The organism is Candidatus Schmidhempelia bombi str. Bimp, from assembly GCF_000471645.3.
Lineage (GTDB): Bacteria > Pseudomonadota > Gammaproteobacteria > Enterobacterales > Orbaceae > Utexia > Utexia bombi.
Genome location: NZ_AWGA01000043.1, coordinates 1 through 57,671, shown reverse-complemented (window position 1 = coordinate 57,671; position 57,671 = coordinate 1). Strand labels below are relative to the sequence as shown.

The window sequence follows — 57,671 nt, the reverse complement described above, 5'->3', positions numbered from 1 at the left end:
GCTAGTCGCCATTATGATGTTCATTAGCGGTAAATTAGCTGATTTAATTAATGAACAAATCACCATGACGATTAATTATTAACAATTAATCGTCATGGTGACCCGTTTATTAATTAATAGGATAACGTGTGGTTAATGTTTTTTATCGGTAGAAATTTGTTGATTAAGTTGCCAATGCAATAATAAACTCCAACTTTGCCAACGAGCAAGCGTCTGTTGTTGCTCTTCGTTCATAGTCGTTACTGGTTTAACGAGTAGGCCAGTATCGTCCTGCCAAGGTTGAAAGGTGTTGTTGATTAATGCATAAGCGCCTTGCTGATTAATCGTGACATAAGGGTTATAGCCAACATTACACCATGGTGAGTCAAGCTTTAATGCAACTAGATTGCAACCAGTTTGATAGTAAGGCGTTGAGGATAATGCTAATTGATATAAGGTTGGCATGATATCTTTATGGCTGCCAATACGGGTTTTATCATACAGCGTTTGATATTGATAAGTCGTCGGTACGTACAAATAGAACGGTACCGCATGACTTAGCATTAATTCGGCTGGATCAGGGTAACCAATACCACGAATATTGTGGTCGCCAGTTGCAGCGATAAGAGTGTGCGAGCCTAGTGGCTGTGCTTTTACCCAACTGATAAAGCGTCCTAATTGATCGTTACTGTAGGAAAAGGTGTTAAACATCGTGCGAATTTCATCCTCATTACCCATATTTTTTAGTCGCGTTAACTCTTGTGGCGTAAACGAATAAGGGTGATAAGGGTGATTTGGCGGTAATTGATAAGGAGGATGATTGGTAATTGACATCATCATTATCATTATCGGTTCACCTTGTTTTTCGGCTTGGGCTAGACGCTGCTCAGCATATTTGAACATATATTCATCGGGAACGCCCCATGTGCTAATCGTGGCGTCAGGGAAAGCTTCTTTTAAGGTGTTTTGTTCGACAAATTCATCGACGCCTAAATGTGGTAAAAAACGGTTTAAATTACGCCATGCGCCATTACCCGCAGTGATATACACAATTTTATAACCTTTGGCTTTAAATGGCTTAAACATGTTACTGATAAAATCGGCATTTTGCGCCGATGATTGGCTAATTTTATCAATTGGGCTACGAACAAAAAAACGGTTAAGGCTGTCAATAGTGCCGTCGCCTTCAGAGACAAATCGATTAAATACCCAATCTTGTTGCCAATGTTGACGTAAACTTCCATAAAGATCACGCTGTGGATTATCAAAGCGGAAAAGATGACTGCCCATACTTTCCATTACGGCAAAAACCACGTGAGGCGGATGAGCGTCGGCAACAGGATTGGCTGCTGTCTGCTGCATAAAAATGGTTACGTCGTTAGGTTGGGTCTGTTGAAAAAAAGTCGCTAATGCTTGCTGACTCTCTTTAAGCGGAATGTCCATAAATTTGTTATTATTTTTATAAGCTTTATACGCCCAATCGAAAGCAATCACCCCATTGGGTACAAATTTATTTAATACAGCATAACTTGATATTTGGGCATCGCTTTCTCGCAGTGGAAACGTGCCTATACTTCCTCGGCATCCGATCACGATCAACGCCACAGCCACCAAACAAGCCGGTAATGCCAACCAATTAGGTGTTGTTTTAGTTATGCTTTTTATTACCCAATATTGCCAACTACGACAGAGTTTTGCCAATATATAGCCTAGTAGTGTTAATCCCAATACCGCCCATATGACCGGATAATCGGACCAAATTGTTTTAAGAATAGCGGTAGTATCATCGTCGAGTAATCCAAAGATAAACACATCGATATAACGATCATAAGTGATATAGTAGAAAATATTGATTAGCGTAAATAGCGCAATGACCATCAACAATATTGGATTGATAAGGGTAAGTAATTTTTGCCATTGTCGTGTAAATTTTGTTGAAAATAAAGTGAAGAAAGAGAAGAGCAATAAGCTGCCAAAGGTCAAGGTAGCGATCCGAATATCAAAACGTAAACCAGTTACCAATAATTGCCATACATCATGTTGATAATGAAGTCGATTTTCAGCATCAACATAAGAGAAAAGTAATATTAGCCGCCCTAAAAAGGGGAATATAACGGCGAATAACCATGGCATAACTAATAACGAAAAATCTTGCTTAAAGCGGGTAAACCACATCATTAATCCTTAAAATTAAACGATAACTGGATTATTTTCTACACAATGCTGTATTCTGTAAATTAAATCCGTTAAAATGTTCTGTTATTGTAATTAAAAATGAGTAAATTGCACCTATTCTCATAACAGGTCACCGATAGGCATAGGATACCGTGTTAGGTCACTTTATGCGATGAGCACAACCGATGAGATCATGATTAAAGGTTATATAGACAGTTATGTTTGAAATTAATCCAGTAAAAAACAAAATCGCCGAACTTACCGAACGCACTACCGTTATTCGGGGGTATCTTTGACTACGATGGTAAACGAGAGCGTCTAGAAGAAGTCAATGGTGAACTAGAACAACCTGATGTCTGGTCGCAACCAGATAAAGCCCAAGCATTAGGTAAAGAGCGGGTTACCCTTGAAGAAGTGATTGTCACGATTGATAAATTGTTGCAAGGATTAGATGATGTTGAAGGCTTACTTGAACTGGCTATTGAAGCGGAAGATCAAGAAACCTTTGACGAAGTCAATAATGAGTTGGTCGAGTTAGAAAGCCAACTCGCACAGTTGGAATTTCGCCGAATGTTTGCCGGCCCACATGATAGTGCGGATTGTTATCTTGATCTACAAGCTGGATCAGGTGGAACCGAAGCGCAAGATTGGGCGGAGATGTTATTACGTATGTATCTACGCTGGGCAGAATCAAAAGGGTTCACCACAGAAATTATCGAAGTGTCTGATGGCGACGTTGCGGGGATTAAATCTGCCACGGTTAAAATAAGTGGCGAGTATGCCTTTGGTTGGTTGCGTACCGAAACCGGTGTGCACCGTTTAGTACGTAAAAGCCCATTTGATTCAGGTAACCGTCGTCATACGTCGTTTAGCTCTGCTTTCGTCTATCCCGAAATTGATGATGATATCGACATTGAAATTAATCCTGCCGATTTAAGGATTGACGTGTACCGCGCCTCAGGTGCTGGGGGACAGCACGTTAATAAAACGGAATCAGCGGTGCGTATTACCCATATTCCAACGGGAATTGTGACGCAAAGTCAAAATAACCGCTCGCAGCATAGTAATAAAGATCAGGCGATGAAGCAGCTAAAAGCTAAGCTTTATGAACTTGAAATGCAAAAAAAGAGTGCGGATAAACAACAAATGGAAGAAAATAAGTCAGATATCGGCTGGGGTAGTCAAATTCGATCGTATGTTCTTGATGATTCTCGGATCAAAGACTTACGGACAGGTGTTGAAACCCGTAATACGCAAGCCGTCCTTGATGGCGATTTAGACCCCTTTATTGAACAGAGCTTAAAAGCCGGATTATAAACAGTTTATAAGGTAAAACCATGTCAACAGTAGAACAAGATCAATGTCAAAATAGTTTAGAAGAACTAAATAATGAACTTAAAGCCCGCCGCGAAAAATTGGCACAAATTCGTGAACAGGGCATTGCTTTCCCTAACGATTTCCGTCGTGATGCCATCGCGAGTGAATTACACCAGCAGTATGATCAAAAGAGTAATGATGATCTATTAGCAAATAAAATCTATGTGGCGGTTGCCGGTCGTATGATGATGCGTCGTATTATGGGGAAAGCGTCGTTTGTTTCCTTGCAAGATGTTGGCGGTACGATCCAACTTTATGTGACGCGCGATGATCTTCCAGAAGGTCTTTACAATGAGCAGTTTAAAAAATGGGATCTTGGGGATATTATTGCGGCTAAAGGGTATTTATTCAAAACCAAAACCGGCGAATTATCGATTCACTGTGAAGAGATCCGTTTATTAACCAAAGCATTACGTCCTTTACCTGATAAGTTTCATGGTTTATCAGATCAAGAAACCCGTTATCGCCAACGTTATTTGGACTTAATTACCAATCCAACATCACGTCATACTTTTGCTGCACGTTCTAAAATCGTCTCTGAGATACGTCAATTTATGACAGAGCAGCATTTTATGGAAGTAGAAACGCCAATGATGCAAGTGATTCCAGGTGGTGCTTCGGCGAAACCGTTTATCACTCATCATAATGCCCTTGATTTAGATATGTATTTGCGTATCGCTCCAGAACTTTATTTAAAACGGTTAGTTGTGGGCGGTTTTGAGCGAGTATTTGAGATCAATCGTAACTTCCGTAATGAAGGTATTTCACCGCGTCATAATCCAGAATTTACCATGATGGAAATGTATATGGCTTATGCGGATTATAAGGATTTGATTTTATTGACCGAATCGCTATTTAGACGTTTAGCAATTAATGTTACAGGTTCAGCGGTGGTACAGTATGGTGAGCATAGTTTCGACTTTGGTAAGCCATTTATCAAAATGACCATGAAAGAAGCGATCTGTCATTATCGACCTGAAACGAATATGGCCGATCTGGATGATTTCGATAAAGCTTGCGCGATCGCTAAAGCTGTTGGCATTGAAATTGAGAAAGGTTGGGGCTTAGGTCGTGTAGTGACGGAAATCTTCGAAGAAGTCGCGGAAGCAAATCTGATTCAGCCAACCTTTATTACTGAGTATCCAGCCGAAGTCTCACCACTCGCTCGTCGTAATGATGAAAATCCAAGCGTGACTGACCGGTTTGAGTTTTTTATCGGTGGACGTGAAATCGGTAATGGTTTCTCAGAATTGAATGATGCGGAAGATCAAGCTGAACGTTTTGCTGAACAAGTGCGTCAAAAAGATGCCGGCGATGATGAAGCAATGTTCTTTGATGAAGATTATGTCACAGCACTTGAACATGGCTTACCACCAACAGCAGGATTAGGTATTGGTATTGACCGTACCGTTATGCTATTTACTAATAGCCATACCATTCGTGATGTTATTCTATTCCCTGCATTACGTCCAACTGCAAAATAATCATATCGTTATATAAATCAACAAGTTATTGCTTGTTGATTTATAAACAAAATATGACATATCTACCCTATTTTTGATCCTCTAAGCCTTACTTTGATTAAATCTGGTTTTATCATTAGGAGCGGATAAATGTTATCAAAATTAACCAATTTAAAACCGGATATTTTTTATGTCCAACTTTATAAAAATAAATTTATTGTTAGAAATATGGTTACCGATAAAGAGATGAGTATGGCCCGCGAGGCGGCTGGTTTATCTCCGCGGATGATATTACCGAATGTCAATCTAGCTCACCAACAATTAACACCATTATTTGCCTTATTAGCTACCAGTTATCGTCCCGCTTATTGTTTATTTCACCCTCGGCAATTAATTGAGGGGGGAATAACCACAGTCGAACGTGATGCTTTTTCCGAACTTGGTCATCGGTTATTAGGCAAAAAAGGCCATATTATGCTTAGTGATAGTCCCACTGATTTAACCAAAGCGCAACTATTACTTGCTACGCTCTCTTTTGCCTAAATAGATTTAATAAAAAAGCGAAGGGTAGTACTTCGCTTTTGAGCAGTGATTATCCGCTCTTTTAATAACGAGTAATGACGGCTTGCGGTTGATAATCGTCAGCATTAATTGGCGAATGTTGTTCAATATACTGTTTAAGTACCTTCGCTTCCATAAAACCGGTATCCACAAAACTTGGCAAATGATTGATAGGTGGATAAGCATCACCGCCATACGCTAAAAAGCGTTGAGTAACCAGTCGATAAGTTTTCTGTTTATCAATCGGTTGGCCTTTTACGTTAATATCGGTAAGCTTGTCGCCCTTAAGCGTCATACTGACTTGGGCAAAGTGTGCATAGCCACCAGACCCCGTCGATTTAGTGGCGGCAGCGGTTAAATAGGCGATCAACTGTTCACCCGTTAAATCAGCATAAACCACCGAATTAGCAAAAGGTTGGACTTTTAGGATATCACGATAGCTGATGTTGCCCTCTATCAGTGAATCACGGATCATTCCACCACTAATCACGCCTACATCAGCCTGCGTTTTATCGATATGAGAGGCGAGGATCAGCTGAGCTAAGTTGGTTTGCTGATAACGTACTTGTTGGCGATCACCATCAAGACGTCCATTTAATTGCCCAATAACCGTAAGTAATTGCTGTTCCCCCTGTTTTTGATAAGGGGTAAGTAAGTCTAACATTTCCATATTATGAGGAATGGCTTCGGTATAATAGTTTAAGGTTTTTACACCATCGGCGAGTTCAACCTCTTGCTTTAGGTTAATGGGGATTAATTGATAATCAACTAAAGTTAATACGCCATTTAAAAAGGTAAAATCAGCTCGCCCAACATATTTTCCCCATTCGTGGGCTTGCATGATCCAAGTCCCGTTTTGGCGATCAGGTAGACATGCCGTACCTGGCACATAATTTATCTGTTTTTTATTTTGGGCAGCCATACAGACCGGATCTTGAGAATGCCCACCAATAATGATATCTAAATTCCCTTCAGGTAGGCTGCGTGCCAACGATACATCGCCTGGCGCATTACTGCCATGTTGTCCATTATCATAGTGCCCTAAATGGGTAACCGCAATGATAATATCAGGCTCTTGCGTCTGTTTTAACTCTTCAATCACCTTTTTGGCTTCGGCGGATACCGATTTAAAATCGAAATCGTTAGTCCGTTGCAGATCGCTGACTTTCGGCGTATCTTCTGTAGTTAAGCCGATAACGGCGATATTGAGCTGTTGTTGATGAAACATGGCATAAGGTGCAAATACCCGTTCGCCCGTTTTTTTATGGTAAATATTGGCGGATAAAAAGGGAAAATTAGCCCACTGTTGTTGCTGACGAATGACTGAGATATCATGATCAAATTCATGATTTCCCACTGCCATGGCATCATAGCCAATCAGATTCATACCTAAAAAATCGGGCTTGGCTTGTAATATATCGGATTCAGGGACGCCGGTATTGATATCGCCACCTGATAGTAATAATACCATGCCGTTATTATCGGTAACCTCCTGCCGAATCCTATCAACTAAGGTTTTTTGTGCGGCCAGCCCGATTTCACCTATATCATTTTGCCAAAAATGGCCATGGTGATCATTAGTATGCAAAATAGTTAGATGATAGGTTTTATCTTTTTCCCACGTTAATCCAGATAACGGGAACAATGTACTTATGGTGATTAGACTACCTAGGCACAGACGAGTAATGCTTTTCATTGTTATTCCTTTTTTATATATCATTAATTCATCTATCATCAGTAACTAGTTATTTGTATCTGTGTCATGATGATGATTATCGGTCAGTGGTTGCGATCCCTGTTTTTTAGCGGAGCTTGCCCAAATACGAGTACCATTTATGGCTATAAACGTTAAGATTGTATATTCAATCGCCATTGCATATACGCCTTGTAAGGTGAATATCGCTACCGAAATCACATTGATCACCACCCATAATAACCAATTTTCTACAAATTTACGGGTCATTAATAGCTGTGCCACAACTGAAAGTATCGTCATACAAGCGTCCCAGAAAGGATAAGCATCGGGCGCTAATACTGGCATAGTGATGTTGGCGCCAAAGAGATTGAGTAGATGAACCATAATTGACGTTAAGCCGCTGAATACCGGATCAATAAACACCGTTAATAAAAGAATGCCAATCACACTGATCACGGCCCATTTTATTTGATGATTTAAGGGCATCCAGCGTATTTTTAAGGCTGTTTCTTGCGTTTCTGGTTGCACCCGTGTCCACGCATACCAGCCATAAATATTGGCGATAAAAAAGAAGATTTGCAGTAGTAAACTGGAATAGAGATGTATTTGAAAAAAGATGATGGCAAATAAGCTAACATTTAGTAATCCAAATAAATAATTGATTGATTTTTCCAGACTAGCTAGATAAATGCACAATAATCCACAAAGGGTACCAATTGCTTCAATATATGACAGATCATACCCTCCTTCTCCAATTGGGATATGAACCAAAATATTGCTGGTGCTAAATAGTTCTAGCATGATAATTTCCTTTTAATAAAAATAATAAAAATAGCTTTTATTCTTAAATAGTTTAGGGTTAATTTCAACAACTAAAATAGTTTAAAAAAGATAATTTGATAGAAAACGACTATTGATGTCAATAGATTTCATTGTTATTTAACCATAATATTTTTATCAATCAGCCTTTAAAAAAAGAAGTAATAGTTTAAATGACGTCAACGGCGATTAATTTATCGCTGTTAGCCATTACGTCAACACGTTATAAAAAATTGAATGGAATTGATGAATAATAATCGATTATCTCTATAAATAAGTTGGCGTGGCGCAAAATAAATTATAATCCGCTAAACTGTAGCGGTAACAATCACACAATAAACGTTATCTTATTTAAATCGATCACATAAATATAGTCACTTGTTTATATTAAATTTTTATATTTATGCTAAACCAATTAAGTTAAGTAAGAGTACTAACCATTATCCTACTACCTTAGGAGTAACCCCAAAGAATAATTATATTCTGCTGTAGTTTCAATACAATGAGTTTTAATAAATAGAAAATGCATTGACTGAAAAATAGGGGAATTATGAATAAGATCAAACTGGTTATTATTGGTAACGGTATGGTTGGTCACCGCTTTGTGCAAGAATTAATAGATAAAGCAGGATCTGAACCATTTGCTATCACTATTTTCGGTGCTGAGCCTCATATGGCATATGACCGCGTTCATCTTTCATCCTATTTTTCGGGTCAAACTGCGGACGATTTGTCATTAGTTGCCCCTGATTTTTACGCCACGCACCATATTGCTATTCACCTAAATGAACGGATAGAACGTATCGATCGTGCCAATAAAAAAGTGTATTCACAAACGGGACAAGCGGTAAGCTATGATAAATTAATTTTAGCTACGGGCTCTTATCCATGGATCCCACCTATCACTGGGGCGGAGGGTGACGATTGTTATGTCTATCGTACCTTAGAGGATCTTGATGCCATTGCCGAATGTGCCAAACGTAGCCAACGCGGGGCTGTGGTTGGTGGCGGTTTACTTGGTTTAGAAGCAGCCGGTGCACTGAGAAACTTGGGCATTGAAACGCATGTAGTGGAATTTGCCCCTGTGTTAATGGCGGAACAGTTAGATGCGCTGGGCGGTGAACAATTAAGAAAAAAAATTGAAGAGATTGGCGTAGTCGTACATACCAGTAAAAATACGCAACAGATCATCCATCATCATCAAGGTAAAACCATGCAATTTGCTGATGGTAGTGCGTTAGATGTCGATTTTATCGTGTTTTCAACTGGAATACGGGCACAAGATCAATTAGCCCGTGATGGTCAATTGTCTATCGGCCCCCGTGGTGGGGTAGTGATTAATGATCACTGTCAGACAGATGATCCCGATATTTATGCCATCGGTGAATGTGCCTGTTGGCAAGACCGCATTTACGGATTAGTGGCACCCGGTTATAAAATGGCACAAGTGGCCGTTAGTCATTTATTAAATGAATCGAATACATTTACTGGTGCTGATATGAGTGCCAAACTAAAATTACTTGGCGTTGATGTAGGTAGTATTGGGGATGCACGCGGTCGTACATCAGGCGCACGTAGTTACCTCTATCTAGATGAAAATAAACAGATATATAAACGTTTAATTGTTAGTCAAGATAACCGTCGATTACTTGGCGCGGTGTTAGTCGGTGATACCAGCGACTATGGCAATCTATTACAGATGATGCTAAATGGCATGGATCTACCCGATAATCCTGACGCCTTAATTTTACCTGATCATGCAGGCAACAAACCCGTGTTAGGAATTGAATCTTTACCTGATAGTGCTCAAATCTGTTCTTGCTTTGATGTGAGCAAAGGACAAATTATTGAGGCTATTCACGCCGGTTGTCATACCGTTGCTCAAATAAAAGCAGCAACCAAAGCGGGCACGGGGTGTGGCGGCTGTTTGCCATTAGTCACGCAAGTTCTTAACGCTGAATTAAGTCAGCAAGGGATCGAAGTCAATAACCACTTATGTGAACACTTTGCCTTTTCGCGCCAAGAACTGTATCACTTAGTCCGCGTTGAAGGTATAACCTCATTTGAGGCACTGATTCGTCGACATGGCAAAGGCTATGGGTGCGAAATTTGTAAACCGACTGTTGGGTCGATTTTAGCCTCTTGCTGGAATGATTATGTGTTACAGCCAGCCCTAGCACCACTCCAAGATAGTAATGATGCTTATTTGGGTAATATTCAAAAAGATGGTACTTATTCAATTATTCCACGCTCTGCTGGTGGTGAAATTACACCTGAAGGGTTAGTGGCGGTTGGTCAGATTGCCAAAAAATATCAACTTTATACTAAGATTACCGGTTCACAACGTATTGGCTTGTTCGGTGCCCATAAAGATGACTTACCCGCTATTTGGCAAGAATTGATCGCAGCAGGCTTTGAAACGGGTCACGCCTATGCCAAAGCGTTGCGTATGGCAAAAACCTGTGTAGGAAGTACATGGTGCCGTTATGGCGTAGGGGATAGTGTTGGGTTTGGAATAGACATTGAGCACCGCTATAAGGGTATTCGTTCACCACATAAAATAAAAATTGGCGTATCGGGTTGTACGCGTGAATGTGCCGAAGCACAAGGGAAAGATATTGGCTTAATCGCCACAGAAAAAGGATGGAATCTCTATGTGGGGGGTAATGGCGGTATGAAACCACGCCATGCCGATCTGCTGGCGAGTGATCTTGATCGTGATACGGTGTTAAGTTATTTAGATCGCTTCTTAATGTTTTATATTCGTACCGCCGATAAATTGCAACGCACCTCACTTTGGTTAGAAAGCTTAGATGGTGGTATTGATTACCTACGCCAAGTGATTATTGATGACAAATTGGGGATTAACGCTGAATTAGAAGCAGAGATGACCCGTTTACGTAAATTAGTGATTTGCGAATGGAAAGCCACGGTCGAATCCCCTGAAACGTCAAAGCGGTTCTCGCACTTTATTAATAGTACTGAACGCAATCAGTATGTACAAATGGTGCCAGAACGTCAGCAACATCGCCCTGCTAAACCAGAAGAACGCCACCTGATTAACATCAAATAAGAGGAGTCACCACTAATGAGTCAATGGACAACGGTCTGTCATATCGATGATATTTTACCTCATTCTGGGGTTTGTGCATTGGTGGCCGATCACCATATTGCGATATTTAGACCCACTGAGGATAAACAGTTATTTGCCATTAGTAATATTGACCCATTCGCAGCAGCCAGTGTGTTATCGCGTGGCTTGATTGCCGAACACGAAGGGCAATTCTGGGTGGCAAGCCCACTAAAAAAACAGCGTTTTCGATTAACTGATGGCTATTGTTTAGACGATGCACAGTTTAGCGTACGGGCATACTCCGTGCAACTCGTTAACGATCAAGTACAAATTAGCATTAGATGAGTCTTGGTGTATTAATTTCTAGCTAAAATAAAAATCAATATGTTATCTATCCGTGATCGCTTTTATGAATCCATCATGATAAGAGCATAAAGTAGCGGATAGCTAATTTAGCCTTGTAACCCGTAAGTCCGTAAGTATGATCGTGACTAAAGTAAGTATGATTGTGACTAAAAATAGTTTTGGCGTAACGCCAACTTATCGATATCGATCGGTAGTGATATTTTAATTAATTGTCGATTATTGATGACCATATCAACAGGATATTTTTGTGGATTATTTACCTATTTTTTGCCAATTGCGTGGCAAAGCTTGCCTAATTGTGGGTGGCGGTGATGTCGCCGAACGTAAAACGCGTTTACTTATGCAAGCTGGCGCTTCTATTACCGTCAGTGCCAAATCATTTACCCAACCTTTTTATGACTGGCAACAGCAACAAATAACCTTAATCGAAGGTGAATTTTCAGCGCAATTATTAACCAATAAATGGTTGGTTATTGCTGCTACCGATGATCCTGTGTTAAATCAAACAATTAGCCAATTATGTGAACAGCAGCAACTGTTTTGCAATGTGGTTGACTCGCCTAAACAAGCGAGTTTTATTATGCCATCGATTATCGACCGCTCTCCTTTGATGGTCGCGGTATCGTCAGGTGGTCGTTCACCGGTATTAGCACGCTTACTACGTGAAAAATTAGAAGCACTATTGCCTCAGCATTTGGGCAAATTGGCTGAATATGCGGGATATTTACGTCGCCGAGTTAAACACTATTATCAAACGATTAATGAACGTCGCCGTTTTTGGGAAAAATTATTGGTGCATGATAGATTAGCGCAGGCCTTAGCCAACCACCAATCCCAGCAAGTTGAACAAATTACACAAGCACTATTTGACGCACCATTGGATGATCGCGGTGAGGTGATTTTGGTTGGTGCAGGTCCTGGCGATCCTGGTTTACTGACGTTAAAAGGATTACAACAAATTCAATTGGCGGATGTCATCGTCTATGATCGTTTAGTCTCACAGCCGATATTGGATCTGGTTCGCCGTGATGCCGAACTGATTTTTGTTGGTAAACAAGCTGGTTTTCATTGCGTACCACAGGCACAAATTAATCAAACGTTACTTGAACAAGCAAAGCGCGGTAAACGCGTGGTAAGATTAAAGGGGGGCGATCCCTTTATTTTTGGTCGAGGTGGCGAGGAGCTAGAAACCTTATTTCAGGCAAACATTCCTTTTACGGTGGTGCCTGGTATTACTGCCGCTTCAGGGTGTGCTGCTTATAGCGGTATACCTTTGACACATCGTGATTATGCGCAGAGTGTGCGATTAATTACTGGCCATGTTCAAAAAGGAAGTGACTTAGATTGGCAAAATTTAGCGGCAGAACGACAAACGTTAGTATTTTATATGGGACTCTCTCAAGCCCAACATATTGCCGATAATTTAATAAAAAACGGCATGGCTGCCACAACCGCTATTGCGATTGTCGAACAAGGCACCTTAGCTAAACAGAAAGTGATTACCGGACAGTTACACCAATTAGCCAATTTGGCCAACTACGCACATAGTCCAAGTTTAATTATCATCGGTGATGTGGTTAAGTTACGCACTCAATTACGTTGGTTTGCCGATAATGACGTTGCCATCCACTAATCAAGCTTCCTGAGAGGGTGATGGAGCATCTTATGCCATAAGCCATTTATACTTAGCATAAAATCAATAGGATTAAATTTTATTATCTTGATTTTATGCTAAATCATTGGGTTAAATTAACCTATTAACGTGAATTTAAATACCAGACAGCAATTTCCATTCTTGATTTAAAATTCAATTTTTTGAGAATATTTTTTACGTGGACTTTGACCGTGCTATCCACAATATTTAGTTGACGAGCAATTAATTTATTTGATAAACCTTGAACCAATAAATTAAATATTTCTAACTCTCTCGGCGTTAATAAGTTAACATCATGGGATTGTTCCAAAGCGTGTGGCTGACCTCGCATATGATTAAGGATAATTTGTGAAATATTATCATCCATCATAATTTTACCCGCTATAACCTGCTTTAATGATTCGATTAAGTTTTCTGGCTCCATATCTTTAAGCAAATAACCATCCGCACCATTTTTTAACGCAGTAATAATATCTTGCTTGTCATCCGATACGGTAAAAATCAAAATTCGACTTGAGACACCTTGTTCACGTAAATGTAGTAAGATATCTAAGCCGCTCATATCACGTAAATTAATATCGAGTAAGATAATATCCGGTTCTGATTGCTTAGCCAAAGCAATGCCGGTTATCCCATCTCCCGCTTCACCTATAACTTCAAAATCAGCAATAGAGGTAATCAGCTGTTTTACCCCACTACGCAACATTGGATGATCATCAATTAATAAGACTGAGCTGGTTAACTGTTCCATATTTTCTGTTCTTCTTCAGGTAATGTTTGATTCGATGGCGTAATGAGATGTAATTTATCTGCCGCGATTTTATAATTAACGGTAATTTTGGTCCCCCTTCCTAACTCACTACTAATATCAAAATAACCGCGGAGTAATTCGACCCTATCGCGCATGATAATCAATCCATAGTGTTCATTCTTTTTTCCCTTTTCTGAAAAGCCGCGACCATTATCTTGAATGGTTAAAAATAGGTTGCCTTGTTGCTTAACTTCTAAAGAAATCACCACTTGGGAGGCGTTAGCATGTTTATAAATATTATTTAGCGCTTCACGGATCACCTGCAATAAATGGATCGCTTGTGAGCTATCAACTAGTTGTAATGGCAATTGATAATCTAGCTGTATAGTAAACCCCAGTTTTTGATTAAACTCTTTGATCAAGTCATGCAAACTTGCATAAAAGCCTGTACTATTAACGCTTAATCTAAAGGTCGTAATTAACTCACGCAGCTGTGAATAAGCCGTATTTAGTTCGGTACGCATCGTTTTTAGTAACTGCTGACTTTCCTCATTCACGATATCTGATTGCATTTGCAAACAACTAATATGGATTTTTAAACAGGAAAGCGACTGCGCAATCGAATCGTGTAATTCACGCGCCATGGCGGAACGCTCTTTCATTAGCAGATAGGACTTCTGCTGTTCAGCTTTACGTTCAAGTTCAAGGGTGATGGTCATCTGTTCTAATAGCGTGATGACTAACTCCTCTTGTTCTTGTGTCAAAGGCATTTTAGGATTCTGATAAGCAGAAATCACGCCATACTTTTGGGTTTTATTTTGTAAATACCAATAACGCCGATCAGCAGACTGAATATTAAATTTTTCTGCAATAAAACAGATGTCACAATTGCGTTTTAAGCAGTAAGTTTGTGGTTTCTTACGCTCATTGCGATGTTCTTGTTCTGGGTCTTCGGTTTCATATAATCGAATAGAGAAATGCGATAATGGGATTAACGTCTCTAATTTCATTAAAATCATGGAAAACCGTTTACAAACTGGTAGCGTCGTATGCAACAATTTGCTGGCATTATATAAAAACATCACAATCTGATTTTTTTGTTGTAATTCTACGGTTTTTTCGGTCACCCGTTGTTCTAACAACTGATATTGGCACTCAATTTCATCTGACATACGATTAAACGCTGATCCCAATAAATCAAATTCGTCTTTAATATGTCGGTCACGGCTAAAACGGTAGCTAAAATCATGGCGTGTAATCGCTTCAGCCATCGTAATCAGCCGTTGCCATGGTTTGGAAAATGAGTAGCGTAAATAAAAAAATTGAGCAAATAAGAACAGCAAAATGAGAATAATAAAAAAAACTTCAATATAGGAATTAAATAAAATTTTTTGTTCGGTTTTTTGATCAATTGCAGAGATTAACGCATTAATCTCATTGACATAATATTGCACATAAACCAGCACATCAGCAGCCTGTTGAGCTTGTATCATTTTATGACTTACGTCATTATGCCAGCGAGCTTGCAAATAGTAAAAATTGTCTAATAAATGATAATTGGCTAATAATGCTTGCTGTTTATCTGTCAGTGAGATATCAGAAAAAATATCGGTCTCTACCGCATTAAGGGACAAGGGAATATGCGCCAATAGCTGATAACTCTTCATGCGTAATAAACCTAATTGATTTATCATATGAGCACTACCCGTCGTATCATGAATAATGGTGGTTGAAATAGACAGGGATAACAATCCAACAAACCCAAAACAAAACGTCCAGAAAATCAGACGTTGGGCAATTGAAACACGATAAGTCGCATTTTTTTTTATCATCATCGCTTTTATCATAACAACTTATGATCATAAATGATCATTTTTAACATAGAATGATCTATTATACTGACTATTTTGTAAGGAAAACCAATGATTATTTATCGATTTACTATTTATTTCCTTACATTCAATCTCATTGGATTAAGACATGGTTTAAATTATACTAACAACAAAGTCACAGACTGTACATCAATCATTGATTAACAATATTTATATTGCCTTTATTTAAATCCAATTTATACGAATAAATTTAGATCTTTTATGAATGACTGCTTGCAAGTCACTTGATTTTTGCGTAAAATTCGCACCCTATATGATTAATCTATGCAGACACAAAGATCTGCTATATTGCGGAGTTTAGGTATGTACGCAGTTTTCCAAAGTGGTGGTAAACAACACCGAGTTAGCGAAGGTCAAGTCGTTCGCTTGGAAAAACTAGAAGTCGAAACTGGTTCAGAAATCGTATTCGATAAAGTTTTAATGGTAGCAAATGGTGAAGACATCAAAGTTGGTGCTCCGTTTGTTGATGGTGCAACAATCAAAGCAGAAATTGTTGAGCACGGTCGTGGTGATAAAATTAAAATTGTTAAATTCCGTCGCCGTAAACATTACCGTAAACAACAAGGTCACCGTCAGTGGTTCACTGATGTGAAGATCACTGCAATCGCTTAATAGGAGTAACGTACAATGGCTCATAAGAAGGCTGGTGGTTCGTCACGCAATGGTCGTGATTCCCAGAGTAAACGCTTAGGTGTTAAACGTTTTGGCGGTCAACAAATCCTTGCCGGAAATATCTTAGTTCGTCAACGTGGAACTCAGTTCCATGCAGGTGAAAATGTAGGTTGTGGTCGTGACCATACTCTATTTGCCTTAATTGATGGTCAAGTTAAATTCGAAGTGAAAGGACCTAAAAATCGTCGTTATGTTAGTATCGTTGCTAACTAATCACTGATTTTAATAGTAAATCGTAACCCCATGTCTTATGTCGTGGGGTTTTTTACGTTTATAGTACGAAAAAATAGTCACTGTCATAAATGCCCTTAAGTCTTGATCACGATGAATCTATATACCGGGAGCGAATTCAGCACTAAGCAAAAATTCTAGCTTTTATTGCTATTTTTATTTTTCTAGTATCGTGAGATAAAAACAGTAGATATGTAAGATAATTATCAAATAATCAATAAGATAATTGGTCTCAATAACGAATTGATATAGAGTATTACCCGCATTTGGAATCGATTTAATTCATAATCTAGCCAAAAATCATGGAAAAAGACCCAGTATATAAAAAAGTGATGGTCTCAATAACGTAGCCTTTGCCAGATAAGTTAGTTATTGAGTTCGTTGATATTAGATCGTTTTAAGGTAATTGATAGCGAAAAAGATATAAATTCTTGATGAATTTATTTAATAAGCTGGAAATGATAGCTCCCTATTAGCATAATTATGAAGAGGTTATACGGGCATTCGGTATTAGGGTTACCATTTTCAATATTGTTGGCATACTTTAGCATCACCAACTCCAATGATGATTCTAGACCGTATACAGTTGATAAGAGGCGAAGAGACTGGCTGACAACGATATAAGTTTGCAGTTACACGCGACTAATTGTCATCATCCTATCCAACATCGCTTTTTAGATGACTATTTTCTGATATACTGGCTTTAATTTAGCTAAAAAATTTAACCTGATGTCTTTAGCTCTAGTAGATTAAATAGGTACGTTTGCCACTATCGTCAATGCCATGCCTACTATCGACCACCACCTGTGGTCACCTAGAAAAGACACGCTTAACAACCAGAGAGATAAACATAAGCAATGAAATTTGTTGATGAAGCTTCGATTCATGTTGAAGCAGGAGATGGCGGCAACGGCTGTATGAGCTTTCGCCGTGAAAAATATATTCCTAAAGGTGGACCCGATGGCGGTGATGGCGGTGATGGTGGTGATGTCTACTTTATCGCCGATGAAAATTTAAATACGCTTATCGACTTCCGTTTTGAAAAATTATATCGTGCTGAACGCGGACAAAATGGTCAGGGTTCAGATTGTACCGGTAAACGCGGCAAAGACATTACTGTTAAAGTCCCTGTTGGAACGCGCATTACCGATAAATATACGGGTGAAGTGGTCGGTGACTTAACCCAACATGGGCAGAAGATTTTAGTTGCCAAAGGTGGATTCCATGGCTTAGGTAATGTTCGTTTTAAATCTTCAGTAAACCGTGCACCGCGGCAAAAAACTAATGGTACTCCAGGTGAAAAACGCGAACTACTATTAGAACTGATGCTACTTGCCGATGTCGGTATGCTTGGTTTACCAAATGCCGGTAAATCAACCTTTATCCGCGCGGTTTCTGCCGCCAAACCAAAAGTAGCGGATTATCCATTTACCACGTTAGTACCAAGCTTAGGTGTCGTGCGTATGGACAATGAACAGAGTTTTGTTGTCGCTGATATTCCAGGCTTAATTGAAGGCGCCTCAGAAGGTGCTGGACTTGGGCACCGTTTCTTAAAACATTTAGAGCGTTGTCGAGTATTAGTTCATCTGATCGATATTGCCCCTATTGATGAATCGGATCCCGTAGAAAATGCGCGAGTGATTCTACAGGAATTAGCCCAATACAGTGAAAAATTGGCCAACAAACCGCGCTGGTTAGTCTTTAATAAATCAGACGTGTTGGGTCAAGAAGCGTCAGAACAGCGTGCGAAAGAGATTGTCGAGGCCTTAGGTTGGCATGATAAGTACTATGTCATTTCAGCAGCTAACCGCGAAGGTATTAAGCCTCTGTGTTGGGATTTAATGCATTTTATCAATGCCCATCCTCGCGAAGAGGAAGCAGTACAAGACAAACCAGAGAAAGTTGAGTTTATGTGGGATGATTATCATCAACAAACACTTAACCATGCTGAAGTCGATGATGACGATGATGATTTTGATGACTGGGATGAAGCCGATGATGAAGGTATTGAGTTTATTTATAAAAAATAAGCTTAATCAGTGTTAAGAATTATCAGCAAAGCTATATTATTATCGACAAAAATCCGGCTGAATTGGTCGGATTTTTAAATACATTAACGTCGTTGCTGATGATATTATCATTTAGATAACCATCTTTTAGTCTAGATCAAGGACAATATTGGTTAACTCACATTATCCTTATTACGACTAAATGCCAATTACGTTGGTATTGACGTTTATCCGATATAGAGTTAAATATCGATCACTTGCTAACTATGACCATCTTCTCGATATTTAGCGATACAGAGTTAGTTATATCTAGCTTAACTAATATCGCATTATCAACCTTAACATTAATAATGATATTCAATCAGAATAAAGATCATCATGTTAATTATAGTAAGTTCAATTTCTACCATCGAAATTTATGGTTAGCTATTATTAGCGATAATCCTAATCAAAATGGCTTATCAGTGCGTATTTAAGTATGAAAGGGGGTTGATACTAGGATCAGCGGCGCAATTGATGATTGTGTAATACTTCGCTTTTCCTTTTTTGCCTGATTGTTAACCAATAAAAACAATAATAATTATTTTTACTGGTTAACTATGTCACATCAAAACGCGATAATAAATAAGATTTACCACTTATCATCGCTTATAATAAACGTTACGATCTAATAACTATTGATCACAATCATTGACGATAAGTAATCGTACGTGTCATCTCTGAACCATTCTCTTTTTCTGTCAATTTAACCCAATCACCACGTTGATTAAACTCTGCCTCGCCAAATGTGTAAGTTCGAGTTTCAGGTTTAACATAACCATTATCCTGAGTGCCAGAGTCTGCCTTTGATGTCGCTTCTGTTGAGTAAAATTCACTACTACTAAAGCTAACTAACTGCCCCTTATCATTATATTGATAATTGGCATCAGCTTGTGCTTCTAATTCGGTTAACACGGCGCGTTCATCAGTAATTAAACCATTTTGGTTATATTTATAATGGCTATTACACAGAATTTTATTAAAGACATAGATCATATCGGTAAGCGCATTATCCTGATTATAGATGAACGCTTGTTTAAACGTTTTCTCATCAATTTCATAGCTATTATCACTCACTTTCACGTCAATAATTTGCTGGTTATCATTAATAATGTAATCAAAGGTCATAATTTCATCATTGGTTAGATAATTGACTTCCTCATGCCAACCTTTATCGGTATATTTTATTGTGCCAGTTAGATACGGATTATCTTTATTTGAATAAGTATAACTATAGGCTTTTATCATGCCATTTTCATCATAACTTATTGTTTTTACAAAACTATCCTCCCCGTCTTTCTTTCTGATGACTTGTTCAAGAATGGGATTAGTACTATAGATCTCCACCATATGGGTTAAAATTAGGTGGTTATTTTGTTTAATAATAGGTTGATATTGTTTAGTGGTTGCCTGAGTCACTGCCTTAGGTTCAGTGGTTATCTCAGATGTGCTCTTCTTATCCTTATTGTCACAACCAGTAACAAGTAGTGATCCAATCGAAAGAGCAATATAAATATATTTTTTCATTTAACCATCCTTATTTAAGAAACATAGAACAAAGTATCAATATCGTCTCTTATATTAAAACGATAATAAATTAACTTAATGGTATAGCATTTTTCCAGCAAAATAAAACCCCATTTTATATGCCAGCACGTCAATAATAAGATTCACCCTATTTTTTAAATTGTAAAATGATAAAAAATAAAGCTTGCCAATATAAATAATAATCATTATCATTTAAAAATGTCTTATGAAGCACCTTGGTGTTTGACAAAGACATGACATTGCTCACATTGCTTCCAATGTTTTGCCAGTCTGATCGATAGACTGGCTTTTTTATACAACTAAAAAATCACTTTCATATTTAACCAATATTGCGATAACGCGTCGTTGCTTAGCTAGTGAGTAAATCCGATCACATCCTTAAATAAACTCATTTTAGAAAAACCGCCATAATCTTTGCTAAAAAATAAATCACCATGATTACTATTATTAGTATCTTTATTAATTAATAATCTCAAAAAAGGGGATAAATTTTTGTGCTTTTAATAGGAGCATTTACACTCTTTTTTAAACAAAATCAGTTAATGCATAAAGATTCAATAAAACCATAACCTACTCCATATTAAATTTACATTGTATTTATTACTAAGAATAGAAAAAGAAGTTTTAAATCATATGTTACAGGCTGGTATATCATTAGCAACCGCAACTAAATTATCTAAAGGAGCGGGGTTAAAAAAAGGAGCAGCATCTAAATTTGTCTCAGAAAATAAAGCAAAAATTTCAGAAATTACTTGGGAACAACAAATAAATTTATTTGAACTAGTTTATCCAGAATATTTAAATGACACTATAAGGCTTTATAATAAATGGAAAAACACAATTAACAGTAACATTGATTGGGATAATTTACATGTAGCAATGAGAGAAGTACTGGTTGATTTAAGATATCAAGGACGTTTAAAACAGGAAATAATACACATTGTTATACATAATAATAGTGAAAAATTAATTTTCTACATCAGGAATTCGCCAATAATTATGAGCTATGAAAAAGGCAGAAAAAGAATACCTTATTTAGAAAAACATAAAGGGAACTATTAATGATGAAATTAATACAATTTTCGGTTTTGCTGCTAGTTTCATCCTTTTCATTTGCAAATATTTATATTTATCAAGGCATATTTGATAATCAAAAGAATAAATTTGTAAACTTACCATTAGAAGAACCTAATATTATTTTTAACCCAAAAAATCAGACCGCAACGAGTCAAAAAGATTGTGTCGAATATCTAGAGTCAGATATTGGACGTAAAATAACGACAATAAAGAAAGTCTATCATTATCAGAATAAACAATTTATTTACTCACCAACCGAAGATTCATGTTTGATATATTTCGAATATGATCATCAATCTGATTCTAGTTTTAATTGTGATGCAGAAAGTTATTCTAAATGTATATTTGAATAATTAAATATTGCATAAAACAGGATTTAAGAAAGTAGGATAATGAAAATTTAATTTCCTATATCAAAAAGCCTCTCGTAATTATGACCGATAAAAAAGCGCGAAAAGAAGTTAGTTCAATCAAGTTTATTTAAATAATAGCCAAATCCCTTCAATTTAATTAAAAATAACGAACAATAGTACCGTTGAAGCTGAACAACTTGAAATATTTAGATTATCTAAATAAGATAAACCATCCTATAACCTTTACATCTTAACTCATTGATAACAAGCTTAATGTTAATTGTTATAGTGCTTTAGGGGTAAAAATGGCATAACGGGTATGAGGTTACACGATCATAATTTAATATCAGATTTGAAATGGAGAATAATCTTTTGAAAGAAAAGCGCTGTTGCACCCTGAAGCAGTTAAGAACTAAAAAATGTAGTTTAGATTTAGCGATCAGTAACGTTAAGTTTTTGCTTGATAAATTTTAGACGAATAAAAAAATGATAAAGCTATCTTTTTTAAAAAGGGGGGTTGTAATGAAAAAAATTTTAATATTAATTACGTTATTTATAAGTTTTATGGTCTGCGCTAATAACGATAGAACTAGTAGTAATGATATATCCGACGTTTTAACTAATGGTATCGATGCTAGTTACGATACACTAAAAATATTACATCAAATTTTGACTAAAAACAGTATTGATATATTTTACTCAGATTGGGAAAACGTAGTAGAAAAGAAATGTAGCTGGGTCGGCAATCATAGTAACATTGAGTTATATGGTCAAGAAGATCTATTTAGTCGTCCATCATGCATTTTAATAGAGCAAAATTCTTTTATTAATGAATTAATTTTACTGTTACCACATCTAAATATTTCTGTCGATTTAGCGTTACAACAATATAAAACCAATTTATCAGAGCAAAAACAGCATAATATTTATTTGAATTTATTAACAGAAAAATACGCTAATAAATTTTGTCATGCTTTTTATTCTGACAATAAAATTAATGATTGTATAAATCGATTTCTCTCAACACAATATATTCCCGCAGATTATGGCTTTAAGATCGCAACTGATCAATCTTATTTATTTAATACCCCTCATCATCAAGATAAAACAGCCATGTATTTAATTAAGGGACAGGACGTTGACGTCTTAGATTATGAAAATGGATACTATCAAATTAACTATGTCACACAAAAAAATAAAATCGTTCAAAAATGGTTACACTGCTCAGCAATTGCTGCCTGCATGTAGTAGCTAATAGGATAAATTGCCCTATCTTGATTAGTTAACCATTTAAAAGGTATCGATAGCAGGATGATCAGCAAAAAATACCATTTACGGATTAAACGCAAATTATGATAGGGTTGATGATCCCCCGTTATTTGGCTACAAGCATGGTCGTACGCCTATTGCCACTATTAAACATACCACCACGTCGTTTAACGCTTACCGCTAAATGACGCGAATGTTGTAAGGTTTAACAGATAACGAGTCCATCGTTAGTCGATTCAGACACAATACATATATAAAATTACGTTACCTGAAAGCGTCGATTAACTATTTAGAATAACCTTAGCCTTATTTAATAAACATGTTTAATGAGTAAGTCACTCAATTGACCCGTTTACGGATTTCATCACTTATCTTCACTTTTTTATTTTTTTACTGTTTACCAAAATGCTGTTGTATGAAACAATCTAGTCTAAGAAAATTTTTAGCTTTTTTGAGGTAGTCAGTGATTGACAATGATGGCTACCGTCCAAATGTAGGAATCATTATTTGTAATAGGTACGGTCAAGTGCTTTGGGCTCGTCGTTATGGGCAAAATTCTTGGCAATTTCCTCAGGGCGGAATAAAACAAAATGAGACGCCTGAACAGGCTATGTTTCGTGAATTAAATGAAGAAGTAGGATTAACATCAAAACAGGTAAAAATTTTAGCTGCGACCAATGGCTGGTTACGTTATAAATTACCTAAACGTATGGTGCGTTGGGAAAATATGCCCGTGTGTATTGGACAAAAGCAAAAATGGTTCTTATTAGAATTGCTCAGTCCAGAAACGGCAATTAATCTAAATAACAGTGTTGCTCCCGAATTTGACGATTGGCAGTGGGTCAGTTATTGGTACCCTATTCGACAAGTGATTGCTTTTAAACGTGATGTTTATCGTAAAGCAATGAAAGAGTTTGCTCAAGCGGTATTTTCCCTTGAACAGGAACATATGTTAAAAGTAGTATCAGACAAGATGATGAGTCATTTATCATTGACCACTGATTTTACAAAGAACGCAGGTAAAAAAGCCAAAAACAGCAGGAATAAAGCGCGTCGCCATAGTTATCTAAATCGTAAAAGGACGAATAAACGGCGTTAAGGTTTTATTTATCTTTATATTGAGACTTTATATTTTTATATTGAGACTTTATGACACATTATTTATCTTTTCCAAACATTGATCCCATTGCGTTTAGTATTGGACCAATTTCGTTACATTGGTATGGTGCTATGTATCTATTTGGGGTGTTATTTGCTTTATGGCTCGCTAATCGTCGTGCAAAACAACCCAATAGTGGCTGGACAGCGACTCAAGTAGAAAATCTACTCTTTTGGGGATTTATCGGTATTTTTGTTGGCGGACGCTTAGGGTATACCTTCTTTTATAATTACATCAATTTTTTGCATGATCCACTAACGGTATTTCGTGTGTGGGAAGGCGGTATGTCGTTCCATGGTGGTTTGATTGGCGCATTAGTGGTTATTTTTTTATTTGCAAGACATGCCCATAAAACGTTCTTGCAAGTTAGCGACTTTGTCGCTCCACTTATCCCTTTTGGATTAGGGGCGGGGCGCTTAGGTAACTTTATTAATGGTGAACTTTGGGGACGGGTAACCGATGCACCCATTGGTATGCTATTTCCGCATGCGAAAGTGGCTGATTTCGCTTTTGTTCAGCACCATCCGCAATGGTTAAATTTATACTACCAATGTGGTGAGTTATTACCTCGCCACCCTTCTCAGTTGTATGAGTTATTGCTTGAAGGTGTTGTTTTATTTATCATTCTTAATTTATTTGTGCGTAAATCCAGACCTATCGGTAGTGTTTCAGGATTATTTTTACTGTTATACGGCCTATTCCGTTTCATTATTGAATTTTTTAGACAACCCGATGAACAACTTGGTTTATTCGGTGAAATCATCAGTATGGGACAAATTCTTTCACTACCAATGATTATCTTAGGTTTACTCATCCTTATGTGGTCCTATAAACGGACGACACGTTAATATTAAAGGAACGTTAACATGCAACAATATCTGGCTTTAATGCAAAAAATTCTTGATGACGGTGTGGCGAAATCAGATCGCACTGGGGTTGGCACTTTATCCATTTTTGGTCATCAAATGCGCTTTAATTTGCAGCAAGGCTTTCCGCTCGTCACCACAAAAAAATGTCATCTACGTTCTATTATTCATGAATTACTTTGGTTTTTAAAAGGCGAAACCAATATTGCTTATCTACATGACAATAATGTCACTATCTGGGATGAGTGGGCCGATAAAAACGGTGATCTAGGACCCGTTTATGGTAAACAATGGCGTGCTTGGCAAGCAGCGGATGGTAAGCAACGCGATCAAATTAGTGAGGTGATTGAACAAATCAAAACTAATCCCGATTCACGTCGTTTAATCGTATCAGCTTGGAATGTCGGAGAGCTCGAGCAGATGGCTTTGGCGCCATGCCACGCTTTCTTCCAGTTTTATGTGGCGGACGGCAAACTGTCTTGCCAGCTTTATCAGCGTTCATGCGATGTGTTTTTAGGCCTACCTTTTAATATTGCTAGCTACGCTTTGTTAGTACATATGATAGCGCAGCAATGTGATTTGGCGGTAGGCGATTTTGTTTGGACTGGTGGTGATACCCATCTTTATGCCAACCATATGGAACAAACACATTTACAATTGAGTCGTACGCCACGCGCACTCCCTAAGTTAGTGATTAAGCGCAAACCAAATTCGATTTTTGATTACTGTTTTGAAGACTTTGAGATCGAGGACTATGATCCGTATCCTGCCATTAAGGCACCGGTAGCGATTTAAATCGACCCGCGATAGATAATCAACAATAAAAAAACGCATTGTATTTTTCAATACGATGCGTTTTTTATTTTAGCTAATCATGAGTTAGGCTTTAGGAAAAGTAAATAACGATTGCCCATATTCCATTGGCGTTAAATCAAAATAAGCAGCAACCGTCTGCCCAATATCAGCAAAGGTATCACGTTGTTTTAAATCAGTGACCGGTAGCTGTGGACTATACACCAATACCGGAATAAATTCACGGGTATGATCTGAGCCAGCCCACGATGGGTCGCAGCCATGATCTGCTGTTAAAATCAAGATATCTTCTGGTTGCATCATCGAAAGTAATTCTGGCAAGCGACGATCAAATAGCTCAAGCGCTTGTGCATAACCTGCAATATCACGACGATGACCATAATCAGAATCAAAATTCACAAAGTTAGTAAAGACAATGGTATTGTCCTTAGCTTTTTTCACTTCGTTAAGGGTCGCATCAAATAAAGCATCAATACCTGTCGCTTTTACTTTATCAGTGATTCCTACATGGGCATAAATATCCGCAATTTTACCAATAGAAACAACCGTACCTTGCTTCTCTTCTACCAATTTTTGTAACACAGTAGCTGACGGTGGCTCAACGGCATAATCATGGCGATTACCTGTACGCTCAAATGAGCCTGGTTTATCACCAATAAATGGACGAGCAATAACGCGCCCAATATTATAGTCGCCGTCATTGAGCTCTTGTCTGACTAATTCACATAATGCGTACAAGCGGTCTAAACCAAATGTTTGTTCATGTGCGGCAATCTGAAACACCGAATCCGCCGAGGTATAAAAAATTGGTTTACCACTATGCATATGCTCTACGCCTAGCTCATCTAACACCACTGTACCTGATGAGTGGCAATTACCTAAATACCCCGATAAGCCAGCTTTGCGAACAATGTTATCTAAGAGTGGTTGCGGAAAACTATTTTGCTTATCACTAAAGTAGCCCCAATCAAATAAAACCGGTACTCCAGCAATTTCCCAATGACCTGATGGGGTATCTTTACCGGATGAAATTTCTGCCGCATAACCATAAGAGCCGATCAATTTTGCATCGGCGTTTAAACCAATGGGGAAGGATCCACTTGCCGCATACGCTGCTTTCGCTAAACCTAAAGCACTTAAATTAGGTAACGTCAACGGCCACGGTGAACCATCGGCCTTTTTACGGTGTGTAGCGCACCAATCAGCAATATGGCCTAATGTATTGGCGCCAGTATCGCCAAATTTATCAGCATCTGGTGCAGCACCAATACCAAAGGAATCCAACACCAACATAAATACGCGTTTCATTTATTCACACCTCTTGCTTTAATTATGACTAAATTAAGCCAGTCATCGCTTATTCATTCTGTTCACGTTAACCTATAGTTAGTTAACTGGGATAACCATCATCGTCTCAATGAAAGGTTATAGTTTACTACCGTTATATATTATGTTAGCACAGTGATATGATTTTTTTGACAATAACTATGATAGTTATCTGGCACATTGTCAGAAATCATTAGATCAAAATCAGCTAGGCTACCAATATAAGCAGCTTGCTGTGCATCAAATTTACTGTGATCGACAACCAAAATATTTTGATAAGAACGTGCCATGGCCCTATTTTTCCAATTCACTTCTTGCAAATTAAAGCAGGTGACCCCTTTTATTGAAATCCCCGCTGCCGAAATAAAGGCTTTACTTGGACAAAGAACATCTAAGGGTGAATTGGGGGTAATTGAGGTAAATATGGCATTGGTTTCCATAAATTGCCCGCCACATAAGATCACTTTACAATATTTCTTTTTCTGTAAAGCTAAGCATACATTTAAAGAATAACAGATTGCTGTAAAGCTAAGATAATCATCGATATGGTCAATAATATGCGGTGTCGTGGTGCCGCAATCAAAGAAAACCGTATCGTTTTCTTCAATTAAGCTCGCAGCAAGTTTGCCAATATGCTGTTTTGCTTCAACATGATGTTGCTGTTGATCAGAAATAAAATAGTGCATACCTTGTTTTTGTTCGGTCGCTAACATTAAATAACCACCTAATAAATTGACTGGAAATGCACCACTATCATTCACATCACGACGAAGAGTCATTTCTGAGACCGCTAATAATCTTGCCGCTTCCTTTAAGTGTAGGGTTTCTGCACTTTTTAGTAATTCAACTAGTTTTTGTATTCGATCCCGTCGTTTTCTCATTCGTCAATCCAACTTATTAAGATTAATAACCTTGACTTTCGGTTTTTTGGTTAGCGACAATCGCAATGCCAGAGCTGCTTCCTAACCGTGTCGCGCCAGCCTCAATCATCGCGTTAGCCGTCACTTGATCACGTACGCCGCCTGAGGCCTTAACGCCAATATCTGGACCAACTGTTGCCCGCATTAAGGCCACATCCTCTACCGTTGCACCGCCTGAACTAAAACCAGTAGATGTTTTTACATAATCAACACCGATCTCTTTACAGATTTCACAAACTTGTTTGATTTCTTGCTTAGTGAGTAAGCAGGTTTCTAAAATGACTTTTAATAACACCTCACCCGTTGCTTCATTAACTTGGCGAATATCATCAGCAACGGCGTCAAGATGACCACTCTTAAGCCAACCCACATTGATCACCATATCGATCTCTTGTGCACCGGCTTCAATCGCGGCTTTGGTTTCAAATACTTTGGCTGAAGTAAGCGCTGCACCTAATGGAAAACCAATAACGCAACAGGTTTTTACCTCAGAACCGGCTAAGGTTTTTGCGACTAATGGCACATACCCAGAATTAACACACACTGAAAAGAAATGATGTTGGCGTGCCTCTTCACACAATTTTATGATATCCTGCTCAGTTGCATCCATTTTTAATAAGGTGTGATCAATATACTTTGCATAGTCAATAGATTGGTTACTCATGTTATTCTCCTTTTATTATGCTAACCGTTAAGCAGTTAACATAATAACATAAAATGGGGTAGCAACAACATTTTGCCATTTAAATGTGATTTAAATATCATTTAATCCGGCAAAATAGATAATATTTGTGATAAAATTTACTTAATACAGTAACGAAAATAACACGCTAAAGAGGTTTTTATGCACTATCTTATTGGCTTGATCAGTATTGCAGCCATTATTTTCCTTTCCTGGCTTTTTTGTTTTGACCGTAAAGCAATCCGGTTCAGGCATGTTGGCATTATGATCTTAATACAATTTTTCTTAGCTTTTCTCCTCCTTAACACCTCCATCGGTAATATCATCATTGGTTCTATTAGCAAAGGTTTCGAAATATTATTAAGTTATGCTAATGAAGGCGTAAATTTTGTCTTTGGCAATGTCGTTAATGTTGGTCAATTTAATTTCTTTATTAATGTTTTACTGCCTATCGTTTTCATCTCAGCGTTGATCGGTATTTTGCAATATCTAAAAATATTGTCCTTTATTATTAAAGGAATTGGTTATTTATTAAGTAAGGTTAATGGCATGGGGCGCCTTGAATCCTATAACGCTATCGCGGCGCTGATTTTAGGTCAACAAGAGGTGTTTATCTCAATTAAGAAAGAGCTTCCTTATTTACCTGAACGCCGTTTATATACGCTATGTACCTCTGCCATGTCGACCGTATCGATGGCGATTGTTGGGGCTTATATGAATATTTTAAAACCAGAATATGTGGTGATTGCCATTATTCTTAATCTATTTGGTGGTTTTATTATTGCTTCACTAATTAATCCTTATCAATTAGATGCGCAAGCTCAACAACTTGATGAGATGCCAGAAGAAGGTAAACAGAGCTTTTTCCAAATGTTGGGAGAGTATATTCTTGATGGCTTTAAAGTCGCGGTTGTGGTCGGTGCAATGTTGATCGGTTTTATCGCCTTAATCGGCATGATTAACAGTATTTTTGCGGCTATCTTTGGTATCTCATTTATACAAATTTTAGGTTATGTATTTTCGCCGCTTGCTTATTTAATGGGTATTTCTGGTTCTGAATGCGTGAAGGCAGGTGAAGTGATGGCAACTAAATTAATGTCTAACGAGTTTGTGGCTATGGATTTATTCAATCAGCACCTTGATAATTTTAGTGCACGCTCACAAGCGATTTTATCCGTATTTTTGGTCTCCTTTGCTAACTTTTCCTCTATTGGTATTATTTCTGGCGCATTAAGAGCCTTAGATGAAAAACAAGGACAAGCAATCGCTAAACACGGGTTAAGATTACTTTACGGCGCCTCGTTAGTCAGTTTATTAAGTGCTACGATAGTAGGCTTAGTTTTCGATTTCCATTTTTAATTAACAACATAAGTGACAGATAATAATGAAATATAATATGTTCGCCTTGATAATGGGGTTATTAATTAGCCCTGTGTACGCGTCAACGGTTGATTTGCGCATTTTAGAAACATCGGATATACACGCCAATATGGTCGATTACGATTTTTATAAAGATGCGCATACTGAGCGTTTTGGTTTTACTCGCACCGCCTCTTTAATCAGACAAGCCCAAGCCGAATTTAAAAATAGTGTTCTTGTCGATAATGGTGATTTGATCCAAGGAAGTCCAATGGCAGATTGGGCATTTAGCCAACAACAATGGGATAACGATCGTCATCCTGCCATGAAAGCGCTTAATACCATGAACTATACTGTGGGTAGCTTGGGTAATCATGAATTTAACTATGGCTTAGATTTTCTAAAGAAAGTACTAAGTGGTGCACAATTTCCTTATATTAACGCCAATATCTATGATGCCAAAACTCACCATCCTTACTTTACCCCTTATGTCATTATCAACACCCCTGTTGTTGATCGCGATGGGCAAAAACAGATATTAAAAATTGGTTATATTGGCTTTGTTCCCCCACAGATTATGCAATGGGATAAGAATAATTTAGATGGCAAGGTATACGTTAATGATATTACTGAGACCGCTAAAAAATTTGTACCAGAAATGAAAGCCGATGGGGCTGATATCATTATTGCTATTGCCCATTCTGGCTTATCGACTGATCCCTATAAACTCATGGCGGAAAATTCGGTATTTTATTTAAGTACGGTACCTGATATTAATGCCATTATGTTTGGTCATACTCATAGCGTTTTTCCTGGCAAAAGTTTTGATAATTTAGCGGGCATTGATAGTCAAAAAGGGCTAGTGAATGGCGTTCCGGCAGTGATGCCAGGGCAATGGGGTGATCACTTAGGTATTATTGATTTAACCTTGCAAAAAAATGGCGATCATTGGCAAGTGATCGAGACTCGCTCAGAAGCTCGCCCTGTATTTGATACCGTTAAAAATCAAGCTTTAGTACGCGCGGATCAAACTGTCACTGACGTACTGGCAAATGATTTTCAACATACACGTCAGTACATGAATAAAGTAATTGGAAAAACCAACCATGATCTCTTTAGTGATTTAGTGTTAGTACAGGATAATGAAACCATCCAATTAATCAACGATGCGCAGATTGATTATGTTAAACAGATGATCCAAGGTGATCCTGATTTAGCTGATCTACCTGTGATCTCTGCGGTAGCCCCTTTTAAAGCCGGATCCCGTAAAAACGATCCTACGGCTTATATTGAGATCCCTAAAGGGGAGTTAACCGTGAAAAGTGTTAATGATCTTTATGTTTATGCGAATACATTGGCGGTGGTTAAAATTAAAGGATCCGATCTTAAACAGTGGTTAGAGTGTAGCGCCGGTATGTTTAACCAAATCGATACCACCAACCCAAAACCACAGTATTTAATTAATTGGGATGGATTCCGTCTTTATAATTTTGACATTATTGATGGTGGGATTAGTTATCAAATCGATGTGACTAAACCTGCACGTTATGATGGTAACTGTCAGTTAATAAATGCGCAGTCAGAACGTATCAATCACCTTGAGTATCAACATAAACCGATTGATCCTGATCAAACTTTCTTACTCGCGGCGAATAATTATCGTGCTTTTTCGGGTATTTTTCCAAGCACTGGCGTTGAGCATACCGTCATCAATTCACCTGATCCAGTGAAGGAAATATTAACCCGCTATATTATGAAACAAACTGAACAATATGGCCAAGTGAGTGTCAAAGTAGATAACAATTGGCAAATCAGTCCCGTTCATACGACTACGCCATTAGATATTCGTTTAGAGACCTCTCCAACCGAGGCAGCAAAAACATTTATACAACATCATGCCCGTCATCCAATGACGTTTATTGAGCATGATAGCATTGGTTATGCGGTTTATCGCATCAATTTACAAAATAATGAGTAATCATAGAGGTACATACCATGAGAATGGTGGATATTATTGCAAAAAAACGTGATGGTCACGAATTAACAACCGCAGAAATTGAGTTTTTTGTTAAACAATATACAGATGGACATATTCCTGACTATCAAGCCAGTGCTTTTTTAATGGCCATTTATTTTCAGAATATGACCGAACGCGAACGCGCAGATTTAACGATGGCGATGGTTAATTCTGGTGAGACGGTTGATCTATCAGCGATTGAGGGAATTAAAGTCGATAAACATTCAACAGGTGGCGTGGGCGATACGACAACCTTAGTGCTTGCACCATTAGTCGCTGCGTTGGATGTCCCCGTAGCAAAAATGAGTGGGCGTGGTTTAGGTCATACGGGTGGTACGATTGATAAATTTGAAACCATTCCTGGGTTTAAAGTTGAAATCGATATTGAGGATTTTATCCAACAAGTTAACCGCGATAAAGTGGCAATTATTGGTCAAAGTGGTAATTTAGCGCCAGCGGATAAAAAACTTTATGCACTACGTGATGTCACGGCGACGGTAAACTCTATTCCATTAATTGCCAGTTCAATTATGAGTAAAAAAATTGCTGCTGGCGCGGATGCGATTGTGCTAGACGTGAAAACCGGTGCCGGTGCGTTTATGAAAACACAAGCGGAAGCGGAAGAGTTAGCCCATGCGATGGTAAAAATTGGTCATAATGTCGGCCGTCGTACCATGGCGATTATCTCTGATATGTCACAACCTTTAGGTTATGCTGTGGGTAACGCGTTAGAAGTGAAAGAAGCAATTGATACCTTAAAAGGTCATGGACCACGAGATTTACATGAATTGGTATTAACCTTAGGTAGCCAAATGGTGGTATTAGCGGGTAAAGCCGCGACCCTTGAGCAGGCACGAGAAAAGTTACTTGAAGTGATGCATAATGGTAAAGCGATTGAGAAATTCAAAGAACTCGTCGCCAAACAAGGCGGTGATAGTCGCGTCATTGATGAGCCTGAGCGTTTGCCACAAGCAACCTATCAAATTGCGTTACCAGCGAAACGTAGTGGTTTTGTTACGTCGATGATTGCCGATGAAATTGGTATTGCAGCGATGCAGTTAGGTGCAGGTCGTGCAACCAAAGATGATGTCGTTGATTTCGCAGTAGGCATTGTGCTTCACAAAAAAGTGGGGGATGCGATTGCTGAAGGTGAATCATTACTTACTATTCATAGTAATCGTGCGGATGTTGATGCCATCAAACAAAAATTGTATGACAGTATTGTGATCGCTGAGCAAGGCGCAGCACAACAATTAATTCATAAGGTGATTACTGAGTAGTTAACGTTGACGCCTAAGCTTCTTGTCGATTAGCTTAGGCGTATTTTTTTCGATAAAGGGTGTTGAACCTACACCATCTTACTATTTATATCAGCGATAACAATATAACTACGTATTATGCTGTTTGTTGTTTGTTTTTCGTTTGATTAAATACCATCATAAGAACAAACGCCACTACAGTTAAAAAGATGATATACGCGCCATATGTCGCCAACATATCGACTAGCGAACGACCTCGCATAGCAAAATCACGATAGAAACGATATTGCCATACTAGCGGAAAAGCGTGGCTAAGATAAAAAGCCCATGTGGGTAAAAATCCGACTGCCATGGTTGATCCCCCTAAGATAAATCCAGGTGGTACTAATAGAATCATCTTACTGGCGCCTTCGCCAGGATTAGTGGTTTTCCACGCCAGTAGCATTGCCATCCAACCAAACGCAAGCCCCGTCATAAACACGCTAGGTAAATAGGCAAAATAGTTACCATCAAAACGTAATTGCCCAAAAAGTATAAATATCGCTGAGATTAAGGTTAAAGCAGTCGTATAAAACAAGGTGTACGGTAACACTCTACACATTAACGCTAGGGGTCCGCGCGCTAAGGTTGCTTGCCATAACCCCGTTACTTTTAATCGTCCAATAATCATTAACGATGTTAATCCGTAAGTGATAGAGGAGAAAAAGTAAACAAAGTAAATAATCGGTGAAAGCGTCGCAGCACTTGTTGGATTAAATAAAGAACGTGACTTAAGTTGCATTGGCGATAGTATCGCTTCAGTCGCTTCCCGTCCTTGGGCAAGTGCTGAAACACGCCCGACACTGAATTCCGCTCCTAATTCTGGAATAATTTCATTCAAGTTCTGCGATATTTTGGCATTTTGCGCATCATTGGTATCATCGACAAAATAACCTAATCGCACACTTTTATCCCCTTTCTTTATGCTTTTTTCTAGTCCTTTCGGAATATATAGCACCCCTAAGTTGCGATCATGGGAAACTAACACAATTGGATTGATCGGTGAACGTACGACCTCTGTCACTTGAATAAATGGCGAGGTGTTGATTTGAGTGATTAACTCTGTCGAATAGTGAGAACCATCTAGATCGATAACCGCAATCTTCCCCTCAAACACCACACCATGGCTAAGCAGGATAGAGAACACCAAAGCCACCATCGCCGCCATGCCCATTGCCACTTTATAATAAGGAATAAAGTGGCCAGAAAACATGGCTTCTAGCTCTTCAACCATAGATTTAACGATGTTTTGCATCATTGACCTCAATTGTCATACCGGTTAATAATTTCGGTATATCTTGCATATAAACTCGAACTTGATAGGAGGTTAAATCGGCTTGACCTCGTTCACGTGTCATCCTTAAATCCGCAAACGAAGGGGCGGCGGTGGCAAAGCGTACCGTTCCTTTGACCTGCGTATCTAAAGCAGGCACTTGTGCGGTTAGGATTGTGCCAGGTTGGTAATCGTTGACCATCATTTCATTGACATAAATATCAACATATTTGCGATCGGTCTCTAATAATACCGCAGGGGCACCAGCCGGAACTAATTCCCCTTCTTCATAAAATAGTTTTAATATTTTTCCTGATTCGGGCGCGACTAAGGTAAGTCGTTGATAATTAATTTGTTGCTGTTTGAGCTGAGCTTGTGATTGCGCTAATTGAGCCGTCAATTGGGCAAGTTGATTCGTACGATTTTCTAATTTAGCCCGCGCATTTACAATACTTTGTAATCTCATCCCTTCCGCTTTTTTAGTCTGATTAAATTGATTCATCTGGGCTGGTGTCGCACCGATGGTCAGTGTCGCTAACTGGCTTTCTAATTTAATGACATTCATCTGGGCGGATTTTAAGGTATTTCTTATATTATCTAGTGCCGATTTAGATACATTGTCGGTTTTACCCAATTTAGCATAACGATCAAACTCAATACTTGCTAAGGCCTTGCTAGCTTGAGCCGCTTCTAAATTGGCTTGCATCTCTTCAATCTTTCGCCACGTAGATATCTCTTGTAAATCAATATCCGCTTTTTCAATGTCTATTGCGGTTGTCTCTTGTTGTACTAACGCCTGTTGACCCGCTACTTGTGCTTTTAGGCGATCAATAGCCAATGCGGTATCAGTATCATCTAATACCATTAAAATATCGCCTTTTTTAACCTGTTGGGACTCTTGCACTTGCCGTTTCATCACTTTACCGCCAACATTTTGGAACGCAATATTGATTTCATCCGCCGTCAATACACCTGATTTCAAGCTTTTAGCCACCGTTACGGCATCATTTCGAGAACCAAAATAGATCAGCGTTGACCCAACAAGGAGCAACGATAAGAAAATAAGTGGGATTTTAATGTTTTTATTCATAATTAAGGTTACATTTTAATTAGCTGACTAACTATATAAACAAAGAAAATAATGACGGTGAATGTCACCCTAATGTCGGGACTATTTTTCTTTTCTTAATAGTTTACGCAGCATGAAAATTAACGATTCACGTTCTTGTGGATTAAGGACTTCCGCGAAAGAACGAATGTCGGTCAGATGATCGGGTAACACCGTTTGTAAAAGCGTGACCCCCGTTGGCGTTAGCTCAATTAAACGTGATCGACCATCTTGGTGATTTCTAGTCACTGAAATTAAAGGATCAGGTGCGGCTAACATGCGTTTTATCATAATTGAAACGGTCGCAGGTGTGACACCAATACGTAAAGCTAACTCACTACTGCACGTTTCGCCTTCAGTATAGAGTGACATCAGTAAAGTAAATTTACCTTCGGAGATATCATAATCATTAGCCAACCGTGTATAAATATTAGAACGAATCAAATCCACCGTAGTAATTAGGCTTAGTACCAAATCAACACCAGAGACATCAACTAAATGATTATCCTGTTTTTGTGCACGCGCAAGAATTTCTCGTGTAGGTAGTTTTCTCGTTCGATATTCCATGATGGGATCCTTATAATTAGCCGGCTAATTATATCAGTATTGTTCATGATTGCAACACTTTTACTATTTACAACTAAGTTGCTTAACTCAATTGGCTATGACTCATCAATTTTAGTGATTTGACTGATAATCTTGCCTTCTCTCAGCTGAGTAATTAACGATTGACCTATTTTTACCTGTTTATTACTGGTGATCACGGTCCGCTGGTCATTGGTCGTAATCGAATAACCGCGAGATAAGGTTTGTAATGGACTAAAGTGATGTAACTTTTCCGCCAATAACGAAAAACGGTATTGTTGCTGATTTATATAGTTTTGAGATAAATAATTAAAGCGCGCTTGTAACGCCTTAAATCGTAATTGTTGACGATTAAGTTGTTTTGCTGGTGAATAATGAATAAGGCGCGTAGTTTGACGCCGTAACTGTTGTTCACCCGCATTTAAGCGTTGCTGAATGACCTCAGTCAAACGATTTAAGCTGCTTTCTAAATGATTCTGTTGTCGTGTTAAACGTAACTGCGGATGTTGCTGCGATAAACGGTGTGCCAACTTTGTATAAACATCTCGCTGTTGTAAAATAAAATAGTCCATCGCCATAAACAGATGTTGTTGCATTCTGGTTAAACGATTTAACTGTTCTTGTTTATCTTTACTCACTAATTCAGCAGCAGCAGAAGGGGTGGCCGCCCGCAAGTCAGCGACAAAATCGGCAATAGTCACATCTATTTCATGTCCTACTGCGCTAATAATTGGAATATGACTAGCAAAAATGGCGCGGGCAACGATTTCTTCATTAAACGGCCATAAATCCTCTAGGCTACCGCCACCTCGACCAACAATTAAGACATCACATTCATTACGTTGATTGGCGATGGCGATCTTTCGACTAATTTGTGCCGCGGCTTCATTGCCTTGGACTAAAGTCGGATAGAGAATAAGCCGCAGGCTAGGATCGCGCCTTTTGAGAATTTGGCAAATATCATGCAGCGCGGCTCCGGTTGAGGAAGTAATAATACCGACGGTACGAATAAATTCGGGTAATGGCTGTTTAAACTGTTGTTCAAATAGCCCTTCTTGTTGTAACTGCTGTTTTAGCTGCTCAAACCGTTGTTGTAATAAACCCGTACCTGCTGCTTGCATTTTATCAACCACTAACTGGTATTCACCGCGCGCCTCATATAATGTTACCGTAGCACGGATTAAAACTTGTTGACCATTTTGTGGTAAAAATCCAGTACGAAAATGGTGATGACGGAACATCGCACAGCGAACTTGGGCCCGATCATCTTTTAACGTAAAGTACCAATGTCCCGAGGCGGGTTTAGCAAAATTAGATATTTCGCCAATTAGCCAAACTTGCCCAATAGCATCAGTGAGTAAATCTTTTACCATCTGATTCAGATCATTGACTGACATTACATGATTGGGGATTGATGACATCATAGCGAGGTAAACTCCGCCCAGATTGGTGCATGATCAGACGGTTTCTCCATGGCTCTTAATTCATAATCGATACCCGCATTAAGGGTATAGGTCGCTAATTTTTGACTGGCTAAAATTAGGTCGATACGTAACCCAGTATTGGTATCAAAACCACGAGAACGATAATCAAACCATGAAAATTGGTCATTAACCTGCGGATATAGACTACGAAAGGTATCTATATAACCAAGATCCAAGAGTTGGTTTATCCACTGGCGCTCTTCTGGTAAAAAGGAGGTCTTCCCTGTACGTAACCATCGCTTTTGACTCTCAGGCGGAAGACCAATATCGTGATCGGTAGGCGCGATATTCATGTCGCCCATAATTAAAATTAACTCATTTTGGCTATCTCGCTGTGCAAGTAACGCATGTAGATCATGATAAAACTTACGCTTCATAGGGTATTTAACGGGATGATCTTGACATTCACCTTGCGGAAAATAACCATTAATAACAGTAATATTGCCCTGCGCACTGGGTAGCTCAACGCTCACTAAGCGACATTGCGCCTCATCATCGTCATCAATAAATCCTTTTTGTTGTGATAATGGCTGGGCTTTGGTTAATAACGCGACGCCATAATGCGCTTTTTGACCATGATAGGTAATATGATAACCAAAACGCTCTAACGCCGCTAATGGGAATTGCTCATCATGCACTTTTGTTTCTTGTAAACCAATGACATCGGGTTGGTGCTTGTCGATGATAGCGGCTAATTGCTCAATTCTGGCACGAAGACCGTTAATGTTAAATGAGATAAATTTCATAGGATAATATAGTTAAGTCGTTTTAGTTATCCTATCAGAGATAATTACACTTGTTAAGTGCCGCCTAATTTGCGTATGATAAGTGTTCTTGTATATGCTTATATACGATTAATGAGGAAAAGGCGATATCCTATGCAACATAATCTTGGATTTGTGACGCTTTGCCAAACAGCAGCAAAGCAAGTAAAAGAGATCAGTATAGCACAAGTAAAAACCTTAATGGATAACAGTAAATTACCTTTATTTATTGATGTAAGAGAAGATAACGAGTGGCAAGTGGATCATCTACCGTTTGCGATTCACGTAGGGCGAGGCATTCTTGAACGGGATATTGAAACCTTAGTTCCCAATAAACAAACACCCATAATTTTATATTGTGGAGGGGGTTACCGTTCTATACTGGCTACCGAAAGTTTACAAAAGATGGGATATAGTCAAGTCATATCTATGCGTGGCGGTTATCGTGGCTGGAAAGAAGCAGGGTATCCACTAATTACTGAATAACATTCCACCATAAACATAACATATTGATTTTTATATAAAAATAAACAAAAATTTAGCATATAAAATAATAATTATTTGCTATTGAATTATGCTATTATGACGACGCGTTTATTAACATTTAGGTTTATAGTAAGCAATGGATATTCAGTTATATCTAAAGTTTTTCTTTGGGTTATGTGCATTAGTTAATCCTATTGGTATTTTACCGGTTTATATCGGCATGACAGATGATCAGGATCCTGCTCAGCGTCAGCGCACTAATTTTATTGCCAATGTTTCGGTGGCAATTATTTTAATTGTGTCATTGCTGATGGGAAATACTATCCTGCATTTTTTAGATATCTCTATTCATTCGTTTAAAATTGCGGGCGGGGGATTAGTGATTTTTATTGCGATGGGGATGATTAATGGTAAATTAGGTGAGCATAAACAGACCAAACAAGAATTAACCGAATCAATCGTTAGACAAAATATTGCTGTGGTGCCATTAGCATTGCCACTATTAGCCGGTCCAGGTGCGATTAGTTCCATGATTGTATGGGGAACACGATACCAAGATAGATGGTCCGTTCTTGGCTTTATTATTGCCATTGTTATTTTTTGTAGTTGTTGTTGGTTATTATTTAAATCCGCCCCATTGATTATCAAATTATTACGACAAACGGGTATTAATGTCGTCACACGTATTATGGGATTACTATTAATGGCGATGGGCGTTGAGATGGTGATTAGTGGGTTACGAGCAGTATTTCCAGCGTGGGTTTAAGCCAATTATCACTCAATAAAAATAACTAAAAGAGGTAATTTTTTATGACATCAGAGTTAGATAACTGTCGCCAACAAATTGATCAGCTTGATCGGTCATTATTAGTCTTACTTCAACAACGTTTAGATTTAGTTAATCAGGTTACTGAAATTAAATCGCAATTAGGTTTACCCCTTTACGCGCCAGAACGTGAAACGGCGATGATAAAACATTGCCGCGATGAGGCCAAGCAGCTTGGTTTATCCCCCGATCTAGTCGAAGATATTTTACGACGTATTTTTCGTGAGGCCTATAACAGTGAATCGACAGGACGTTTTAATAAAACCTTTGTTGGCAAAGGCAATATCGTTATTGTTGGTGGTAATGGCTTAATGGGACAGCTATTTAGTCGCTTATTTACCCAAACAGGCTATCACGTCCAAACGCTAGGCGCTCAAAGTTGGGATCAAGCACCAGCGCTAATCGCCAATGCTGATGTGGTGATTATTTCCGTTCCCATCAATAAAACCGTTGAAATTATTCAACAATTACCCCCTTTACCCGAAAATTGCTTATTAACAGATTTAACGTCAATTAAACAAAAACCACTTGAGGCGATGTTACAACAGCATCATGGTCCCGTTGTTGGACTCCATCCCATGTTTGGTCCCGATGTGCCAAATTTAACTAAACAAGTGGTGGTCGCTTGTGAAGGTCGTTATCCAGAAAAATATCAATGGCTATTGCAACAACTGCAAATTTGGGGGGCACATATTTATCCTATTGCGGCGTGTGATCACGACCGCAGTATGTCATTTATCCAAGCCCTACGACATTTCTCCTCTTTCTCCTATGGCGTCAATTTACAACAAGAACACGCTAATCTTGATCAACTGATTGCTTTATCCTCACCCATTTATCGCTTAGAATTGATGATGATTGGTCGCCTTTTTGCCCAAGACCCACAGCTCTATGCGGATATTATTATGTCCTCAACGGATAATATCGAACTGATTAAACGTTATTACAATCGGTTAGGTCAACTTATCCAGCTAGTGGAAACGGGTAATAAAACTGCGTTTATTCAAAATTTTAATGAGGTCTCCACTTGGTTTGGTGACTATGCACAACGCTTTATGGATGAAAGTCGTACCTTGTTAAAATTAGCTAATGATAATCGGGTTTAGTGGTTGGTTTTGAGATGAGGATGAAAAAAGGGATATTGGGTATTTTTTAATCCGTACTGAGCAACGGATCATATTCTTGTCATTTTTTGCATAAAACAACAAGCAATACCCTTTTTAAAACAGACGATATCTCGCCCTTTGCCCCGCAGGCAAAGCAATATATTCATCGCTGTTTATACCGTTAGTTGACGGCTTATCCAATAAAAATAGTTTAGCCATAAACGCCATCTTATAATGTGTGCATTATATCCATAAGACGTTGATAACTATCTACATCATGATATTTAACGTGGCTGGTCGACAGTTGGTTAAAAAGCTTTTTAGCACAAGCGATCTTTGCTTGTTCAACGGGTCTTAAGTTTAAACTATCCATAGTGCCTTTGGTTTCAGCAATAAAAAAGAGATGTTTTACCATACCATCATGAAAAGCAATGGCCCAATCAGGCGTGTAATTACCAACAGGAGTAGGAATATGAAAACCTTTCGGTAATTTTGCATACACGCACACTTCGCAAGCGGCATCGAGTTCTTCAACAAATTTGCGTTCAATACTGTTGTCGGATAAACCATCAGTAAAAACATAATCCTGAATCGCTTTTTTGGCTAAAAACGCCTTATCATATTTTTGTGAACTCTTTTCTTGGGTAAAGATCGTACTGTCGTAGCGACCCGAAGCTTGGTTATAAGTAATATGTTCTACAATCATCGTGGCTTTTTGCTCTTTAATCAGCTTAATTATTTTGGTGATAAATTCCTCAGGATTATACTTGAACATCGCTAATTTTTTTGGGCTTAACCCCTTTAATATTTTAACAACGGTTTTTCGAGTCAATGCCGTCTCTTGCGCAAGTTTTCCAATCAGATCATACTTTATCTGTCCGAAATGGGCATAATGTAACTTAGCTGTCTCTATTTTTTGCGTTTTAAATGCCTGATGTTGTTCAATCGCTTGTATTGTCATCTGCTCTTTTAGTTGTCCTACCGTGATCAGATATTGCAGTTGTGAAACAGATAATTTATCGTTGATATGATCAATCGCTTTATGGATTAATTCATCACTATCAAAATTGACCGTATAAGCATATTTATGATTTATCTTCTGCCATAACGCTTGAAATTCAGCTTTAGCAAAATTTTCATTCAGCGGATTTGCTTTAATCTTGGTTTCATGACCATCACTAAACATGGTATTTAAAATACCTTCATCATAAATCGCTTGAATTAATTGGTGGATCTCATCACTCATGGTGCTAAGTTCATCAGGGAGTTGAGCAACTGAATGCATTGCCATTTCATGACGATATTTATCAGTTATTTTCCGGTCGATATCCACATAACCATGACGGATCAAATAAAATTCAATTTTATCGGCCATCGCTTTATCAATAAGGATGGATCTACCATGATTATTTATATACTTACCGTTAAAATAATCACTGGTGGCGGCCATAGGTTTATCATAGAGTAAGGTTTTAATATCAGCCTGAAGCTCACTAACAAAACTTCGATAACTCTCACTAGCGATAACGGTTAGCATATTAATATCGTGCACTTGCTCACCGCAGCACTCAATATCCATACGGTTACCATCTTGATTAACACATAGACGAAGTCCTCGACCTACTTCTTGGCGTTTGGCAGTTTGATTATCGGAATGTTTTAAGGTACAAATTTGAAAAATATTCGGATTATCCCAACCTTCACGCAGAGCGGAGTGGGAAAAAATAAATCGTGTGGGTTCATCAAAATTTAATAGCCTTTCTTTATTTTTCAGGATCAGATCATAGGCGGAAATATCATCAGACGATTCTGTTCCACGTTTTAACTGGCTATCAATAATTTTTCCTGTTTTTTTATCGATACTAAAGTAGCCTTTATGGACTTTACTTACATCATAACACTGTGTCTTTAAATATGTTTGATAGGGGGTGTTGCTTGACTGGTCTCGATATTGTTGCAAAATCATTAGGTATTCTTGTTCAAAGATTTGCCCATATTCACCCAATATTTCGTTACTGTTATCATCGTATTGACGGTATTTTGCGACTTCATCAATAAAAAAGAGCGATAGCGATTTAATGCCCTGATTGAACAATTTTTCTTCTTTTTCAAAGTGCGATAAGATCGTTTCTCTAATTTGAATACGACGCATATTTTTTTCCGATATATCACCTATCACTTCGCCCGTTTTGATTAAAACACCATTCGTAAAAGTGACCATTCCCATTAATGGATCGATATCTGAAACAGTATAGCCTTTGTATTGTTCCATCTGTTTGGAGATAAAATACAGGTTATCGCCTTCATTAAAGCAACGAATTTCACGTTTAATACCATTATGGTGATTTATTTCCAGCTCAATTTTTGCTTGTGGGGGATGTTTGCTCGATAAGCGGATTTGTTCTAAATACAAATAGCTATCGGTACCGCTTAGATTTTTAACTTCAAAACCTTTTACCTCAATTTTTTTTACTAATCGTTTATTGTATGCATCGAGGGCATCAAGGACATAGATAAGATTATTCTGTTTTTTATGGGTGGCAGAGTAATGTAATGAAAATAAAGGATTGAAGTTTTTTAACGCTTTTTGTGTCACTTCGCCCCCCATCTTTTGCGGTTCATCCAAAATAATAATCGGGCGATTAGCCGCGACCACATCAATGGGACGACGCGATGCAAACTCATCGCGTTTTGTGTAAATGATCCGCGCTTCTTTATTTTTCCCATCTTCTTTTAATGACGTGGCAAAGGCTTGGGTATTAATAATCATAACATTAATCCCCGCATTGGCAGCAAAGCTGTCTAACAGGGTTAAATTTTTACTGTCATAGACAAAAAATCGGGCTTTTTGACCATAATATTCCATAAAATGATCCGTGGTGATTTCAAAGGTTTTCTTTACTCCTTCACGAATAGCAATCGATGGCACAACCACTATGAATTTGCTCCAACCATACTGCTTATTGAGTTCAAACATGGTCTTTAGGTAGACATAGGTTTTACCGGTCCCTGTTTCCATTTCAATATCAAGACTACAGTGGCCTAAATTTTTGATTAACTCAGCAGACTGTTTGATACTGTTTTGATTCTGTATTTTTTTGATGTTAGTGAGTAAATCGTTATCGGATAATGAAATAATTTCATTTTTAAAACCGATATCGCTGGGGTTGTCCTCTGTACTTGTATCAGTGTCATAAGTCATCTCTGCCTGAGGCGATCTTTCCCCTAAATCACGCACATAACGCAGGTGATGTTGATAACCTTGCCCATTAAATACTTGAACCACGGCATTTACTGCATCGGTCTGATATGGCTGAATTTTAAAATTAAATTTCATTACAACACCTTCTTTTTAGTTTCAGGGCTATAGGTGTTAAAAATTTGTTCAAAATTGGTGGCAACACTATCATTTGCTATAGAGCTATCACGCATAACAAAATAGTAAGGCTTTTGTTTAGCGATAGCTGTGATGGTTTCTTCATCAATATCTTTATCAAAGCAAGCTATCAAGAAATTATCCGAAACGTTAAAGATGTTTTTACCCGCAATAGTAGTTTGTACGATTTTACTAGACAGCATCACCCCTAAATCCAACATCACTTGAAATAATAAATCTTCGGATGTTCTATCTGCCTTAATATTATCAATCAGTGAATCAAAAAGATCAGCATTGTAGTCAGCTGGATAGTAATAAACTGCTTTCATATTACTGCTATCACATTTTAATACACGAAAACCGTTGTCGAAGTGAGCGTGTGGATTTTCTTGAGCAATTTTATTGCCTGCACGACGAATACGTTCTTTGCCAATTTCGCAGATATTTTTATAACCCGCTTTGTACGCTTCGCTTTTCTCATCGGTTTGCTCAGGAAGTTGTACCATAATAAATTTGCGCTTACCGCCATCTTCTGCATTGCGTTGCATAACCGCATGGGCAACAGTCGCCGATCCGGAAAATAGGTCGAGGATAATGGCATCATCAGAAGTAAAACACAGCATTCGTTGAATAACTTGGGTTAACTTAGCGGTATCAAAAACAGCAGTATCAAATAACTTAGCAATTTCTGTTGAGCTTCCTACCAGTAAGTCAACCCAAGAACTATTTAGTACTGTTTCATTAGTTGGTGCAATATAATGCTCAGGTTTCCCCGTTTTTGATATTCTTAATAAATCAATAGAAGTATCATTTTGTTTGGCATACCAAGCATCAATTTGTTCATCGGTAATGGTATCTGCGGTTGATTTAACCTCAGACAGCATTCTTTCATAATTAGATATAGCGACTTCACTTCGCTCTTTTCCCCAGCGCCATTGACCTTTTTGTGGTGTCACGCCAAGCAGAGGATAACGCATAGTCGGTCGATCGGTACCTCGCCAATGATTATTCCAAGATCCTGATTTGACTTTTTCTAATAGTTTCATTTGACGTGGAAAACGATAGGCGGAATTTTTACTGTATAACAATATATATTCTAACGCTTGTCCAAGTTTATCCCACGTTTCAAATTGTGCTTGAATCGATTTTGTTCCTCGGCGAATAACAATTTGATTTCTAAAATTGGATTCGCCAAATATCTCATTACATACCTTTCGCAAATTATCGACTTCTTCGTCGCCAATAGATATAAAAATTAGCCCATCATCATCAAGTAAATCCTTCATTAGTTTTAGTCTTGGATAGATCATATTCAGCCAATCGGTATGAAAGCGCCCATTGGTTTCCATGTTTTTAACTAAGCGGTTGCCTTGTTCATCATATTGGCCACTATTACCTTTATACTTATCGATACGTTGGGTAAAATTATCCTCATAGACAAAATCATTACCGGTATTATAAGGAGGATCGATATAGATCATTTTAACCTTACCAAGGTAAGTTTCTTGTAGTAGTTTCAGTACTTCCAGATTATCCCCTTCAATATATAAATTTTCGGTATCATCAAAATTAACACTTTGTTCACGACAAGGTCTTAACGTCTTAATGATAGGTGTATTAGCTAATAGAATTGATTTCTTTTTATCTGGCCAAGTAAATTGATAACGTTCTTCTCTACCTTCAACTATCACGGAAGAGAGTTCCTGTTTGAGCATATCAAAATCAATCGCATATTCCACTTTACCATGTCGGTTTTTACGTTCTATTATGCAGTTAGGAAATTGTTCACCAATTTTTTTAATGTTATCATCCACTTTATTTAGTGAACGCATTTTTAATTTTTCCATTTAAGAATCCTTTAATTCTTTCCTCAATTTAAGAACGCATTTTTATTCAGTATTTAAGCTGTATGTGTTTTTAATCTATTCAACAGTGATGTAATTGTTTTTGATTGTTCTAGATTGCCAATTTATTTTGTTACGTTTTTCGCAACAGCGATGTTACTGTTTAGTAATAGATCATTTCCACACGAAATAATTAAATGCGGTTTAGCTATTGTTATAAAAGGTTTCACCTAGGTAATGAATAAGAGATAAGCCATTACTTGCTGTCGTGACGATTGATCTACTTACTCATTACTAACTTGATACTTTCAAAAGTCTTTACTTGCATTAACTAATTCATTTACATGTTACACTTAAATGATAATCTATCAAGATTATCAAACTCGATCAAAAGTTATTTTTTTAATAGTCTATTACTAGAAGAAATAACAAAACTGTTTTCATCTTATTTATTCGCTTGCTTTACTAAATTGAACCTCATCACCCTTTAGCGACTGCATTTAATTAGCCGTTTTAGTAGAAAAAACAGATTTTAACAATTCGTCAATATTATCTATTTTTACTACTTACTTATTTTTCTAACCGTTATACTATTAACTATCTTATTTAATCAGGAGTAGTAACAATGCTTAAAAACATTAATCCAACTCATACCGATGCATGGAAAGACTTACAGTCGCATTTTGCACAAATTAAGGATTTAACAATCAAATCGCTATTTGCTGATGATCCCCAACGAGCTGAAACATTTTCTATCACTTTTGATGATCAGATTTTTATTGATTACTCAAAAAATCGTATTACTACGCAAACCATGACAAAATTACAGGCTTTAGCGAAAGAATGTGATTTAACAGGGGCGATTAAGGCAATGTTTAGTGGCGAGAAAATTAATCGTACTGAAGATCGTGCCGTTTTGCATGTAGCATTACGTAATCAATCCAATACCCCTATTTATGTGGATGGTAAAAATGTGATGGAGGATGTTAATGCAGTTTTAGAAAAAATGAAGCTGTTTAGCCAGCGTATTATTAATGGTGAATGGCGAGGATTTAGTGGCAAAGCCATTACCGATGTCGTCAATATTGGTATTGGTGGTTCTGATTTAGGTCCTTATATGATTACAGAGGCATTACGTCCTTATAAAAATCATCTAAATATGCATTTTGTCTCCAATATCGATGGTACGCAACTATCTGAAACCTTACGTCAGCTTAATCCAGAAACGACGTTATTTTTAGTCGCCTCAAAAACGTTTACGACACAAGAAACGATGACCAATGCAGAAAGTGCACGTGATTGGTTATTGAAGGACGCCAAAGAAAGCAGTGCTATTGCTAAACATTTTGTTGCCTTATCGACAAATGAGCCAGCCGTAGTTAAATTTGGTATTGATCCGGCCAATATGTTTGAATTTTGGGATTGGGTTGGTGGTCGTTATTCATGCTGGTCTGCTATCGGTTTATCGATTGTATTATCTATTGGTTATGAAAATTTTGAGCAGTTATTAGCCGGTGCTCATGCTATGGATAAACATTTTAGTGAGACTGAACTGGATAAGAATATTCCCGTCATTTTGGCCTTAATTGGACTTTGGTATAACAATTTCTTTGGCGCTGAAACTGAAGCTATTTTACCTTATGACCAATACTTGCATCGTTTTCCCGCTTACTTTCAACAAGGCAATATGGAATCAAATGGTAAATATATTGACCGTAATGGTAAAAAAGTGGATTATCAAACTGGACCAATTATTTGGGGTGAACCAGGCACCAATGGGCAACATGCTTTCTATCAATTGATTCATCAAGGAACGAAATTGATCCCTTGTGATTTTATTGCCCCTGCTATTAGTCATAATCCATTAGGGGATCACCATTCTAAATTATTATCTAACTTTTTTGCACAAACGGAAGCCTTAGCGTTTGGCAAAACTCGACAAGAGGTTGAGCAAGAATTTATCAACGCAGGTAAATCATTAGCGGATGTTGAAACTGTTGTGCCATTTAAAGTATTTGAAGGTAATAGACCAACCAATTCGTTTTTATTACGTGAAATTACACCGTTTAGTTTAGGCGCGTTAATTGCCATGTATGAGCATAAAATATTTACCCAAGGCGTTATATTAAATATTTTTAGCTTTGATCAGTGGGGTGTTGAGTTAGGTAAACAGTTAGCCGGTCGTATTCTACCAGAACTAGATGGTGATAAGACGGTTGATAGCCACGATTCATCAACCAATAATCTGATTAATCGATATAAAGCTTGGCGTTAAAGATAAATAATAAAAAAGCGATGTCAAACCGCTTTTTTACGCTTTATTTAATTATATTCCAACTCACTCATCAATACGATTAAGTAGAATAAAAAAGGCGAGGAAATCTCGCCTTTTTCATTTATCAATAAGCAGATATTCGCTTATTTTTTGACGCGCATAATGACTGTTTTGCCTTCTTCGCAAAGACCTGACATTTTAGTGAGATCAGTAATGGCATCCATATTAGATATAACCACTGGCGTTAATATAGATTTAGCTCGTCCTTCTAAGAAGGGAAGATCTAATTCGATAATTGTATCGCCAGCTTGTACATGTTGTCCTTCTTTAGCAATACGCGTGAAGCCTTCACCTTTCAACTCCACTGTATCAATACCAAAATGGACAAAAAGCTCAATGCCGCTATCCGATTCAATCGCAAAAGCGTGATTAGTTTCAAAGATTTTGCCAATTTTGCCACTGATTGGGGCAACAATTTTATTTCCTGTTGGTTTGATAGCCGCGCCATCACCAACAATTTTTTCAGCAAAAACGACATCTGGCACGTCTTCGATTCTAACAATTTCACCACTTAAAGGAGCGACAATCTCTATGCCGTCAGAATCATCTGAAACAAATTGCTTTATTTTATCGAATAAACCTTTCATTGTTACTCTCCTGTCAAATTTAGCTTAATTAACAAATTGACTTGTCAACGCTAAATTTTTCAATTAAATCCGCAATTTCTTGCGCTGTTGCTTTTTGTAAAGCAACATCAGCTAACTGTTTTGCTTCGCTGAAATTGGTATTACGTACAATTTTCTTAATTTTAGGAATAGAGATAGCGCTCATGCTAAATTCATCTAACCCCATACCAAGTAGTAAAACGGTTGCTCGTTCATCACCCGCTAACTCACCACACATACCCGTCCATTTTCCTTCTTTATGTGAAGCATCAATGACTTTCTTAATTAAGGTCAGCACCGATGGGGTTAACGGGTTATAGAGATGAGAAATCAATTCATTACCACGATCAACGGCTAAAGTGTATTGAGTTAAATCGTTAGTACCAATGCTAAAGAAATCCACTTCTTTTGCTAAATGCTCAGCAATCACCGCAGCAGCTGGCGTTTCAATCATCACACCAATTTCGATTTTTTCATCAAATGCATGGTTTTCTGCTTTTAATTGCGCTTTTAGTTTATCTATTTCTTGTTTTAACTCGCGAATTTCTTCTACCGAAATAATCATTGGGAACATGATACGCAATTTACCAAAGGCAGAAGCACGTAAAATCGCACGTAATTGAGCATGTAAGATTTCTTTACGTGATAAACTAATACGAATAGCGCGCCAACCTAAGAATGGGTTTTCTTCTTTCGGTAGATTCATATAAGGGACATTTTTGTCACCACCGATATCCATAGTACGAACAATCACGCCACGAGATCCAGCTGCCTCAGCCACTTCTTTATAAGCTTTAAATTGTTCTTCTTCATTTGGATAAGCATCGCGATCCATAAACAGGAATTCCGTTCGGTACAAGCCAACCCCTTCATAACCGTTGCGTTCTGCACCGCTAATATCACGTACCGTCCCGATATTAGCGCACACTTCAACATTATGTCCATCAAGGGTGGTTGCTGGTAGATCTTTTAATTTTGCTAACTCATTTTTATCAGCCGTGTACTGGTCGAGTACTCTTTTTAAGGTTTGGATAGTTTCATCGTTAGGATTGATATAGATTTTATTATTTACACCATCTAAGATTAAGAAATCACCTTGCTGAATATGGGTTGTTGCATCGCTGGTACCAACAATAGCAGGTAACTCTAATGAGCGTGCCATAATGGAGGTATGTGAAGTACGTCCACCAATATCCGTGATAAAACCTTTTACTTTATCTAAATTAAGTTGTGCGGTTTCTGATGGCGTTAAGTCATAAGCCACTAAAATACAAGGTTCGCTAATCGCACTTAAATCAATAATTTCCAGACCTAAGATATTTTTTAGCAGACGTTTACCAATATCACGGATATCGGCTGCACGCTCTTTTAAATATTCATCATCTAAACCTTCAAGCTCTTTTGCTTGTGATTCAAATACGGTATGTGCCGCCATATCTGCCGATTCGTGTTTGGTTTTAATGCGATTTATAATATCAGACTCTAGATCTTCATCTTCTAGCAGCATAATATGTCCTTCAAAAATCGCTGCTTTTTCTTCACCTAACGTCTCTTGCGCTTTTTTCATAATCGCATTTAACTGTTCGCTTGCTTTCGCACGCGCCGCTTTAAAACGTTCAATTTCTGCCCCAACTTTACTCTCAGGAATTGAACGGGTATTAAGTATTATTGGCTCTTCTTTTAATAATAGTGCTTTAGCAAAAGCAATACCTGGTGACACTAAAATACCTGAAACCATATATCCTTCCTTATATAATCTGTAATTTAAATGATAATTATAGGAGAACTTATTCAAGTTCTGGGATTAACTTAACCAGACGTTTAACAGCTTGTTGCTCATCATCGCCTTCAGCAGATATAGTAATAACGGTACCTTGAGTTAATCCTAAACTTTGTAATTTAAATAAACTCTTCGCACTCGCTCTCTTTCCATCGGAAGTTACAGTTATTTCAGAATGAAATGTTTTTGCTTCTTTGACAAATTGCGCTGCGGGTCGAGTATGTAAACCATTTGGCGCAGTAATAGTAACGTCTTGTGTAAACATTATCGATAACTCCTCACCTCTATTTTTCTAATTATGATTACTATAAATAAAAAAACACATATTGACTAGTTATAGATTTTGCTTATTGGCGAGCACTGTGCGACGAGCAATGATAAATAACTAAAAGTGTAGCTAACTATTATGGCGATGAATAGGTTTAGTTACAAGCTTTTGTTCATATTTGCCTTTTACTCTGTAGGGAGTAAAGGATAGAAATTTCAGCCAATGCAACTTATTGCATGATTGGATACGCAAAAAATCAGCATAATACGGATAATTCAAAAATAGAACGTGTTGATTTATCCGTCCCCTCTTCTTTTACTTAAAATCCGTGAAAATAGTGACTAGCAATCCAAATTGCTGATAATATAAACAAAAAATCTTTTTTTTATAAAATTTACTAGACAGACAGCAAATTAATGCGTAATATCTTGCCCACTTCGGTAACGATTTTATGATGGTGGCTATAGCTCAGTTGGTAGAGCCCCGGATTGTGATTCCGGTTGTCGTGGGTTCAAGTCCCATTAGCCACCCCATCCATCTTGAAACCGTTAAAACGGCGAGTAGCGCAGCTTGGTAGCGCAACTGGTTTGGGACCAGTGGGTCGGAGGTTCGAATCCTCTCTCGCCGACCACTCTTATTATGTATCAATCCTATCTTATTATCTAAAAGATACCTATAATTCTTATCTAGGCTAGAATAATAATCAGTAAACAGGGAATGTCGTTTAGCTTTATTTCAGTACATAAATGGTAATAGCACGCAATAATAAAGATAAAGCGATTAGCAACCAAACATTATGTGTATAGTTGTAATATAAATAACCCGTCAATGCTTATAATGATAGATCTATAACGCTATTTAGTTTAATAGACTATTGTTTTATAAAAATTTATTGTTAATTATTAAAATCAACGTTATTGATCATTTAATCGACTTATTAATGGGTGCACTTTTTATTCGCCTCTTTTTTTGATAGCGTGATGGCCAAATAACTTCTGGAGATACGCCCAAAACGTCAGCAATCACTTGTTCTCCCTTTGTCCAAGGACGGGATAAGGCATTCGCCAATGAGTTAGATGCATAGCCAGCTTTACGTGATTCCGCCGACAGTGAAGTTCCCTTTTTTCGTAATGCAGCAATAATATCTGCTTTATGCCAATCTTGATTAATCATAACAATAACCTCATACCATAATTATCTATACTACGATAAACGTAGTATCTAAATCAATAAAAATTCACGAATATCGTAGTTAATCTTATACACACTTAGTAAAAATAGTATGCCAGTCATTAAATACCAAGATATATTTTGTACACGCTTGAAACAAGCCCGAAAACGTAAAGAGTTATCGCAAAAGCAATTGGGTATTGCCGCAGGAATAGATGAATTTGTTGCGAGTACTCGAATTAATCGTTATGAAAAAGGTATTCATGAAGCCAGCATTGAAATTGCCGGTAGAATTGCTGAAGCGCTAAATGTTCCACTGGCTTATTTCTATGCCGATACGGATGAGCTAGCCGATATTATCTTGCAGTACTATCAAAAGCATCATAATTGAGTCTACTTTTTATATTTATCATTATTTCGCTTTTTAAATGATCATCGCAAAGCGAATTACAGTAAATTTACTAGGACGGTCGCTCATTCCATAGGATACATTGCCAACGGTCGCCGGAATATTCAAAGATAGCAATACTCCCTGTTTTGACCTTTAATGACTGTGATTGAATAAATTGTTGATAGTCAACTGGATCTAACAAATGAGGGGCAAAACGAATAATGCCATTGGATGAGACTAACAACACGGTTTCATGATCATTGATACGATGAGCAAAATTTTGCCAGTTAGCAATGATACTTTTTACATCAACCTGCCAACCATGTGGCACTTGTGCCGATTGATTCCAGCGCTCAATAACGGCTTTCCCTGCGGTAATAATTTGCTCAGCGGTCGGTAGCGTATTGCCTTCTAATGCCAATTGGTATCGACCTAAGCGCTCAATAACGCGATCTTCGGGTTGATTTTCATCTACCCCATAATCAATTTCTAAAAAATCATGGTTAGGTATAATGGGTAAGGATTGGGGTAACTGGTCGATAATCAATTGCGCCGTTCCCATTGTTCTTTGCAATGGTGCCGCATAGACTTTAGATAGATGAATCTGCTGCTGTGCTAAATATCGTCCAATATTTCGACCTAAAGTCTGTTCAACTAAAGGCAAATCTGTATGACACCCGACTCTGGTTGGTGTTTGGTCGGCGGTAAAGGTGTTACCGTGTCTGGCGATAATTAAACGTTTCATATTTTGTTGTCCTATTGATTCAAAATCAGCTCACCAAATTCGGCAATAATTTGTTCAACACGTGAGATATCTTCTGGCGAATCGACGCCACTGGTAGTTTTTCTTCCTCGATAATCCACCTCGACCATTTTAACCTTTAATCCATTTTCTAAAAAACGCATCTGCTCTAACCCTTCAATATAGCTTTTTTCCCCCAGTGATTCGGGTAAAATGAAATAGTCTTGTAAAGCATCAAAAGTATAACCGTAAAGACCTATATGGCGTTTTACTGGACTTTTTGCCATCTGTTTTTTCGCTTGTGCCAAATCGCGAATAGCGGGTAAGACATTTTTAGAAAAAGCTAATGCAAATCCCATTTTATTGACTAACACACTCGTACCCGAAAAAGGAGTCATTTGTTTGTTTTCAATAAATTGGTTAAATTCGTCCCAACTGAGTTGAATATATGGCGTAAATATATCGGCCTGTTCATGGCGCCAAGTGTCAATTAAAGCTTGGATAACATGGGGAGGACAAAGTGGATTATCGCCTTGTAAATTAATAATAAATTTTGGTTTTTGCTCTAGATTAGCCACGATATCCCAACAACGTTCAGTGCCACTCTGACAAGATGTCGACGTCGTTTTAACTGGAATCTGGTGTTGTTGACAAAAATCAACAATACGCTGATCATCGGTGGCAACCAGATAACGACAATCATGATTACTATCACAGACATAACGCGCAATATCAGCCACCCGTTTAATCATCTCAATACCAGCTATTTTCACTAATGGTTTGCCAGGAAATCGTGAGGAGCAGTATCTGGCAGGAATAACAATAAGGATATCTTGCATAATCTATTCTCTTTAATTGATCGGCTATGATTATTGATCATAAACATTAATAGCGTTCAATAGCTCAACTATTTATTCAATTCTTATGGGTTAATTTAGTTAACATCCAACGATAAAGGGATAGTATAGCGTGAAATGCCGTCCAATTGCAGCAGTTGATTAAACCTTGATGGTAACCGATCTAAGCAATTTAATAGTTATCCTTATCCTAAACAGCTTATTACTTATCAGTTTATTGCGCTTACCTGTCGCTGACTATAGATAAATGACCTGATAGGACAACACAAAGGCTAGGAAGATGATAAAAAAAATGCTTATCTATTGGGCTGCCACTTAAGTTAAAACGTTGACATCGTGATTGGCTATAATGCTAGTTTATAGCCATTCTATTTAAATTACTAATGGGATAAATATAACACAACAAAATGGTAACCATTTGTTACGTCTAAACAGCCGTTATGGGGCTAAACCATTCATTTAGTTTATTTTTTAGTTGCTCTATTCCCTGTTTTTTTAATGAGGAAAACGTCGCTACTGTAATGTCTCCCTGAAAAGGCAAAATCGCTTCACGTACCATATCAAGCTGACGTTTTTGAGCACCGCTTGCTAATTTGTCCGCTTTAGTCAACAATAACAGAACAGGAATATCCACCGAAACCGCCCAATCAATCATCTGTTGATCAAGATCTTTTAGCGGATGGCGGATATCCATTAAAACAACCAAACCTTTTAAACTTTCACGCTTTTGTAAATATTCACCCAGTGACTTTTGCCATTTACGCTTAATCGCTTCAGGAACTTGAGCGAAACCATAACCAGGCAAATCAACTAGCCGGCAATCTGGTTCAACTTCAAATAAATTAATTAATTGCGTGCGTCCAGGTGTTTTACTGGTACGTGCCAGATTTTTTTGTTGAGTAAGCGTATTTAAGGCACTAGATTTACCTGCATTAGACCGACCAGCAAAGGCGATTTCCACGCCACTGTCGATCGGTAAATGAGTAATATCTGGGGCACTTGTCACAAAATGCGTTTTTGCATAATTTAAACTACGAACTAACGCCACAAGTAGGGCTCCTATTCTTTTATGTCAGTAAGCTTATAGCGATTGTTATCTTACCTTGCATCGATCGAGCTAATCGCTAGGATAACGTTGCTACCAAGACAACTTATCGCCCACTTACTTAAACAAATTGGGGTTATCTCTATTTTTCATGACCTTATCAATCAGCGTATCCAATAGTCATGAATGGGTTTAAGCAGTAATGTAGCATAGTTAACCTAATATCGCCATTAAGGCGATTAAACTGATAGTTAAAATTTACTATGCTTGATTATCGACTAGCGTCAACAATGATTGTTTAACGTTTAACGAAGTGACTTACCGCTTGCATTAAACGTAACATACCTTGTTCGATTTCATTTTCGCCAATAATCAAAGAGGGTGCAAAACGTAATACATTATGCCCAGCATTTAAAATTAATACACCAAATTCAGCCGCAAGCTGGACAAAATCGGCAGCCTGTCCCTGGTAAGCGGGTGCTAATTCAGCGCCAAGTAGTAACCCTTTACCACGATAAGTAGTAAATACCCCATATTGTTGGTTTATTTTTTCTAATTGTTGAAGAAATCGTGTCGATCGATCGGCTACCCCAGATAACACTTCAGGCGTATTAATGATATCAAAAGCCGCATTTGCCACTGCACAGGCAAGTGGATTACCGCCATAGGTGGTACCATGACATCCAGCAGACATAACTTTAGCAATTTTATGCGTGGTTAACATAGCGCTGATGGGAAATCCGCCACCCAAGGCTTTCGCCGACGTTAATATATCAGGTGTCACATTATAGTCCATATAAGAAAACAGCGAGCCTGTGCGCCCCATTCCACATTGCACTTCATCAAAAATTAATAATGCATTACATTGATCACATAGCTGACGTAAGCCACTTAAAAAAGGCTTAGTTGCCGCAGTCAATCCACCTTCGCCTTGAATCGGCTCGAGAACTACGGCACAAGTATGATCATCAATAACGGCCTTAACGGCATTAAGATCATTAAACGGGACATGCACAATATCGGCAGGTTTTGGGCCAAAACCATCTGAGTATTTGGCTTGTCCACCAACCGATACCGTAAATAATGTGCGCCCATGAAATCCTTGGTAAAAAGCGATAATTTTAGTTTTATAAGGGCTAAAGGTTTTAACTGCATAATGCCTAGCTAATTTAAAAGCTGCTTCATTGGCTTCCGCACCAGAGTTAGCAAAAAAGACCCGTTCAGCAAAAGTATTGTTAACCAAACGTGAGGCCAAGCTTAATGCGGGTTCATTGGTAAATCCATTGCTGGTATGCCAAAGTTGAGTACTTTGTGCTTGTAAGGCTGCCACTAATTTAGGATGACAGTGCCCTAAAGCATTTACTGCAATACCACCAGCAAAATCGATATATTCTTTTCCTTGCTGATCCCAAACACGACTGCCTTCACCTTTAACGGGAATGAATTGTGCTGGTGCATAGACTGGAAGAATAATTTCATCAAATAACGTTCTAGACATAACTTGCTGCTTAGGAGGCATGATCTCACCTTATGATAAACAACTTATTTAATGGTAGGTATATCATATCCTATCTCAGGATTAAGTAAATAATTATTCATTATTATTGAATTAATATTCATTAATTTGGTTTTTAATCTGTGATTTATTAATAAATTGGTCTTTAACCATCCTTGGCGCTCAGTGACGTTATTCTAACTATATAATCGTCTATTTCCTTCAGAAAAAATATGGCTAATTATGACGTTTTGGCCGCCCATTGTTACTAGTAATTAGCAGGTTCTACGATAATTGCATTCAATTACATAAGCTTTAAATATACTGCTTCAAAGGACTAGCCCAATGATAACCACCACCTAGTTTTGTTATATAAAAGCAAAATATGTACGTAAAAAGTAACGATCTAATCTTTTATTAAGCTAGTTAACAACAAATTAGTACTAGATTCGAATCAAAGAATCGCTACAATATCACTTTTATTACTTTTAACTTACGGAAAACCGCATGGCGCAATATGTTTTTACCATGAACCGGGTGGGAAAGATTGTTCCACCTAAACGCTATATTTTAAAAGATATTTCATTAAGTTTTTTTCCTGGTGCTAAAATTGGTGTACTAGGATTAAATGGTGCGGGTAAATCAACCTTGCTCAGAATTATGGCGGGCATTGATACTGAAATTGAA

Annotated in this window: 48 protein-coding genes and 2 tRNA genes; 26 read left to right on the top strand and 24 right to left on the bottom strand. The window is 37.9% G+C overall.

Annotated elements, in window-relative coordinates; genetic code table 11:
- Positions 1-132: 132 nt before the first annotated feature.
- Positions 133-2,154 carry an LTA synthase family protein gene (locus tag O970_RS04160; RefSeq protein WP_024495900.1) on the bottom strand — a complete coding sequence of 674 codons (2,022 nt, stop codon included), beginning with the start codon at positions 2,152-2,154 and terminating at the stop codon, positions 133-135.
- Positions 2,155-2,372: 218 nt separating this feature from the next.
- Between O970_RS04160 and prfB the strand changes: the two genes are divergently transcribed.
- The 3 genes from prfB (at position 2,373) to O970_RS04145 (ending at position 5,537) form a co-directional block, all read left to right on the top strand.
- Positions 2,373-3,471, top strand: a protein-coding gene (gene prfB / locus O970_RS04155) for a peptide chain release factor 2 (RefSeq protein WP_105291835.1) whose coding sequence is annotated in 2 segments (ribosomal slippage) — positions 2,373-2,447 and positions 2,449-3,471 — 1,098 coding nt in all. Because the reading frame shifts where the segments join, the coding sequence is not laid out codon by codon here.
- A 20-nt stretch (positions 3,472-3,491) separates the two neighbouring features.
- A complete protein-coding gene (lysS, locus tag O970_RS04150; protein ID WP_024495899.1) occupies positions 3,492-5,015 on the top strand; it encodes a lysine--tRNA ligase in 1,524 nt (507 codons plus the stop codon).
- Positions 5,016-5,144: 129 nt separating this feature from the next.
- A complete protein-coding gene (locus O970_RS04145; protein ID WP_024495898.1) occupies positions 5,145-5,537 on the top strand; it encodes a hypothetical protein in 393 nt (130 codons plus the stop codon).
- 61 nt (positions 5,538-5,598) lie between these two features.
- Here O970_RS04145 and ushA read toward each other — a convergent pair whose 3' ends face one another.
- Both ushA and pnuC read right to left on the bottom strand, forming a co-directional pair.
- Positions 5,599-7,251, bottom strand: a complete 1,653-nt coding sequence (gene ushA, locus O970_RS04140; RefSeq protein WP_024495897.1) for a bifunctional UDP-sugar hydrolase/5'-nucleotidase UshA — start codon at positions 7,249-7,251, stop codon at positions 5,599-5,601.
- A 45-nt stretch (positions 7,252-7,296) separates the two neighbouring features.
- Positions 7,297-8,052: a nicotinamide riboside transporter PnuC gene (pnuC, locus tag O970_RS04135; RefSeq protein WP_024495896.1), complete on the bottom strand. Its 756-nt coding sequence runs from the start codon at positions 8,050-8,052 to the stop codon at positions 7,297-7,299.
- Between the two features lie 568 nt (positions 8,053-8,620).
- Here pnuC and nirB point away from each other — a divergent pair.
- The 3 genes from nirB (at position 8,621) to cysG (ending at position 13,142) form a co-directional block, all read left to right on the top strand.
- On the top strand, positions 8,621-11,143 hold the full coding sequence (gene nirB, locus O970_RS04130; RefSeq protein ID WP_036562596.1) for a nitrite reductase large subunit NirB: 2,523 nt from the start codon (positions 8,621-8,623) through the stop codon (positions 11,141-11,143).
- Between the two features lie 15 nt (positions 11,144-11,158).
- Entirely contained in the window at positions 11,159-11,488 is a 330-nt protein-coding gene (nirD, locus tag O970_RS04125) for a nitrite reductase small subunit NirD (RefSeq protein ID WP_036562594.1), read from the top strand.
- Positions 11,489-11,756: 268 nt separating this feature from the next.
- Positions 11,757-13,142, top strand: coding sequence for a siroheme synthase CysG (gene cysG, locus O970_RS04120; protein WP_024495895.1), 1,386 nt, complete (start codon positions 11,757-11,759; stop codon positions 13,140-13,142).
- A 124-nt stretch (positions 13,143-13,266) separates the two neighbouring features.
- Here the strand turns inward: cysG and narL are convergent, their stop codons facing one another.
- Together narL and narX are read right to left on the bottom strand one after the other, a co-directional pair.
- Positions 13,267-13,914, bottom strand: a complete 648-nt coding sequence (gene narL / locus O970_RS04115; protein WP_024495894.1) for a two-component system response regulator NarL — start codon at positions 13,912-13,914, stop codon at positions 13,267-13,269.
- A complete protein-coding gene (gene narX / locus O970_RS04110) occupies positions 13,902-15,746 on the bottom strand; it encodes a nitrate/nitrite two-component system sensor histidine kinase NarX (RefSeq protein WP_238610589.1) in 1,845 nt (614 codons plus the stop codon). Before narX ends, narL begins: the two co-directional genes overlap by 13 nt.
- 363 nt (positions 15,747-16,109) lie before the next feature.
- Here narX and rplU point away from each other — a divergent pair, with 363 nt between their 5' ends.
- The 3 genes from rplU (at position 16,110) to cgtA (ending at position 18,739) form a co-directional block, all read left to right on the top strand.
- On the top strand, positions 16,110-16,418 hold the full coding sequence (gene rplU / locus O970_RS04105) for a 50S ribosomal protein L21 (protein WP_024495892.1): 309 nt from the start codon (positions 16,110-16,112) through the stop codon (positions 16,416-16,418).
- Between the two features lie 15 nt (positions 16,419-16,433).
- Positions 16,434-16,691 (top strand): 50S ribosomal protein L27, encoded by a 258-nt coding sequence (gene rpmA, locus O970_RS04100; RefSeq protein WP_024495891.1) that lies wholly within the window; start codon positions 16,434-16,436, stop codon positions 16,689-16,691.
- Positions 16,692-17,566: 875 nt separating this feature from the next.
- Complete coding sequence (gene cgtA / locus O970_RS04095; RefSeq protein WP_024495890.1) at positions 17,567-18,739, top strand: Obg family GTPase CgtA; 1,173 nt, start codon at positions 17,567-17,569, stop codon at positions 18,737-18,739.
- 666 nt (positions 18,740-19,405) lie between these two features.
- Here cgtA and O970_RS04090 read toward each other — a convergent pair.
- Complete coding sequence (locus tag O970_RS04090) at positions 19,406-20,284, bottom strand: hypothetical protein (protein WP_024495888.1); 879 nt, start codon at positions 20,282-20,284, stop codon at positions 19,406-19,408.
- Between the two features lie 654 nt (positions 20,285-20,938).
- Between O970_RS04090 and O970_RS04085 the strand changes: the two genes are divergently transcribed.
- From O970_RS04085 to thyA, 6 genes are all read left to right on the top strand, one after another.
- Positions 20,939-21,367, top strand: a complete 429-nt coding sequence (locus tag O970_RS04085) for a lysozyme family protein (RefSeq protein ID WP_051318595.1) — start codon at positions 20,939-20,941, stop codon at positions 21,365-21,367.
- Between the two features lie 2 nt (positions 21,368-21,369).
- Positions 21,370-21,735, top strand: a complete 366-nt coding sequence (locus tag O970_RS04080) for a hypothetical protein (protein WP_133459313.1) — start codon at positions 21,370-21,372, stop codon at positions 21,733-21,735.
- Between the two features lie 522 nt (positions 21,736-22,257).
- On the top strand, positions 22,258-22,983 hold the full coding sequence (locus O970_RS04075; RefSeq protein WP_024495885.1) for a hypothetical protein: 726 nt from the start codon (positions 22,258-22,260) through the stop codon (positions 22,981-22,983).
- 484 nt (positions 22,984-23,467) lie between these two features.
- Complete coding sequence (gene rppH / locus O970_RS04070) at positions 23,468-24,103, top strand: RNA pyrophosphohydrolase (protein ID WP_024495884.1); 636 nt, start codon at positions 23,468-23,470, stop codon at positions 24,101-24,103.
- A 50-nt stretch (positions 24,104-24,153) separates the two neighbouring features.
- The gene (gene lgt / locus O970_RS04065) at positions 24,154-25,011 is read left to right on the top strand and encodes a prolipoprotein diacylglyceryl transferase (protein WP_024495883.1); all 858 of its coding nucleotides are present in this window, start codon (positions 24,154-24,156) and stop codon (positions 25,009-25,011) included.
- A gap of 18 nt (positions 25,012-25,029) precedes the next feature.
- Complete coding sequence (gene thyA, locus O970_RS04060) at positions 25,030-25,824, top strand: thymidylate synthase (protein ID WP_024495882.1); 795 nt, start codon at positions 25,030-25,032, stop codon at positions 25,822-25,824.
- 84 nt (positions 25,825-25,908) lie between these two features.
- Here the strand turns inward: thyA and O970_RS04055 are convergent, their stop codons facing one another.
- From O970_RS04055 to deoC, 3 genes are all read right to left on the bottom strand, one after another.
- Positions 25,909-27,150: a phosphopentomutase gene (locus O970_RS04055; protein ID WP_024495881.1), complete on the bottom strand. Its 1,242-nt coding sequence runs from the start codon at positions 27,148-27,150 to the stop codon at positions 25,909-25,911.
- 140 nt (positions 27,151-27,290) lie between these two features.
- Positions 27,291-28,049, bottom strand: coding sequence for a DNA-binding transcriptional repressor DeoR (deoR, locus tag O970_RS04050; protein ID WP_024495880.1), 759 nt, complete (start codon positions 28,047-28,049; stop codon positions 27,291-27,293).
- A gap of 22 nt (positions 28,050-28,071) precedes the next feature.
- Positions 28,072-28,752 carry a deoxyribose-phosphate aldolase gene (gene deoC, locus O970_RS04045; RefSeq protein ID WP_024495879.1) on the bottom strand — a complete coding sequence of 227 codons (681 nt, stop codon included), beginning with the start codon at positions 28,750-28,752 and terminating at the stop codon, positions 28,072-28,074.
- Positions 28,753-28,932: 180 nt separating this feature from the next.
- Between deoC and O970_RS04040 the strand changes: the two genes are divergently transcribed.
- From O970_RS04040 to O970_RS04030, 3 genes are read left to right on the top strand one after another with little or no spacing between them, the layout of a single operon-like run.
- Positions 28,933-30,129 (top strand): NupC/NupG family nucleoside CNT transporter, encoded by a 1,197-nt coding sequence (locus O970_RS04040; RefSeq protein ID WP_024495878.1) that lies wholly within the window; start codon positions 28,933-28,935, stop codon positions 30,127-30,129.
- A 22-nt stretch (positions 30,130-30,151) separates the two neighbouring features.
- The gene (locus tag O970_RS04035) at positions 30,152-32,107 is read left to right on the top strand and encodes a bifunctional 2',3'-cyclic-nucleotide 2'-phosphodiesterase/3'-nucleotidase (RefSeq protein WP_024495877.1); all 1,956 of its coding nucleotides are present in this window, start codon (positions 30,152-30,154) and stop codon (positions 32,105-32,107) included.
- A gap of 17 nt (positions 32,108-32,124) precedes the next feature.
- A complete protein-coding gene (locus O970_RS04030) occupies positions 32,125-33,426 on the top strand; it encodes a pyrimidine-nucleoside phosphorylase (protein ID WP_024495876.1) in 1,302 nt (433 codons plus the stop codon).
- Positions 33,427-33,541: 115 nt separating this feature from the next.
- Here the strand turns inward: O970_RS04030 and O970_RS04025 are convergent, their stop codons facing one another.
- The 5 genes from O970_RS04025 to xthA form a co-directional block, all read right to left on the bottom strand.
- On the bottom strand, positions 33,542-34,699 hold the full coding sequence (locus O970_RS04025; protein WP_024495875.1) for an ABC transporter permease: 1,158 nt from the start codon (positions 34,697-34,699) through the stop codon (positions 33,542-33,544).
- Positions 34,683-35,807, bottom strand: a complete 1,125-nt coding sequence (locus O970_RS04020) for an HlyD family secretion protein (RefSeq protein WP_036562593.1) — start codon at positions 35,805-35,807, stop codon at positions 34,683-34,685. The genes O970_RS04025 and O970_RS04020 overlap by 17 nt, the downstream gene beginning before the upstream one ends.
- A gap of 81 nt (positions 35,808-35,888) precedes the next feature.
- On the bottom strand, positions 35,889-36,392 hold the full coding sequence (locus O970_RS04015; protein WP_024495873.1) for a MarR family winged helix-turn-helix transcriptional regulator: 504 nt from the start codon (positions 36,390-36,392) through the stop codon (positions 35,889-35,891).
- A gap of 95 nt (positions 36,393-36,487) precedes the next feature.
- Positions 36,488-37,834 (bottom strand): exodeoxyribonuclease VII large subunit, encoded by a 1,347-nt coding sequence (gene xseA, locus O970_RS04010; RefSeq protein WP_024495872.1) that lies wholly within the window; start codon positions 37,832-37,834, stop codon positions 36,488-36,490.
- Positions 37,831-38,640, bottom strand: coding sequence for an exodeoxyribonuclease III (xthA, locus tag O970_RS04005; RefSeq protein WP_024495871.1), 810 nt, complete (start codon positions 38,638-38,640; stop codon positions 37,831-37,833). Before xthA ends, xseA begins: the two co-directional genes overlap by 4 nt.
- A 132-nt stretch (positions 38,641-38,772) precedes the next feature.
- On the opposite strand from xthA, the gene O970_RS04000 reads away from it, so the two are divergent.
- From O970_RS04000 to tyrA, 3 genes are all read left to right on the top strand, one after another.
- The gene (locus O970_RS04000) at positions 38,773-39,144 is read left to right on the top strand and encodes a rhodanese-like domain-containing protein (RefSeq protein ID WP_024495870.1); all 372 of its coding nucleotides are present in this window, start codon (positions 38,773-38,775) and stop codon (positions 39,142-39,144) included.
- Positions 39,145-39,280: 136 nt separating this feature from the next.
- Entirely contained in the window at positions 39,281-39,910 is a 630-nt protein-coding gene (locus tag O970_RS03995; protein ID WP_024495869.1) for a YchE family NAAT transporter, read from the top strand.
- 44 nt (positions 39,911-39,954) lie between these two features.
- Positions 39,955-41,076, top strand: coding sequence for a bifunctional chorismate mutase/prephenate dehydrogenase (gene tyrA, locus O970_RS03990; protein ID WP_024495868.1), 1,122 nt, complete (start codon positions 39,955-39,957; stop codon positions 41,074-41,076).
- 229 nt (positions 41,077-41,305) lie between these two features.
- Here the strand turns inward: tyrA and O970_RS03985 are convergent, their stop codons facing one another.
- Both O970_RS03985 and O970_RS03980 read right to left on the bottom strand, forming a co-directional pair.
- A complete protein-coding gene (locus tag O970_RS03985; protein ID WP_024495867.1) occupies positions 41,306-44,413 on the bottom strand; it encodes a type III restriction-modification system endonuclease in 3,108 nt (1,035 codons plus the stop codon).
- Positions 44,413-46,299, bottom strand: coding sequence for a site-specific DNA-methyltransferase (locus O970_RS03980; protein WP_024495866.1), 1,887 nt, complete (start codon positions 46,297-46,299; stop codon positions 44,413-44,415). The genes O970_RS03985 and O970_RS03980 overlap by 1 nt, the downstream gene beginning before the upstream one ends.
- Before the next feature lie 622 nt (positions 46,300-46,921).
- Between O970_RS03980 and pgi the strand changes: the two genes are divergently transcribed.
- The gene (gene pgi, locus O970_RS03975; protein ID WP_024495865.1) at positions 46,922-48,571 is read left to right on the top strand and encodes a glucose-6-phosphate isomerase; all 1,650 of its coding nucleotides are present in this window, start codon (positions 46,922-46,924) and stop codon (positions 48,569-48,571) included.
- Between the two features lie 143 nt (positions 48,572-48,714).
- On the opposite strand, the gene crr is transcribed toward pgi, so the two are convergent.
- From crr to ptsH, 3 genes are read right to left on the bottom strand one after another with little or no spacing between them, the layout of a single operon-like run.
- Positions 48,715-49,218 carry a PTS glucose transporter subunit IIA gene (gene crr, locus O970_RS03970; RefSeq protein ID WP_024495864.1) on the bottom strand — a complete coding sequence of 168 codons (504 nt, stop codon included), beginning with the start codon at positions 49,216-49,218 and terminating at the stop codon, positions 48,715-48,717.
- Between the two features lie 28 nt (positions 49,219-49,246).
- Positions 49,247-50,974 (bottom strand): phosphoenolpyruvate-protein phosphotransferase PtsI, encoded by a 1,728-nt coding sequence (gene ptsI, locus O970_RS03965; protein ID WP_024495863.1) that lies wholly within the window; start codon positions 50,972-50,974, stop codon positions 49,247-49,249.
- Between the two features lie 49 nt (positions 50,975-51,023).
- Positions 51,024-51,281 (bottom strand): phosphocarrier protein Hpr, encoded by a 258-nt coding sequence (ptsH, locus tag O970_RS03960; protein WP_024495862.1) that lies wholly within the window; start codon positions 51,279-51,281, stop codon positions 51,024-51,026.
- A gap of 460 nt (positions 51,282-51,741) precedes the next feature.
- Between ptsH and O970_RS03955 the strand changes: the two genes are divergently transcribed.
- Positions 51,742-51,817 (top strand) — tRNA-His (locus O970_RS03955).
- 21 nt (positions 51,818-51,838) lie between these two features.
- Positions 51,839-51,915, top strand: a tRNA-Pro gene (locus tag O970_RS03950).
- Between the two features lie 290 nt (positions 51,916-52,205).
- On the opposite strand, the gene O970_RS03945 is transcribed toward O970_RS03950, so the two are convergent.
- Entirely contained in the window at positions 52,206-52,457 is a 252-nt protein-coding gene (locus tag O970_RS03945) for a helix-turn-helix domain-containing protein (protein WP_024495861.1), read from the bottom strand.
- 109 nt (positions 52,458-52,566) lie between these two features.
- On the opposite strand from O970_RS03945, the gene O970_RS03940 reads away from it, so the two are divergent.
- A complete protein-coding gene (locus O970_RS03940) occupies positions 52,567-52,845 on the top strand; it encodes a helix-turn-helix domain-containing protein (RefSeq protein ID WP_024495860.1) in 279 nt (92 codons plus the stop codon).
- A gap of 70 nt (positions 52,846-52,915) precedes the next feature.
- On the opposite strand, the gene O970_RS03935 is transcribed toward O970_RS03940, so the two are convergent.
- The 4 genes from O970_RS03935 to argD form a co-directional block, all read right to left on the bottom strand.
- Positions 52,916-53,590, bottom strand: coding sequence for a histidine phosphatase family protein (locus O970_RS03935; RefSeq protein ID WP_036562591.1), 675 nt, complete (start codon positions 53,588-53,590; stop codon positions 52,916-52,918).
- An 11-nt stretch (positions 53,591-53,601) separates the two neighbouring features.
- Positions 53,602-54,426, bottom strand: a complete 825-nt coding sequence (locus tag O970_RS03930; RefSeq protein ID WP_024495859.1) for a 3-deoxy-manno-octulosonate cytidylyltransferase family protein — start codon at positions 54,424-54,426, stop codon at positions 53,602-53,604.
- A 445-nt stretch (positions 54,427-54,871) separates the two neighbouring features.
- Positions 54,872-55,492 (bottom strand): ribosome biogenesis GTP-binding protein YihA/YsxC, encoded by a 621-nt coding sequence (gene yihA / locus O970_RS03925; protein WP_024495858.1) that lies wholly within the window; start codon positions 55,490-55,492, stop codon positions 54,872-54,874.
- A gap of 295 nt (positions 55,493-55,787) precedes the next feature.
- On the bottom strand, positions 55,788-57,008 hold the full coding sequence (argD, locus tag O970_RS03920; RefSeq protein ID WP_024495857.1) for a bifunctional acetylornithine/succinyldiaminopimelate transaminase: 1,221 nt from the start codon (positions 57,006-57,008) through the stop codon (positions 55,788-55,790).
- A 483-nt stretch (positions 57,009-57,491) separates the two neighbouring features.
- Between argD and O970_RS03915 the strand changes: the two genes are divergently transcribed.
- A partial coding sequence (locus tag O970_RS03915) for an ATP-binding cassette domain-containing protein (RefSeq protein WP_036562589.1) occupies positions 57,492-57,671 on the top strand: 180 nt, incomplete at its 3' end.

What these genes read in the sequence shown, in the direction of transcription:
- O970_RS03930 (WP_024495859.1), bottom strand. Translation starts at nt 54,426, where the DNA reads ATGCAAGATATCCTTATTGTTATTCCTGCCAGATACTGCTCCTCACGA.
- O970_RS04160 (WP_024495900.1), bottom strand. Translation starts at nt 2,154, where the DNA reads ATGTGGTTTACCCGCTTTAAGCAAGATTTTTCGTTATTAGTTATGCCA.
- lgt (WP_024495883.1), top strand. Translation starts at nt 24,154, where the DNA reads ATGACACATTATTTATCTTTTCCAAACATTGATCCCATTGCGTTTAGT.
- O970_RS04030 (WP_024495876.1), top strand. Translation starts at nt 32,125, where the DNA reads ATGAGAATGGTGGATATTATTGCAAAAAAACGTGATGGTCACGAATTA.
- narX (WP_238610589.1), bottom strand. Translation starts at nt 15,746, where the DNA reads ATGATAAAAAAAAATGCGACTTATCGTGTTTCAATTGCCCAACGTCTG.
- nirB (WP_036562596.1), top strand. Translation starts at nt 8,621, where the DNA reads ATGAATAAGATCAAACTGGTTATTATTGGTAACGGTATGGTTGGTCAC.
- pgi (WP_024495865.1), top strand. Translation starts at nt 46,922, where the DNA reads ATGCTTAAAAACATTAATCCAACTCATACCGATGCATGGAAAGACTTA.
- O970_RS03945 (WP_024495861.1), bottom strand. Translation starts at nt 52,457, where the DNA reads ATGATTAATCAAGATTGGCATAAAGCAGATATTATTGCTGCATTACGA.
- O970_RS03985 (WP_024495867.1), bottom strand. Translation starts at nt 44,413, where the DNA reads ATGAAATTTAATTTTAAAATTCAGCCATATCAGACCGATGCAGTAAAT.
- crr (WP_024495864.1), bottom strand. Translation starts at nt 49,218, where the DNA reads ATGAAAGGTTTATTCGATAAAATAAAGCAATTTGTTTCAGATGATTCT.
- nirD (WP_036562594.1), top strand. Translation starts at nt 11,159, where the DNA reads ATGAGTCAATGGACAACGGTCTGTCATATCGATGATATTTTACCTCAT.
- deoC (WP_024495879.1), bottom strand. Translation starts at nt 28,752, where the DNA reads ATGAGTAACCAATCTATTGACTATGCAAAGTATATTGATCACACCTTA.
- O970_RS04090 (WP_024495888.1), bottom strand. Translation starts at nt 20,284, where the DNA reads ATGAAAAAATATATTTATATTGCTCTTTCGATTGGATCACTACTTGTT.
- O970_RS04085 (WP_051318595.1), top strand. Translation starts at nt 20,939, where the DNA reads ATGTTACAGGCTGGTATATCATTAGCAACCGCAACTAAATTATCTAAA.
- O970_RS04000 (WP_024495870.1), top strand. Translation starts at nt 38,773, where the DNA reads ATGCAACATAATCTTGGATTTGTGACGCTTTGCCAAACAGCAGCAAAG.
- O970_RS04055 (WP_024495881.1), bottom strand. Translation starts at nt 27,150, where the DNA reads ATGAAACGCGTATTTATGTTGGTGTTGGATTCCTTTGGTATTGGTGCT.
- cgtA (WP_024495890.1), top strand. Translation starts at nt 17,567, where the DNA reads ATGAAATTTGTTGATGAAGCTTCGATTCATGTTGAAGCAGGAGATGGC.
- O970_RS03995 (WP_024495869.1), top strand. Translation starts at nt 39,281, where the DNA reads ATGGATATTCAGTTATATCTAAAGTTTTTCTTTGGGTTATGTGCATTA.
- thyA (WP_024495882.1), top strand. Translation starts at nt 25,030, where the DNA reads ATGCAACAATATCTGGCTTTAATGCAAAAAATTCTTGATGACGGTGTG.
- O970_RS04025 (WP_024495875.1), bottom strand. Translation starts at nt 34,699, where the DNA reads ATGCAAAACATCGTTAAATCTATGGTTGAAGAGCTAGAAGCCATGTTT.
- narL (WP_024495894.1), bottom strand. Translation starts at nt 13,914, where the DNA reads ATGGAACAGTTAACCAGCTCAGTCTTATTAATTGATGATCATCCAATG.
- xseA (WP_024495872.1), bottom strand. Translation starts at nt 37,834, where the DNA reads ATGATGTCATCAATCCCCAATCATGTAATGTCAGTCAATGATCTGAAT.
- O970_RS03980 (WP_024495866.1), bottom strand. Translation starts at nt 46,299, where the DNA reads ATGGAAAAATTAAAAATGCGTTCACTAAATAAAGTGGATGATAACATT.
- O970_RS04020 (WP_036562593.1), bottom strand. Translation starts at nt 35,807, where the DNA reads ATGAATAAAAACATTAAAATCCCACTTATTTTCTTATCGTTGCTCCTT.
- ptsI (WP_024495863.1), bottom strand. Translation starts at nt 50,974, where the DNA reads ATGGTTTCAGGTATTTTAGTGTCACCAGGTATTGCTTTTGCTAAAGCA.
- O970_RS04145 (WP_024495898.1), top strand. Translation starts at nt 5,145, where the DNA reads ATGTTATCAAAATTAACCAATTTAAAACCGGATATTTTTTATGTCCAA.
- O970_RS04080 (WP_133459313.1), top strand. Translation starts at nt 21,370, where the DNA reads ATGAAATTAATACAATTTTCGGTTTTGCTGCTAGTTTCATCCTTTTCA.
- ushA (WP_024495897.1), bottom strand. Translation starts at nt 7,251, where the DNA reads ATGAAAAGCATTACTCGTCTGTGCCTAGGTAGTCTAATCACCATAAGT.
- O970_RS04040 (WP_024495878.1), top strand. Translation starts at nt 28,933, where the DNA reads ATGCACTATCTTATTGGCTTGATCAGTATTGCAGCCATTATTTTCCTT.
- rplU (WP_024495892.1), top strand. Translation starts at nt 16,110, where the DNA reads ATGTACGCAGTTTTCCAAAGTGGTGGTAAACAACACCGAGTTAGCGAA.
- rpmA (WP_024495891.1), top strand. Translation starts at nt 16,434, where the DNA reads ATGGCTCATAAGAAGGCTGGTGGTTCGTCACGCAATGGTCGTGATTCC.
- pnuC (WP_024495896.1), bottom strand. Translation starts at nt 8,052, where the DNA reads ATGCTAGAACTATTTAGCACCAGCAATATTTTGGTTCATATCCCAATT.
- O970_RS03935 (WP_036562591.1), bottom strand. Translation starts at nt 53,590, where the DNA reads ATGAAACGTTTAATTATCGCCAGACACGGTAACACCTTTACCGCCGAC.
- O970_RS03940 (WP_024495860.1), top strand. Translation starts at nt 52,567, where the DNA reads ATGCCAGTCATTAAATACCAAGATATATTTTGTACACGCTTGAAACAA.
- argD (WP_024495857.1), bottom strand. Translation starts at nt 57,008, where the DNA reads ATGCCTCCTAAGCAGCAAGTTATGTCTAGAACGTTATTTGATGAAATT.
- xthA (WP_024495871.1), bottom strand. Translation starts at nt 38,640, where the DNA reads ATGAAATTTATCTCATTTAACATTAACGGTCTTCGTGCCAGAATTGAG.
- O970_RS04075 (WP_024495885.1), top strand. Translation starts at nt 22,258, where the DNA reads ATGAAAAAAATTTTAATATTAATTACGTTATTTATAAGTTTTATGGTC.
- ptsH (WP_024495862.1), bottom strand. Translation starts at nt 51,281, where the DNA reads ATGTTTACACAAGACGTTACTATTACTGCGCCAAATGGTTTACATACT.
- O970_RS04015 (WP_024495873.1), bottom strand. Translation starts at nt 36,392, where the DNA reads ATGGAATATCGAACGAGAAAACTACCTACACGAGAAATTCTTGCGCGT.
- lysS (WP_024495899.1), top strand. Translation starts at nt 3,492, where the DNA reads ATGTCAACAGTAGAACAAGATCAATGTCAAAATAGTTTAGAAGAACTA.
- tyrA (WP_024495868.1), top strand. Translation starts at nt 39,955, where the DNA reads ATGACATCAGAGTTAGATAACTGTCGCCAACAAATTGATCAGCTTGAT.
- deoR (WP_024495880.1), bottom strand. Translation starts at nt 28,049, where the DNA reads ATGAGAAAACGACGGGATCGAATACAAAAACTAGTTGAATTACTAAAA.